The following is a 54,060-nucleotide window of genomic DNA, read 5'->3' as shown; positions in this document are numbered from 1 at the left end:
ACCCCCAGGAGGACGGAACGCCCGTGCTGCGCTGAGTGAACGGACAACGCGAACGGCGCGGCGAGTGCCGCGCGGGTGAGGACCATGACCTCTTCGTCCTCGGACCGTTGACGCCCACCCGTGAGGAACCGGGGCGTTTCAAGGATCTTGACCCACTCGACCACCGCGTCCGCCACCTGGGCGCGCAGGGACTCTTCGATGCCCTTCCGGACGGCGGCCGCGGGATCATCGCCGAGCCAGCCGAGCCAGTGATCGGGATCGGTGAGCTTGCCGAAGTCGTCCTGCGGCACCCCATGACGCGGATTCTGCTGGTACTCGCCCGTCAGCTTCCCGTTGCCATCCACCAGCCAGGCGCCGCGGATCGCCTCGGGAGGTACGTAGCCGTTCGGGTCGTCGATGTGCGCCGGGTCGATCTCGGCGACGCTGCCACCGGGATTCTCAGCCGCCGCAGCCAGTAGAGACGGATCGTTCGGTATGCCCTTGCGTCGGCTTCGCGAACCAAAAAGCCCCACGTTCCCACCCCCACCGCTGCGCCCACCCAGTTGACCGCGATTGTGCCCTACCGGTCCGCGACGACGGGTGGATGGGGTGGGGAACCTCGGCGAGCGGTTCCCCCTGCCCCCCTCAACGCAGGCCGCTGTAGGCGGCCATGACGATTTCCATGCCGCGGTTGTCCTCCTGACGGTCGCGGTCGATCATCTGGTTCATGACGTAGGCCACCGTCATCCGCGCGTCGGGATCGCTCACGACCAGCGAGCCGCCCCAGCCGCCCCAGCCGAAGGTGTTGCCGAACTTGCCGAAGCCCACGGTCCAGGACATCGGTGTCCGCAGGACGCGGTCGTCGCCGCGGAACACCTCCTGCCACGCGGGCTCACAGCCCCGGGGGGACAGCAGCCGCACACCGCCGGCCGATCCCTGGTTTGCCAGTACCGACTGGGCGAGGGCGACGGATCGAGCGTTGCCGAAACCGTTCACCGCAGGGATCTGCGCACGGCGCCACGCCACGGAGTTGACGTCCCTGACGCGGATCGCGGCACCAGTGTGTTCCCGGCGTGCGCCGTCCGGTCCGGGCGGCGCGCTGGAGGCGTACTCGTCGGTCAGTGACGGCGGGGGGATGAGCGGCGCGACGCGGTGGTCGTCCTGCGCGGAGAGCCCGATGTGGAAGTCCGCGCCCAGCGGCCCCGCCACCTCCTCGGCGAAGAACTCGCCGAGACTGCGGCCGGTGATGCGGCGGACGATCTCACCGACCAGGAACCCGAAGGTGAGCGCGTGATAGCCGGCGGCCGTTCCGGGTTCCCATTCGGGAGCCTGCGCGGCCAGCCCCGCCGTCACGGCCTCCCAGTCGTAGAGCTCCTCGACCGCCCCCAGCCCGGCCAGGTCCGGCAGCCCCGCGGTGTGTGACAGTGCGTGCCGCACCAGGACGTTCTCCTTGCCGGCCACGGCGAACTCGGGCCAATAGGCGGCGAGCGGCGCGGACAGGTCGAGCCGGCCGCGGTCGGCCAGGATCAGCGCACACAGGGCGGTCATGTTCTTGGTCGTCGAGTTCACGTTGGTGAGGGTGTCGCGCTCCCACCTGACGGAACGGTCCGCATCGCCGTACCCGCCCCAGATGTCGACCACCGGCTCGCCGTCGACGTAGACGGCGGCCGAGGCACCCACGTCGTCCTTGCCGAGCGAAACCGCAAGCGCCTCACGGACCGCGGCGAACCGCGGCTCGCACACTCCATCAATATCAGTCATGGGCGTAAGCCTCGGGGAACGCCGGGGCCTCCCACCCGACACTTCCCGCACTGGTTTTGTCGGGCGTTAGGCTCGGATCCGGCCACTGCGGCTCCTGGGCTCCTGCTGTTCCGGCAGGTCGGCAGGGGGAGCGCCCGCAGCGGAGTCACGAGGAAGAAGGACGGATACGCGTGCTGGAGCGGCTGAATCAGGCGCTTGACCACCTGGAGACCTGCCTCGACCGGGAGGTCGACATGGCCGAGGTGGCACGGATCGCCGCGGTGTCGGAGTACCACTTCCGGCGGCTGTTCTCCGCGCTCGCCGGGATGCCGCTCCCGGTCTACGTGCGGCGCCGGCGGATGACGCTCGCGGGGGCCGAGGTACTGGCCGGGGAGCTGACGCTGCTCGATGTCGCGGTGCGGTACGGGTACGGCTCGGGCGAGGCGTTCGCCCGGGCGTTCCGGTCGGTGCACGGCATCGGGCCGGGCGAGGCCCGGCGCACGGGTGCGGTGCTCACGGCGCAGCCGCGCATGTCCTTCCGTGTCGTCGTAGAAGGCAGTACGAGCATGCGGTACCGGATCGTGGAGAAGGAGTCGTTCCGGGTCGTCGGCCGGAAGGCCCGGGTGCCGCTCGTGCACGAGGGGGTCAACGCGGCCGCCGCGGCGCACGTGAAGAGCCTGGACGAGCGGGCGATCGCCCGGATGAAGGAGCTGGCCGACGGGGAACCGGCGGGTGTCCTGTCCGCGGCGGTGTACCTGAGCGACAGCCGGGAGGAGGGGGCCGAGGCCGACTACTGGGTCGGAGTCGTGACCGGCCCCGAGGTGGCCGCCGAGGAGCTCGACACCCTCGACGTGCCGGCCGGGACCTGGGCGGTCTTCGACAACCACGGCCCGTATCCGAGCGCCCTCCAGGAGCTGTGGCGGGACGTGTTCACGCAGTGGTTCCCCTCGAACCCGTACACGAGTCGGCCAGGTCCGGAGCTCCTGCTCACGCAGCCGGTGGAGGTCGGTGCGGAGACCGGCTCCCAGCTGTGGATCCCGGTCGAGCGCGGCGGCAGCGGGAACGCCGGAGTGTGAACTCCGGCATCTGGAAGCCGTCCCCGCGCACGAGGTGGTCGCGGACCAACCACACGAAATATGTCCGCAGCGGGGAGCCCGCCCCCGTCACAGGGCCCTGAGTGCCCGGTCTGCGCGGTCGATGACGTCGGCCAGGCCGGGCAGTGATGACGGCCTGGCCCGCGTTCTGCGCACGGCGCGCCAGTTCGGCGCCGATCCGGACGCTCTGCGCGGCGCGCTGGTCCTGGCGCGGGCCGGGCTCTCGTGCGGCGAAGTTGGCGGTCAGCTGTGGTCGGTCGGCCTCGGCGAGCCGGTGCCGGTACCGGCGGGCCAGCGGGACGGCCACACGGGCTGCGGCGAAGGGGTGAGCCGAGAGGCGGGAGCCGCCCGGCCCGGAGTGTCCTCACCGGTACGGCGGCGGGTTGTCTCGTAGGTTCATCACGCCTGGTGACCACCGCAGGACCGACCGATCCGCGGGCCCGCCGTGCGACAGCCGGCGGTCCGCCACGAACCGACGGGACACTCGCAACTGATGAACCGCCTGCAGGGCGTGCTCGGCCTCCTCCTGATCTACGGCCTCTGCTTCGCGATGTCACGCCACCGTCGACAGATCAACTGGCGCACCCTGGGGATCGGTCTCGCCCTTCAGGTGGGCTTCGCGCTGCTGGTGCTGAAGTGGGAGCCCGGCCGCGAGGCGCTGCGCTGGTTCGCCGCGAAGATCGCCAAGCTGATCGGGTACACCACCGCCGGTACGGAATTCCTGTTCGGGTCCTTGGCAAAGGGCTCGTCAGTGCCCTTCGTCATCAGCGTGCTGCCCGTCATCATCTTCCTCGGTGCCCTCGTCGGCCTGCTGTACTACCTCCGCGTCATCCAGTGGGTCGTGCAGATCGTCGGCGGTCTGCTCTCCCGGATGCTGGGGACCAGCAAGGTCGAATCGATCTGGGCCACTACGGTGATCTTCCTCGGGCAGTCCGAAGCACCTCTGATCATCGCCCCGTACCTACGGCGGCTCACCCGCTCGGAACTCTTCACCTGCATGACCGGCGGCTTCGCCTCCGTGGCGGGCTCGACGCTCGTCGGCTACTCCCTGCTCGGCGCCCCGCTGCCGTACCTGCTCGCGGCGAGCGTCATGAACGCGCCGGCCATGCTGGTCGTCTCGAAGGCCATCCACCCCGAGACCGAGCCGACGGAAGCGGACGGTGACATCCGCGGCGTGCGCGACACGGAATCGGCGAACGTCATCGACGCCCTCGCCCGCGGCGCACTCAGCGGAGGCCGCCTCGCCGTCATCGTCGGCTGTCTGCTCATCGCGTTCGTGGCGCTCATCGCCCTGGCGAACGGCATTCTCGGCGGCGTCGGAGGCTGGTTCGGCGTCGAGGACCTGACGTTCCAGCGGGTGCTGGGCTGGATCTTCGCTCCGGTCGCCTGGCTCATCGGGGTGCCGTGGGACGAGGCCTCCACCGTGGGCAGCCTCCTCGGACAGAAGACGGTCATCAACGAGTTCGTGGCGTATGCCTCCCTCGGCCCGCTGATCCCCTCCCTCGACCCGAAGACGGTGCTCATCACCACCTTCGCCCTGGCGGGCTTCGCCAATTTCGGATCGATCGCCATCCAGCTCGGTTCGTTCGGCTCGCTCGCACCGGAACGCCGCGGTGACGTCGCCCGGTTCGGCCTCCTGGCCCTGCTCGCCGGAACGCTGGCGAACCTCAGCAACGCGGCGATCGTCGGGATCATCGGCTGACTGCTTACCAAAAGCGTCGGGTTATCCATCGGGGCCCCGCCCCCACGCTGCGGACCGCGCTGCGCATCGCCGAGTTCGGCGCGGTTCGCCGCGACGTCCGGACCGCCGCGGGCGCCCGCGCCTGTGACTGCGGCGAGCGGACGGAGCGGGGTGGCTGCGGCAGCGGCACGCAGCTGTGCGCGTCCTGCGGAGTCGGCGCCTGCCGCGGCTGCAACGCCCCGGCCTCCGCCTGCCGCGGCTGCGAGATGAACGCCTGCCGCTCCTGCGCGGGCAACACCTGCGCCGGGGCGGCCCCGACGGGCTGCGGCGCCCCGGCCGAGGTCCCGGCAGCGGCCGCGGCCTCGAAGGGTTCCTGCGGCAGGGGCAACGGCGGCTGCGAATGCGGCCTGTTCACCCTCCAGGTCCCCGGCGCGGCGGCCCGCTAGCACTTCGGGCTTGGACCCTGGCGCGGCGCGGCGGCCCGCGCGCGAAGTAAGGCCGGAGTAGCGGCTGCCGCTATGCCTGCTGCCAGGAGCGCAGGCGGTCGGCGACGTCGAAGACCGTGGTGCGGAGCATGCGGATGTCCGTGATGAGCTCGCGCCACTGTTCGTACGGCGCGTCCACCGTCTCGCCTGAGGCCTCGATGTACGCGACGGCAACTCCGTAGGCGAAGTATTCGTTGGACTCGGGGAGCGGGCGGAGCAGGACGATGGCGTCGAGGAGGGCGGCGGCGCGCCAGTAGGCGTCGGGGTGGTCGACGACGAGGCTGGGTACGTCCACTCCGTGCCGGGCGACGGCGGCGACCAGGGCGGAGTGGTCGGCCACCTCGACGTCCTTGAACAGAGCTTCCTGACGCTCCAGCAGCCAACCGTGGTCGACGCGCAGTTCCACTCAGGCCGCCCGGGAATCGGCACGGCGGACGGCGGAGCCGAAGTCGCGCTCGAACCCCTCGCGGAATCCGGGGCGCCGGACCGCCTCGTCGAACGCCCGCGCGGCGCGGGCGAGACCGGCCTCGTTCTCCTGGGCGGCGGCGAGTTCCGCGAGGTACGAGGGCAAACTGAGCCCCCGCGCCGCGGCCAGCGCTGTGAGGCGTTCATGGACGTCGGTGTCGACTTCAAGGATGGTGGTGTCGGCCATCCTCCGAGTATGCGCATCAGCGGCGCAACGGGGGAGGCCTTACCCAGAAGCGGGAGCCGGGGCCTCGATCAACTCGGGTGCCGAGGTCGCGAGTCGACCGAAGTCGAGCGGAAGGGGGTGGGCGTCGCCGAGGTCCTCCAGGAGCCCGCGGGCCACCTCCCACTCGTCGTGGGCGAGATGGTTTCGGACGTCATCGACCGTGATGTCGTTCTCGGTGGCGATGGCTTTGGGGACCAGCAGGGAGGCTGCTTCCGGCAGCTGTCAGGTGCGCTTCTCCGCGGCCAGTCCGGTGTCCCACTCGGCGGTGTTGATCTGGAGTACGGCGCCCAGTGGCCCCGCGCCGGGACCGTCGTAGAACCAACGCCTGCCCGAGGGCGCCTTTTCCGAGGTCAGCTCGTCGTACTTCGCGGCGTCCGCCCCGGTGAGCAGCCGGTAGGCGCCGACCGTCGGGGCGGCGTCGACGAGCGTTTGATCTCAGCGGGCCCGGCCGCATCGGCGGACGCCTGGGAGACGGGGGCGGTTTCGGCCGCGGGCGGTTCCCCCTCGAAGCTGAGTGCCCGCACCAGGCCCGCGGCGGCGACGGGCAGCAGCGCTCCGCGGACGATGTTGCCTCGGCGTACGGCTCGCGGGCCGGCCGGCTCGACCTCGAGCGCCCGGCCCTGCCCGGAGCCCGGCCGGGTCAGGCTCCGGCTTGCAGGCGCAGGCCCGTCAGGGTGAGCTCCAGCGCGGAGCGGAACTGGTCGATGTCCTCGTGGCCGTCGAACTCGTCGACGATCTCATGCACGAACGGGAAGGCCTCGGGGTCGAGCTCCCGCCAGGCCTGGGCGAAGCGGCCGAGGTACTCGTCGCGGTCCGTCGCGCCGTCGAGGACCTCCTGGGGTGGCTCCTGGCCCAGGTCGATGGCGGAGCCGACGACCACACCCACGACCGCGGACACGGCGTGGAATCGCTGCCGTGCGCTGAGGTTCAGGCGAAGGGTCGGCCGGCCGAGCATCTCGTACAGGCGCAGGGAGTTGGCCTGGACGTTTGTGTTGCGCATGAAGTAGGCGCCCAGCCACGGCCGGTCCGCGATCGCGTCGAAGAGTGTCACGGCCATCCGGCGGAGGTCGTCGATGGGGTCGTCGCTGCCCGGAAGTCCTTCGATGTCGGCCAGCACCTGGCCGATCACGTGGTCGGTGGCGAGGTCGAGCAGCTCGTCCTTGTTCGCCACGTACCAGTAGATGCTGGCGACGCCGCCGCCGAGGCGCTGCGCGAGTGCCCGGAACGTCAGCGCGGGCGCCCCGGCCTCGTCGAGCAGTGCCACCGCCTGGGTGAGTACGGACTCCATCGAGTGGGAGGCCCGTCGGCGCCCCTCGCTGGAGCGGCTCTGCAGGCGTGCCATGGCTCACGTCCCTTCGCGTCTTGCATCGTATCGAACGTCGTTCTATCGTAACGTATCGTACGCCGTTCGATGATCGAGCGGCGTTCGATCGGAGGAATGCATGACCACCGCTGTGCCGCTTCACACCCCGTCGCGTGCCTACCCGTCCCTGCGTGCGGCGTGGATACCCCTGACAGCCCTCTGCCTGGCCTTCTTCGTGGAGATGGTCGACAACACGCTGCTGTCGATCGCGCTGCCCACGATCGGCCGCGACCTCGGCGCCGGGACGACCGCGCTGCAGTGGGTCACCGGGGCGTACTCGCTGACCTTCGGCGGTCTGTTGCTCACCGCCGGGTCCCTGGCCGACCGGCTCGGCCGCCGCCGGGTGCTGCTGGTCGGCCTCACCCTGTTCGGCCTGCTGAGCCTGTGCGTCGTCCTCGTCACGACGGCGGGCGAGCTCATCGCCCTGCGGGCCCTGCTGGGCATCGCGGCCGCGGCGATGGCTCCGATCACGAACTCGCTGGTCTTCCGCCTGTTCGACGACAAGGCCCTGCGGATGCGCGCCATGACGGTGATGATCGTCGTCGGCATGTCCGGCTTCGTCCTCGGACCGTTGCTCGGCGGCACCGCGCTGGCACATGTGAGGTGGGAGTGGCTCCTGGTCGTCAACGCCCCGATCGCGGTGATCGCATGCATCGGCGTCCGGCTCGGCGTCCCGGCCGACCGGCCGGAGGACCTGACCGACGACGCGCTCGACCTGCCGGGCGCCGTTCTGAGCGTCAGCGCCATCGGGCTCGCCTGCTACGCGCTGACCAGCGGCGTCGAGCGCGGCTGGCTCTCCGCGATCACCCTCGCGTCGATCGCGGGCGCCGTCGTGGCGGCGATCGCGTTCGTGTGGCACGAGCGCCGCAGCGCGGCGCCCATGCTGGACCTGCGCCTCTTCTCCAACGGCACCGTCCGCGGCGCCGCCCTCGCGCAGATCGGAACGTCCATCGCGATGGCCAGCGTGATGTTCGGGCTGATCTTCCACTTCCAGTACGCCTACGGATGGAGCCCCGTGCGGGCCGGTCTGGCCAACCTGCCGATCATCGTGACGATGCTCGCCGCGACCCCGCTGTCCGAGTGGCTCGCGCGCCGGTTCGGCCACCGCGTCGCCTGTCTGGTCGGCGCGGCCTGCCTGGCCGGTTCGCTGGCGGGTCTCGCCTGGGGCGTCGACCACGGGTACGCCGCCATCGCGATCTGCATGGTGCTCATGACCGTGGGGCTGCGCACCGTGATGACGATCTGCGCGGTCGCGCTCGTCGACGCGATGCCGAGCAACCGCACCTCCATGGGCGCGGCCCTCAACGACACCGCCCAGGAAGTCGGCTCCAGCCTGGGCACCGCCGTAGTGGGCACCCTGATCGCCTTGCTGGTCACCACCCAGCTCCCGGCCGGCACGTGGAGCAGTGACCTCGTCGCCTCGTTCTTCCACGGGGAACGGATCACCTACGCGGTCCTCGCAGTCGTCGTCGGACTGATCGCGGCGGTCGGCGCACTGAGCCTCAGCGACTCCCACGCGATCGAGGAAGCCGAGCTGGAGGAAGCCGCCTGAGGGCGTACCGGGCTACGGGGCGCGGAGCAGCGTGCGCCGGCGGGCTGCAGCCTGGGCGCAGCGATGGCGCGCCGTGCCGAAGGCGGGCGGCCCGGCGGAGGATCGCCCTCTCCTCTTCCGGCCATGCCGACCGCGATCGCCCCGCCGGAACCGGAGCTTCGGCATGGCTCGGAGCGGTACCGTCCGTGGCCGCGGTGCTGCCGCGTCGGCCTGTTCCGGTCCGGCCGCCCGCCGGCATACCGACCGTGCCGTTGGCGCGCGCCGTGGTCGGGCCGGGGCCAGGAATGGTGCCGTCCCGACGGGCCCGGCCGAGGAGCCGCCGCGAGGTCCCTCCGGGGGTGTTCCGGATCAGCCGTGCGCAGTCGCGCGGACCGGGCCGGGCCCGCCGGGCCGATGGCCGACGGCCCGCTTCTCGGGGCGGACGCGGATCCGGACAACGTTCACCGTTCCCCTCCTGCAAGCCCCACGTCCCGCCGTAGGTTCTGTCCTTGCAACCACCCCGCGGCACGTCGAACCCTGCCTCCGGCCAGCAGAAATGGCCGGGCGAAGGGTTCCGTCGGCCTGCCGGTGGGCCGGAACAGCACTGCGACTCCGGCAGCGGGTCCAGCGTCACGGGCTGGGTCACCGACGACAAGGCGGACGGCCGCTGCCCCTGGATCCGGTTCAACACCGCCGGCGGCTACAGCGCCGGCAGCCCGCGCGTCGGCCCCAAGGGCGCCACCAAGAACTTCAGCCTGTCCACCTCCTCCCGGATCACCAGCTTCGAGATCCTCTACGACAACTGCTGACGGTTGGGCGACCGGCCCCGGGCGAGTCCCGGGGCCGGATCGGCTCGCTGCCCGTTCCCGCCCCGGAAGCCGTTGAGGACGTGCAACCAGCGGTCGTCATCGGGCAGCCCGGGAATGCCATGGCGCAGATGCGCGGCACTAGGCTCGCGCCATGTCCAACGATCCCGGTTTCACGTGCTCCTGCTGCGGTGCCCACCACGCCGAGCTCCCCATGAGCTACTCCGCCATGGCCCCTGATGTCTGGGATCCCGGTTTCGAGAGTGATCCAGACAGCATGCTGTCGTCCGACCAGTGCGTGATCAAAGGCCAGCACTTCTTCGTCAGAGGCTTGATCGAGATACCTGTGATCGGCAGCCAGGACGTCTTTTCCTGGGGCGTCTGGATCTCTCTGAGCAGGGACAACTTCGCCCGTGCCCTCGAAGTGTGGAACGTGGCGGGCCGCGAGGCCGAGAAGCCGTACTTCGGCTGGCTCAGCACCGAACTCGCGCTCTACTCCGAGGGCACGACCGACCTGAAGACCAACGCCCACACGCGACCGGTCGGCAAGCGGCCCTTCATCGAGCTGGAGCCCACCGACCACCCGCTCGCCGTCGAACAGCGCACCGGGATCACCCTGGACCGTGTACGTGAGATCGCGACGGCGGTGCTGCATCCGGCCTGACCAGCAAGAACGACGGCCACGGCCACTGATCGTCGGCGTGGATCGCCGCCTGACCGCGGCGGCCGACAGCACCGACGGTTCACGGTGTGGACACTTGTCGCCGACGCCCCCGGCTGCTGCTACAGTCCCGTCCATGCAGCACACCACCACCCTCGCCATGATGCGAATGATGCCCCGTACCCCGGAGGCGCTTCGCTAGCGAAGCCGTGTGCGCACCAGCTGCGACGGACCCTCCGGAAACGGAGGGTCCGTTTTTTGTTGCCCCGGACTCGTCCCGGACCCGGTCCCGTTCCGCAGATCAGGTCGCCGGATCCGCCCAGCTCTGCGCCCCCGGGGTCACCAGGTCACCCGACGCACCCCCGATCCACCCGCCACCCGCCGCCCGCCACCACCCGACAGAAGGCGAAGAGCCCGCCATGACCCACCTTCCAGTCGTCGCCCTCACCGACTGCGCCGATCCCAACGCACTGGCCCGCCAGTCCGCCCGCATCGCCACCCTCTTCGGCGCCACCCCGACCGTCCTGCCGCTCGGCGGACCGGACCCGGAGGGCGCCGCCGCCCTCACCCTGCTCGACCTGCTGCGCTCCACCGACCTGACCGGCGGGCCCACGCAGCCGGTCGTCGTGCTGGTCAACATCGCCCCGCGAGACGGGCATTGGCCCAACGGTGTGCCGTTCTGCTACTTCCGTCACGGGCGCCACCTGGTCATCAGCACGGTGAACCACCGGGTGCTCGCCCCGCTGGTGACCTACCTGGGCCTGGAGGAGGTCCAGGTCACCGACGTCCGCGAGGTGCTGGAGGCCGCCGCCGCGGACTGGGCCGAACTGTCGGATGCCGAAGTCGAGGAGATCGTACGGACCCAGTTCCGCAGCCTCTGGTACGTGCCTCTGCTGGCCCGCTGGCTCACTGACGGCCGCTCGGTTCCCGCGCGCCCGCTGACGGTGCGCCCGCCCGCCGAACAGGAGGTGCGGGTCGCGGTCGTGGACAACTTCGGCAACTGCAAGCTCGACCGGCCGGCCGTAGAACTGCCCGGCTACGACGGCGTGCGGAGCCTGTCCGTCCACAATCGGCGCGACGGCGGCAGCGTCCGGGTGCGCTGTTACGACCGGCTGCCCGACGTGCCGCTCGGGGAACCCGGAATCACCGTCGGAAGTTCCGGAATCGGCTTCGCCGAACTGGTGGTCCGCGGCGGTTCCGCGGCCGAACTGTTCGGCCTGCGCCAGGGCGACCAGGTATTTCGTCTCACCAGCTGACATGTTATCGCCGCGTTACCCAATGGCGGCCGTCGAGATTGACACCGCGCTCCACCAGCCGGAATGCTGAACCGCATGTCCGGAACCATTCCCCTGGTACGCCGCCGCCACGTGGACAACGTGCGCTGTGCCGCTGATCTGTGTCGCTGAGCGCACGTCAACGACCTTTTCCGTACCCTCTTTTCGGACTCCTTCGAAGGACCTTTCATGTCCCGCACCCGTATAGCCCTCGCGACCTCCATCGTGGCCGTCGTCCTGACCGCCGCCGCCTGCGCACCCCAGCCCGAGAGTCCCGCAGGAGCTGCCGGACCCGCCGGATCCACCGCCCCCAACTGCACGACCGGCAGCCCCGGCCTCCACAAGAGCGGGCAGTTGACCGTCGCGACGGATTCCCCGGCCTACGCGCCCTGGTTCGACAGCAACACCCCTTCCAACGGGAAGGGCTTCGAGAGCGCGGTCGCCTACGCGGTGGCCGGCAAACTCGGTTTCAGCAAGGAACAGGTGAAGTGGGTCGTCGAACCGTTCGCCCATTCCTATGCTCCCGGGGCGAAGAACTTCGACTTCGACATCAACCAGATCTCCATCACCCCGCAGCGCGCACAGGCGGTGGACTTCTCCACCAGTTACTACACGGCCGACCAGGCCATCCTGACCCTGGACAACTCCGGTTTCGCGAAAGCCACTTCACTCGCAGAGCTGAAGGACGCGAAGATCGGTGTGCAGGTGGCCACCACCAGCTACCAGGCGGTGCTCGACCAGCTCAAGCCCTCGCGCCAGCCGAGCGTCTTCAACACCACCAACGATGAAGTGAACGCACTGAAGAACGGTCAGATCGACGCGATCGTCACCGACCTGCCGACCGTGTTCTTCCTGGCCGGCTCGGAGCTGGACAACGCCAAGATCGTCGGCCACTTCGGCTACGCGGGCGGCACCCCCGAGGAGTTCGGCCTGCTCCTGCCCAAGGGCAGCGGATACACCTCCTGCGTGAACCAGGCTCTCGCCGCACTCAAGGCCGACGGCACGCTCGCCAAGATCACCACGGAGTGGCTGTCCGCCTCGGCGAACGTCCCCGAGCTGAAGCCGTAGCGCGGCGACCGTGAACCTCGAAAAGGCGGCCGTGCCGCACCAGTCGGCCATCGCGCCGGACGACACCTACCGGCCCAGCGACCGCGAGCAGGAGCGGGAGCGGTTCCGCCGCTCCCGCAAGCGGCGCCACACCTGGACCGCCGCCCTGTGCACCCTGCTCTGCCTGGTGGTCATCACGGCGGCCGCGATCTCCTCGCCCGGCTGGGAGCGGGTCCACAGCCTGTTCCTGGACGGCGCCGAATTCAGGGAGTCGTTCCCCGAACTCCTGCGTGCCTTCTGGCTCAACATCCAGATGTTCCTCATCGCCGAGGTGCTGATCCTGGTCCTGGGACTGCTGATCGCCCTGGTACGGGTGACCCGCGCTCCCGGCCTGCAGCCGCTCCGGCTGGCCGCGACCGTCTACGTCGACGTCTTCCGCGGAGTTCCCACCCTGCTGCTGGTCTTCCTCGTCGGATTCGGTCTGCCGGCCCTGCGACTGCAGGGCACGCCCTCCGAGCCCTGGGTGCTAGGCGTGATCGCCCTGGTCCTCTCGTACAGCGCCTACGTCGGCGAAGTGCTGCGCGCCGGGCTGAACTCGGTGCACCCCGCGCAGCGCAACGCCGCGCGGGCGCTGGGGCTGAACGAACGCAAGACCCTGCGGTACGTGGTGCTGCCACAGGCGGTGCGCAACGTGCTGCCGCCCCTGCTCAACGACTTCATCGCACTGCAGAAGGACACCGCGCTGGTCGCCGTACTCGGTCCGCTGGAGGCACTGCGGGCCGCACAGATCAAGGCGGACTACGACTTCAACTACACCCCGTACCTGGGAGCGGCTCTCTTGTTCATCGCGGTGACCATTCCGTTGACCCGCTTCGCCGACCGGCTCCAGCGCCGGGCGGCACAGCGCACCTGGGCGGAGACGGGCCGATGAGCGAGCCACTGCTGCGGATCCGCGGCGTGCGCAAGCAGTACGGGTCGCGCCTGGTCCTGCGCTCGATCGACCTGGACGTCGCCGAGCACCAGGTCGTCTGCCTCATCGGCGGCTCGGGCTCGGGCAAGTCCACCCTGCTGCGCTGCGTGGACCTGCTGGACGTCGTCGACGACGGCACCGTCCACCTGGGCGAGACCGAACTGACCGACCCCCGCCTCGATCCGAACGTCGCCCGCGAACGGATCGGCATCGTCTTCCAGGCCTACAACCTGTTCCCGCACCTGAGCGTGCTGGACAACATCACGCTCGCACCGCGCCGGGTCCACGGCGTCCCGCGCAAGCGGGCCGAGGAGTCGGCCCGCGAGCTGCTGGCCCGGCTCGGTCTCGCGGACAAGGCGCACGAGCACCCCGACCGGTTGTCCGGCGGACAGCAGCAGCGCGCCGCGATCGCCCGCGCGCTGGCCACCGAACCGGATCTGCTCCTCTTCGACGAGATCACCTCCGCCCTCGACCCCGAACTGGTGGGCGAGGTCCTGGACGTGGTCGTGGACCTCAAGCAGCGCGGCCTGACCATCCTGATGGCCACGCACGAGATGGACTTCGCCCGGCAGGTCGCGGACCAGGTCTGCTTCCTGGAGGACGGGGTGATCGTGGAACAGGGCACTGCGGAGCAAGTGCTGACCGCTCCGCGCGAGCAGGCCACGCAGCGCTTCCTCGCGCGGGTGCTCAACGGATCGTAGGCACTGCCGGCCGCCGTGCCGCCGAGGCCCCGCCGCCCTTGCGGCGCTCGACACCGAGGGCGGCGTCACGGCTTCACGGCGTCACGGCGTCGCCCGGTCCGCGGGCGTGCGGAGCCAGCGCGCGGGGAGCGGTTCCTGGGCCACCACGTACCCGACGGCGATGGCGAGGGTGACGACGAAGAAGAACGCGATGAGCCAGGAGAGCAGGACGAAGACCGAGCCGAGGCTGCCGAACTGCTGCATGCTGCGGTCGACGGCATGGGGCATGTAGATCCTCGACGCGACCGTCAGGAGCTGCTCCCCGACGCCGGCCAGCACCGCACCGGGCAGCAGCGGCAGCCACGGGATCCGGGAGCCGAGCAGCAAGTGCTGCGTCCACCACCACAGCAGGGTGCCGCTGACCGCGGCGAGGGTGAAACCGGTGGCCCGGCCGGTGCCGAAGGCCGTCTGCACCAGCCCCTGGAACAGCAGGGCGACCAGCCAGACGGCGAGCCACGCCAGCCACCGCCACGCGGCGACGCGGACCTTGGACTTGGGCAGGTGCCAGGAACGCTCGCACGTCTTCTGCAGGGCGCGGCTGCAGGCGGTCGCCGACAGCAGCGTCACCACGATCCCCACCCCGCCCGTGCTCGCGGCAGCCGCGAGGTCGTCGGCGGCGTACACCGACCGCACCTGGTCCAGTGCGGCGTCCTGGAGCCCCAGTGTCGTACGGATGGACGAGACCAGCTGGTTCTGGAGCCAGTCGGGGGCGACGGCCGCGATGACGAAGACGGCCGGTACGGCGCCCAGGAAGGCCTGGGCGGCCAGCCTGGTCGCGCAGTCCAGGACCCTCACCGTCGCGAGCTGCCGCAGGAGCCGGCTCAGGAGAGGGGTGTGTTTGCGCATCCAGCCGGGGACTGCGCCCAGGCGAAGTCCCGCCTCCGGTCCAGGCACGGTCGGACTCCTCGGGGCACGGTTCCCGGCGGCCACGGCCGCCCTTCCCCGAGAACAATGACGGAATTGCCCGTATCCGGCATTTCGCCACTCGGTCTCACCGCACTCGTGATTGCATCTTGAACCGGCGCTGCGTCCAAAGGGATCGTTGAGGAGGCTGGATGTCCGGCTCGGCTGATGCTCCCGCACGCTTCGGGTCCGGGGCGCGACGTCAGCGGGGCGCGCTGTTCCCCCGGCCCACGCGCGCCGTGCGCGGAGACCTGTCCCAGCTCGTCTGTGCGGTCGTCGGGCTGGCGCTGGGACTGCTGGTCCCGAGGATCTCGGTGGGGCCGCAGATGGAATCCGGACGCGTGGCGACCCTCCTGTTCACCATCGGGTTCGGCGTCATCAGCCTGGTGAGCATCATCTACTCGATGCTGTTCCTGGTCGTACAGTTCTCCGCCAGCACCTTCACGCCCCGCCTCAGCCTCTTCCGGGACGAGCCGATCGTCTGGCGCGCCTTCGCCTTCTCCGTCGGGGTGTTCGTCTTCTGCATCACCTCGGGGCTGGCCATCGGCACGAGGAGAAGCGCCTCGGCCGTCCTTCCCTTCCTCGCCATGCTCCTCACGCTGGTCGCGCTCGCACTCATGCGGACGCTCCAGAAGAGAGCGTTCGGCTCGATCCAACTCGCCCATTCGCTGACCGCGATCGCCACCCGCGCCCACCAGCTGTTCGATGCGTCGTACGTGCGACCGTACGACCCGGGCAAGGCCGAAGCAGAACCTCCGGCGATGAGCGGCGGCGCCACCCTCCGCTGGTCGGGACCGGCGGCCGTGGTCCAGCAGATGGACGTGCGCGCACTGGTCGACGTGGCGAAGGCGCACCACTGCTCGATCGTCCTCCGCGTCGCCCCGGGGCTGGCCGTGTCGCGGGGCATGGCACTCGCCGAGGTGACGGGCGGTCAACTGTCCGAACGGGCACTGCGCGACTGCATGGTGACGGGGGTGGAGCGCTCCTTCGACCAGGACCCGCAACTGCCGTTCCGGCTGCTCGTCGACATCGCGCTACGGGCCCTCTCCCCGGCCGTCAACGATCCGGCCACGGCGGTGGATTGCCTGGACCGCATGGAGGACCTGCTGGCCCGCCTCGCCGACCGGGACCTGGACATCGGGTATTTCCCGGACGAGGACGGCGAGTTGCGGGTGTCGGTCCCGGTGCCCGACTGGGAGCAGTACGTACGGACGGCCGTCGACGACCTCGTCTTCGCCGCCGCGGGCTCCCCGATGGCCCTGCGCAGAATGCACACCATGCTGACCAGGCTGGTGGAACGGAGTCCGGGCAGCCGTCACGGAGTCCTGCGGGACCGGCTGCAGTGGGTCGAACGGGCGGGGAGCGAAGCCCACCCGCTGATCTGGGCAGCCTCTGACGCAGGCTAGCCACCCGGCAGGAGACAGGCCAGGCCCAGCCGGTGCGGAGGTGCGGGTCGATCAAACGGATGTTGCAATGGCCGTAGAGCTCTGCCCGCCCAGGGAGGCGTGGGAATCGCCCAGTCGTGTGCGAGGAGTGGTCATGAGCGACGAAGCCTCAGACAACGCAGCAGAGGCCGGTGAAAGTGGCGGGCCGGCCACGGCCGCTGCCTGAGTCGGGCCGTGAGCGCTTCCGCCTGCTGGCCGGTCACCTGCTCCGCTCGACAGCCTCGGTCGTCCTCCTCACGGCGCTGTACTACCTGGCGCCGCTGGACCGCGGATTCGGCGTCATGACCGTCGCACTGCTGGTACTCGGCCTCGCCCTCTTCGGCGGCCTGGTTGCTTGGCAGGTCCTTGCCATCACCCATGCGCAGTATCCGCGGCTGCGCGCCATCGAAGCCCTGGCCACCGCCGTTCCGCTCTTCCTGGTGCTGTTCGCCGCGACGTACTTCCTGCTCGCGAAGGAGCGGCCGGAATCGTTCGCGGAGCCGTTGAGCCGGACCGACGCGCTGTACTTCACGGTCACGGTCTTCGCGACCGTGGGATTCGGGGACATCGCACCCACCACGCAGACCGCCCGTGCGCTGACGACCGCACAGATGATCGTCGATCTGATCGTGGTGGGAGTGATCGCCAAGGTCCTCTTCGGCGCCGTCAAGATCGGGGTGCGCAGGCGAGGGGAGCCCCCGCGGACCCCGGAGGACTAGACCGTCCCTCTCGGATCCTGTCGTGACCGGCCTGGCCCGGTAGCCGCTCCTACGGACCCGGGCCGTGTGGGCCCTACCGCTGCGGCCCAGGAAGGAATGCGCCCATGACGGAGCCGCGCGCTCGATCCGACACACCGGTCAGTGGGACGCAACCACAGGAGGCGGACCTGCTGCGGCACATGCTCCGCAGCCCCGGCTACCTCAAGGCGCTCGCCTTCAGCGCCCTCATCGGCATCCCGGTGTCCCTCGCCGCCTTCTGGTTCCTCGTCCTGCTGCACGAACTGGAGCACGCGCTGTGGGCGGACCTCCCGCACGCCATGGGCCTGGACACCCCACCCTGGTGGTGGCCCTTCCCCCTGCTGCTCCTCGCCGGAACCGCGGTCGGCCTGGTCGCCACCCACCTGCCGGGCGCGGGCGGACACGTCCCCGCCTCCGGACTGCACACCGCAGGCCCCTCGTCGGCCGCACTGCCCGGTGTGCTCCTCGCGGCGGTGGCTAGCCTGCCGTTCGGCGCCGTTCTGGGACCTGAGGCCCCGCTGATCGCCCTGGGCGGCGGCCTGGCCCTGGTGTTCCGGGACCTCGCGAAGGCGCCGGCGACCCCGCAGAGCACCGCGCTGCTGGGCGCGGCCGGAGCGGCGGCGGCCGTTTCCGCCATCTTCGGCAATCCACTGATCGCCGCGGTGCTCCTCATCGAGGTCGCCGGGGTGGGCGGGCCGCAGCTGTTCGCGGTGATGCTCCCCGCCCTGCTCTCCAGCGGAGTCGGAGCCCTGGTGTTCACGGGACTCGGCCGCTGGACCGGACTGGGGACGGGCGACCTCTCCCTGAAGCTGCCCTCCCCGCTGCCCCGCCTGGACCTGGCGGACGTGCTCTGGGCGCTGGTCATTGCCGTTGTCCTCGTCGCGGTCCTGCACCCGATGCTGGCCGGGGCCCGGCTGGTCGCGTCGTACGTGGCCGCGCGACCACTCGTACGGACCGTCCTGTGCGCCCTCGGCGCAGCCGGCTGCGCCGCCCTCTACGCGCTGATCACCGGCCGCTCACCCGTGCAGGTCGCCTCGTCCGGCCAGTCCACCCTCGCCGCACTGGCCTCCGACCCCACGCGTGGGGTATCGGCGCACTGCTCGCCGTCCTGCTGTTCAAGGGCGCCGCCTACACGCTCTGCCTCGGCAGCCTGCGGGGCGGCCCCGTGTTCCCGGGGCTCTTCCTCGGCGCCGCGGCCGGCGTCCTGCTTTCGCCCCTGCCGGGCCTGGGCGTCGTACCGGCGATCGCAGCGGGCCTGGCGGCGGCCGCGGCCATCACCCTGCGGCTGCCGGTGAGCAGCGTGGTGCTCGTGGCCCTGCTGCTGGGCAGCGCCGCGATGATGCCGGTCGTGATCCTGGCGGCCGTGGTCGCCTTCGTCATCACGGAGCTACTGCCACCCGGACGCGCGGCGTCCTAGCCCGAGTCGTCTACCCGGGGCCGCCACGGCCGCCGAGCAGGGTTGCGCGAGTTCTGCAACATCACCACCGTCCGGCAGCCCGTGAACCCCTTCTGACCTGCACTTTCATCCGGGTTGTCGCGGGAGTGGGGGTGCGGTGTGCGGATGCGGGCCCGGTGGCCCTGTGCCAGCTTGGTACGAGTGGGGGGCTGGACCGGGGGGCGTCTTCCCCGAAGGGGTGCATCGCAGATGAACCGACTTCTCGCCACGGCCGTGAGCACGGCCGCCGCAGCGCTTCTCGCGGCAGGCGGGGCCACCGCGGCCTTCGCCGCCGCGCCCGCCGACGACGCGACCGACAAGCTGTGCAGCAGTCTGACCGAACTCAAGGCCGACAACGCGAAATTGCGCACGCTCGACCCGGCAACCGCCACCAAGGACCAGATCAAGGAGGCGCACAAGGCCGTCCAGGACGACTGGAAGACCGTCGCCGAGTCCACCGCGCAGTTCAACGCGGCCCAGAAGGACGCGATCAAGACTGCGGCCAACACCGTGAAGAAGACGTACGAGGACCTGCCCGGCGACACCACCGGCGCCGAAGTCCTGACCAAGCTCACCCCGGACCTGCAGAAGCTCGACACGGCCGTCGCGAGCGCCCAAACCGGCCTGCAATGCGGCTGACCCGAACGCAGCGCTCCAGCCAGGACGGCGGTGTGAAGTCGAACCACCGCCGTCCTGGCATGCCTGATCCGTGGTTCGCCGCGCCGTACTGCCGCCGCTACGGCTCCAGGAACCGCCGCATCACCGCGGCTGCGGCATGGAAAGCCAGAACGGCCGCCTGATGGGTGCGGACGTGATCGGGATGCCCTGGAGCGCGGGGTGGTCCGGTAGTGCGAAGGAGTCGGTCTAGCGCCCGCGCCCCCGCTGGATCTCGAAGTGGTCGATCCGCTGGCCCGACTCGGCCAGTGCGCTGACCTTCAGTTTCGGGTTGTGGCCCGCCTCGACCTCCACTGCGAGGAAGGAGTAGTTGGTGTACCGCACCCGCGACCATTCGACGGTCTCGGTCGCCTTCGTGCCGCCCTTGACCCATCGGTAGGTGTCGACGCTGTCGCGGTCCGCGACGTGGTCCTCGTACGAGTCCGGCACCGGGAAGCTGTACAGCGAACGTCCCGCCGCACCGGCCGTGACGTAGACGATGCCGTCCCGCGTCGGGTCGGTGCGCTCGCCTATGGGAACCTTGCGGCCGACCTTGTTGCCCTTGATGGCGTCGGTCCGTTCGTACACGTGGTTGTGACCGTTGATGACCAGGTCCACCTGGTGCTTCTCGAACAGCGGCACCCAGACGTCGCGCACACCGCCCTCGGAGGCGTGCGCGCTGGTGGTGGAGAACGCGCAGTGGTGGAAGAACACCACGATGAAGTCCACGTCGCGGTTGTGCCGCAGTTCGCCCAGACGGCGGTCCAGCCACGCGGTCTGCTTTCCGCCGCTGATCCCGAAGTTGGCGGGAATCTCGTACGAGACGTCGTTGGCGTCGAGCGCGACGACCCCGACGTTGCCGTGCACGAACGAGTACACGCCGGGCTGGTTGACCGGGTCCGGGCCGTTGTCGGGCAGGGACCAGCGGGCGTTCTGGCCGCCGTAGCCCTGGGGCGAGTACCAGGCTTCCATGTCGTGGTTGCCGGTCGTCACCATCCACGGCACGCTCTTGGCCACCGTCTCCGTCTGCGCCAGGAACAGGTCCCAGGCCCGTGCGTCGTACGTGTCGCCGGCGGTGCCCGAACCGGAGGAGTCGGCGTAGCAGATGTCACCCGCGTGCAGGTGGAAGGCCGGGTTCTGGGCCAGCAGCACCGCGTCGTTGCCGAGTGCGTGGTAGCTCACGCCCTGGTCGCCGAAGGCGGTGAAGGTGAAGTTCTCCGCGCGCGAGGGGGCGGTCGTGAAGGTGCCGAGCGTGCCCAGGTTGCGGTGGTCGGCGGGGTCGAAGCCTTCGTGTCCGACCCCGTAGTAGTAGGTCTGACCGGCCTTCAGCCGGTCCAGGCCCACATGCAGGTAGAACTGCTCGGCCGCGGCGATCTTGCCGCCGTTCAGGACCGGGGTGCTCAGGTGCCGCACCTCGGCCTCGATCTTCACGCTCAGCGCCCAGGGGCTGGTGCCCACGCGCAGGTACGGCTTCTTCACTGCGAACGGCACCTGCCACGACACCCGCATCTGCGTCTTCGGGTCGCCGCCGTACTGCAGGTGCCGCGCGAACGGCGCGGCCAGCGAACCGTCGACACCGCGCCGCTCGGAGGAGGTGAGCACGGCCGGAGCCGCGTACGCGGGGGAGGCCGCGCCGGCGCTCAGGCCGACGCCCGCGACGGCCGCGGTCACCGCACCCGCGCGCAGCGCGCCGCGCCGGGTGAACTTCGAGCGCAGGTACTCGTGCTGCTCGGCCATGCTCATCCGGGAGGCGAGCTTCTGGGGGATACCGAAATCGGGAAGGTCCATGACCGCAAACCTCATCCTCCAAAGCGACGCGGACCTCGCCGCCAGGTGAACGGACGGCGGAGGAACCCCCATGAGAAGCCCCGGAATTGCCCATCCCCGTACCATCCCACCGCGCCCGGCCCAGCTGCTCGTGGCTGTCGGGAGCCCCGCCCCGCCGCTCCTGGTCCACGACCGCGGCGCCGGGACGGTCTAGCGCGGGCCTTCCCCTCCGCCTGCATGAAGCTGCTCCTCTGCCTCCGCCAGTGGTCCGGAGAAGCGGCCCGGATCGGCGTCGGCCAGTCTGCGCAGGACGTGGATGCGTTCGCGCAGGGTGCTTCGGGCCTCGTCCCACAGCTCCGCGACGGCGAGGTGGTGGGTGAGCACGTCCAGGACCTGTTCCAGGTACTGGGCGTATCCGGCGAAGTTCCGGTCGGCCTGTTCCCTGCGGATCGTGGCCGCTTCGCGAATCGGAGCCAGCGACTCCGCGTTCTGGCCCAGCTCCTGGAGCGCCATGCCGAGGTTGTGCAGGGCCCCGGCGAGCTCCACGTCGTCCGGGATCGAATCGCCGTGGACGAGGCTCCGACAGGCGTCCACCGCCTCCTTCGCCACCTTGAGCTGCTCGGCGGGATCGAGGAGCTCGCGACCCGCGAGGTTGGCCAGGGCGTAGGTCAGGCGCCGCTGCAGTTCGCCGTGCACCTCCGGCTCGTCCTGGTGCCGCTCTGCCAGTTCCCGGTACAGCGCAACGGCCTCTGTGCTGCACTCCAGGGCCCGTACGTAGTCACCCTTCAGCTCGTTGTAGATGCCGGCCCAGTCAAGGAAGACGGCCAGTAGCTCCCGATGGCGGTCGAGGTGCGGCGCGAGTCCCCGCAGGAGGCGCAGGGAGTGCTCGATCTCGGTTGCGGCGGCCGCGTACTGCCCAATTCCGTCGAGGCGGTGGGCGAAACGGCTGTGGACCCGGGCGAGGGCCTCCGCGTCGTGGCCCGCGCGCCGTAATCGATACGGGGTGATGTGCCGGGCGAGCTCGGCGGCGCCGGCGTCGAGCTCCGGGTCCCGAAACGGCAGGCTCGACTCGATGGCGTCCAGCAGCCGCGGTGGCAGGGACGGGATCCGTACGAGAGCGGAGAGCGCGGCGGACCCGGCCCTGTGCACCAGCGTGGGCCGGTCGGTGAGCAGCGGCACGAGCTGGCGTTCCGCCACGTGGTCCCAGCGCTGTGCCGTCTCGATCAGGGTGATCAGCGCGCGTCTGGGCCAGGACAGGGCTTCGATCGATTCGTCGGGGAGGGAGAACAACCGCTGGGCGGCGCGTGTGGTCCACGGGGATTGCATGAGGGAAGGCACCGGTCCGTGCGGCAGCATCAGGGCGATGAAGTCCTCGCCGAGCCGGTCGGGGTAGAGCGGTTCCAACACCGTGTCCGGCCGGCGCGCCGGGTAGGCCACGGCGTGGCCGTCGAGGGCCTGGCCCGGATCGGCGGGGTTGATCCCGAGACGGGTGAGCACCTCATGGGCCTGCTGCCACGGCAGGGCCCCGGTGAGGGTGGCCGCGTACACGGTACGGGCGAAGGTGCCGGTCGGGATCGAGACCCGGCCGCCGGTGCACAACTGCTCCCAGTACGTGTGCTCGCGCAGGAGCAGGTAGGTGGAGATCTCGGCCGGGCTGCGCGGCGGTTCCTGGCCCCGGCGCAGGGCGTCCACCTCGGCCAGCGCCGCCATGTGCACCGCCAGTACGGTGGCGAACCCGTCGCCGCCCAGATCGGGCGGTGTGCGGGGCGCGGCCGTAACGCTCAGGGCCGCGCCGAAGTGGGCGCGCGCGGCCGTGAACAGGGTGGTGTGGTCGATCTCCTCGGTAAGGGCGGGTAGTTCGCGTATCTCGACCCGCGCGTCGAGATCCCACAGATGTTTGGACGGCGTGCTCCACCAGCCGGTAGCGGCGCGGGCGATGAACAGCATCCTCAACGCGCGGTCGTCCTGTCGCGTGCAGTCGCTGATGAAGCCGGTCAGGTCCTGGCCGGGCCAGCGCTCGGCGTAGTCGACGATCATCAGGAGGCCCCTGGAGTCGGTGTCCGCCTCCGCTACGGCGATGTGGGTCCGGGTCATGTGGTCGCTTCCGTGCCGCACTTGGAAGACGGTCCAGCCCTCGTCCCGGCACCGCCGTGCGAACTCCTCGGCCACCCGGGACTTTCCCTGACCGCCCGGACCGTGGAGCAGCAGCGCCGACGAGGCGGCCCTGGCGCGGCACCACTTGCGCAGATCCCGGAGCAGTGCGGCCCGTCCGACGAACTCCGGTTGACGGTAACGGGGGTTGAGCAGCTGGCTGGGCTGCTCCCGCGCCTGGTCCCGGTCGATGTCGAGGGGTGCCCGTGCGGCGGGCTCCAGGCGGTAGAGCGGTGGCTGCTGAATGTTCTGTACGACGGAGCTGCCGACCCGCTCGACGACGGTCATGTTGCCGTGCACCGTGACCTGTTGCCCCGGGCCCGCCAGCCAGCCGCGTCGAGGGCTCACCGCTCCTCGATCACTGACTCGCCCGCCCCGTCGACCTGTACATGGTCGCCCTCGATGTGCGAACCGGTCGCCGGCGGGGAAACCGGGCCCGGTCGCCGTGCCCCCGAATGCCGCCTGAGCGTCACGCGCGACCGCCCCTTCACTCTCCGGACCGAGATCTTCGACCCCCCGACGTACTCGGGACCCGGGGCCGGCGCAGTCGCGTTGTGCGCCATGACCAGCGAGAACACCTGGCACGCCAGTCCGATCAGCGTGACCGTCAGGCCGATGACGCTCGCCAACTTGTCCGCCTGGTCGAGCCCGACCGCGGTGAAGTACGCAATGAGGCCTGCGGCGGCGAGTACCCAGACGGCGCCGCAGATCCAAGCCAGCCTCTGCCAAGTCATAGGGCCAGCATGACCGTCGTCCCGTGCCGGTGTAACCCCACTGTTCGACAGCGGACCAACGGCCTGCCTGTGATGCCTCCACGATCGATTGGGGCAGCATGGCGACCACCCCGGCGGGGCCTGCGCGGGCGCCCGTCGGCAGGCGGCCGGCGGGCGCTGGCTCCGCGTCCGTCAGCCGATGACCCGCACCGACTGGGGACCACCGACGTAGGACACTCCGGGGCCGGGATCCAGGGTCGTGACGAAGGTGTTGCAGCTCGTGCCGAGGTAGACGCTCACCCGCTTGTCCGTCTCGTTGGTGACGTTGATCGCCCGGGCAGAATCGTTGATTCATTCGCCCATCAGAGCCCTACGCGGCTTTCGCGACCGCCGTCGGGCCGGAAAGCGGAAGCCGGGACGACCCGGGAAACGCGCAGCCGCCGTCGGAGCGCCCTTGGGACGCGGCTCGGCCGCGCGGTCAAACCCGGTCGTTCACAACGAGCATGACGACTGCTCAGATTTACCGACCAGGGATCGCCGACGCGCGACACGCGATACGAGCCGAAGCTTCCCAATTGAATGAACGCGTTCAAGTCAATGGGTAGGGTGAAGTCAAGTCAGGGCGCCGGTGCGGCAGCGGCTGCCCACCGGGCGGCGAGGTCACAGGGGCGGGGTGGCAACCGGGTCCTGTCCGGAAGCCCGGCCGGGCGCATGACCCTCCATGAGCCACACAACTACCCATGCACAAGGAGCAGGACATGAAGGCGCACGTCAGCTCGATCCTTCTTGGCGTCCGGGACATGGACCGGGCCAAGCAGTTCTACGCCGAGGGGCTCGGCTGGAAGATCCAGAGCGACTTCGGCATCTCGGTGTTCTTCGAATCGGACGGTGCCTCGCCCGTCGGCTTCTACAGCCGTGAAGGCCTGGCCGACCAGGTGGGCACGGACCAGGAAGGCAGCGGCTTCAGCGGACTGGTTCTGACCTACGTCGTCCGCAGCGAGGCGCGGGTCGACGAGGTCCTCGCGGAGGCCGCGAAGGCCGGCGCGACGATACTCAAGCCCGCCGGCGCTCTGCCGTGGGGCGGGTACGGCGGCACCTTCGCCGACCCGGAGGGCTACATCTGGAGTCTCGGCTACAGCGCCCAGGGAACCGACCAGCCCTACGCCGAGTAGCCGCGGTCCTTGTTCTGCAGCCGTCCGGGGCGGCGGGGCGCGTGCCGCCGCCACCCCGGACGGCTGCGACCGGGGTACGCGAGAGGGACGAGCAGGAGGAGATCATGAAGTTTCGGGCCCACGTTGAACCACCTGAGCCCATGCGGGGTCTGGAGATTCCGTCCGAGGTGGTGGCAGCGCTCGGCGGGGGTGCGCGGCCGCCGGTGACGATCACGGTCAACGGGCACTCGTGGAAGAGCCGGGTCGCCATCCTGCGGGGCCGCCACCTGCTCGGCCTCAGCCATGCCAACCGGCAGGCCGCGGGTGTGGAGATCGGTGACGAGGTCGAGGTCGAACTGGAGCTGGACACCGAGCCGCGCGTCGTCGTCGAGCCCGCGGACTTCGCCCGGGCTCTGGACGACGACCCGGTCGCCCGCGCCGCCTACGACAACCTTGCGTACAGCCACAAGCGCGAGCATGTGCGCGCGATCGAGAGCGCGAAGAAGCCCGAGACGCGCCAACGGCGCATCGAGAAGGCCATCGCCGCCCTGCGGGGCTGAGCGCCGAAGGCGGGACTCCGGCGGCCGTGCAATCGCCGTGCGGAGTCCGCCCCGGCGGTCTCGGTGTCCCTATCGGATGCCCGCGTAGGGGAGCAGTGCCATCTCCCGGGCGTTCTTGATCGCCGAGGCCAGCCGTCGCTGCTGCTGGGCGGTGACGCGGGTGATACGGCGGCTGCGGATCTTGCCGCGGTCGGAGATGAACTTCCGCAGCAGGTCGGTGTCCTTGTAGTCGATGTACGTGATCTTCGCCGCGTCCAGGGGGTTGGGACGGGACTTCACGGGCTTGTGGACGCTCTGGCGACGGGCCATCAGGATTCCTTTTGCTTCGTGGGTGAGGGAGACGCTCGGTCCCGGAGGGTCAGGAAACCGGGTCGAGGAGGGAGTCGAAGGCGGCGGGGAGGGCCTTCCAGGCCTCGGGTCCCGCCGCGTACTCGGCGTCGGTCAGCAGGCAGGACTCGAGGAGTTGTTCGAGGCCGCTCCGGTCGAGGCCGGGGGAGGTGAAGACGAGGTGCTGGCAGCAGTCGCCGTGCTCGGGATGCCAGTCGAGTGAGGCGGCCGCCCGGCGCATCGCAGGCACCATCTCCCAGGCGGCGTCCGGCAGGGAGGCCAGCCAGGGCCCGGCGTTCTCCACGCACAGGGCGCCCCCGGCGGCGTCCCAGGCGAGCAGGGTGTCGGGCCGGTCGGCGAGCCAGAACCGGCCGCGGCTGCGGACGGCGACACAGCAGAGGTCTTCGAGGGCCTCGTAGAGCCGTTCGGGGTGGAAGGGGCGGTGGCGGCTCCAGACGAACGTGGTGACGCCCGCCTCCTCCGCCTCCTGGGGAAGCAGGGCGCAGGCCGGGTGCTGGGCGGCGGCCGCCGCTTCCACGTCGAAGCCGGCGAAGGCCAGTTGGGCGAGTTCTCCGGATCCGGCGGGCACCTGGCGGGCGGTCGGGTGGAGCTGGGCGAGGAGGGCGCGGTCCTCGTCGTCGGCGTCCTCGCTGTCGACGAGGGCGAGTACGGGGGCGTACTCGAGCTGACGGGCCCAGGTGTCCCCGACGGTGCGCTGGTCGGTGGCTGCCGCCGCGAGCCCCGCGTCGGCCAGGTCGTCGCCGTTGGCGAGGTACGGCAGTACGAGCGCGGGGTCGACCGCGGTGATGACACCGGTGAGATCGAGCGCGTCCCCGCCGTGTTCCGCGACGACCTGGGCCATCGATCTGGGCTCGACCGAGTCCCAGAGCTCGACGACGGCCAGCCGGGCCGTGCCGCTGTCGGCCAGTCGTCGCAGCTCGGGGACGAGGTCCTCGCGCAGCGCGCAGCAGGCGCAGTCGTTGAGGAGGGGCGCTTCGCCCCGGGACAGCTCGCCCGAGGCGTCGCGCACCACGCGCAGCACGGTGCCCGCCGCTGCCGTGGCCAGGTCGTGGTGGAGGACGACGCTGCCCGGCACGGCGTGCAGCAGCCGTTCCACTACTTGCTTGCGGGCGTCGGCGTGGAGCCCGCCGACGATCACGACGGGCAGGGTCACGCCTTGCTCCCGTAGCGGCGCTCGAAGCGCTCGACGCGGCCGGCGGTGTCCAGGACGCGCGCGGTGCCGGTGTAGAAGGGGTGGCTCTGCGAGGAGATCTCGACGTCGATGACGGGGTAGGTGTTGCCGTCCTCCCACTCGACCGTCCTGCTGCTGGTGGCGGTGGAGCGGGTGAGGAAGGCGAAGTCGGCGGCCTTGTCGCGGAAGACGACGGGGCCGTAGGCGGGGTGGATTCCGGGCTTCATGACGGTGTCCTTCAGGCAGGGGGCGGGGGTCAGCGCTCTTCGCGGAAGTCGACGTGCCGGCGCACCACCGGGTCGAACTTGCGCAGCACCAGGCGGTCCGGATCGTTCCGCCGGTTCTTGCGGGTGACGTAGGTGTATCCGGTCCCCGCCGTTGAGCGGAGCTTGATGATCGGGCGTACTTCGGAGCGAGCCATGGCGCTAGTATATGACAATGATTCCCATTATCAACAAGGGATCGTCCGAGGAGAGGTAGGTAACCCCTTGTCCGCCCACTGCCAACTGACCGGTGCCCAGCCGGGCTTCGGCAACAACATCTCCCACTCGCACCGGCGCACCTCGCGCCGCTTCGACCCCAATGTCCAGAGCAAGCGCTACTGGCTGCCCAGTGAGGGCCGGCACGTACGGCTGAAGCTTTCCGCCAGGGCGATCAAGACCGTGGACGCCATCGGTGTCGAAGCCGCCGTGGCGCGGATCCGTGCCCGGGGGGTGAAGGTCTGATGGCCAAGCAGAGCAAGATCGCTCAGAACGAGAAGCGCAAGGCGGTCGTCGCGCGGTACGCCGCCCGGCGGGCCGAGCTGAAGGAGGTGATCCGGCGCCCGTCCTCCACGGAGACCGAGCGCGCGGCCGCGCTGGCGGAACTGCGCAGGCAACCCCGCGACGCCAGCGCCACCCGCGTGCGGAACCGGGACAGCGTGGACGGTCGGCCCCGCGGACACCTGCGGAAGTTCGGCCTGTCCCGGGTGCGCGTGCGCGAACAGGCGCACGCGGGATTCCTGCCCGGAGTCACCAAATCGTCCTGGTAGGGCGGTGAGCAGGTAGCCGGAAAGGCCGGCGTGCCCACGTCCCCGGCGGGATGTGGGCACGCCTGGGCAGCGAAGATTGAATCCGGCGGCGTGGGCGGGTCCATCCCTGATCATGCGCGGGTATCCCCTGAGTTGGCCGGGGAGGGGCACGCATCCCTGCGCGTCGTCGCTCCGGGGCGCGGGCGGGGGCGGGGCGCATCTGTTTGAGGTGCGTACTCCGGGCCAGACGAGAAGGGATCGTGTATCCGAATCCGGTCCGGATCAGGGCCGTCTCCGATGGAGGTTCCGAGGTGGGAAACGTGTCGCGTCTGCCAGGCCGTGCCGAGCACCACTGGTTGTGGCAGGAGGAGGCCGCGTGCCGGGAACTGGGCTCGCGTCTCTTCTTCCATCCTGCGGGCGAGCGGAGCCCGGACCGTGAGCAGCGGGACGAGGCGGCGAAAGAGGTGTGTGCGCTGTGCCCGGTACAGCGCGACTGCCTGCGCCACGCACTGGAGGTGGGGGAGCCGTTCGGGGTCTGGGGCGGGCTCACCGAGAGTGAAAGGCGTCGGCTCGACGACGCCGAAGGGGCGAGGGCCGCGCTGTCCTCCACCGGTTGATCAACCTCCCTTTGTGGAATGAGGCGTTGGCGGGCGTGAGGCGGCCCCTGCCGGGCCGTCAGGGCAATGCCACGGCGGGCGGCCGCAGGTCGAGGCGGACCTGGACCGCCGTGCCCGTGGCGCCGGTGTGGATGCGGACCAGCGTGGCGTACTCGTTGACCAGGAGCAGTCCGCGGCCACCGGGCCGCTCGGCCGGAGGCGGTACGCGACCGGCGAGCGGATCGCGCAGCAGCCCGAGGTCCCGCACTTCGCACACCAGTTGATCCTCCTCGGCCCATAGCCGCAGGGTTCCGCTCCCACCCGCGTGCACGACGCTGTTCGTCGTCAGCTCGGCGACGATCAGCGAGAGTGCGGCGCGGTCCTCGTCGGTCGTGCCGAGCCGTGCGGCGATCCGGTCGGCGAACAGGCGTGCGCCGTGCAGACATCCTTCGTCGAACTCGAAGGTGGCGGCGTCGGCGGGGTGCGCCAGTGGCTCGTTGCAGTGTGCGAGAGCGCTGCTGGGTGAGAAGAGGGTGCTGACCTGCTCCCGGCCGGCCTCGATGACGGCCGGATGGGTGACCCGCGCGTCGGCGAGCACCTCGGGGGGCAGGCGTTCCGCGTCGTACGGACAAAGGACGGTCACGTCGCGACCGTGGAAGGCGGCGTTGATCAAGGCTTCGTGCTGGACGCACGCCGGGTACTCCCGAGGGGTGCGACCCGGCCAGATGGGCTCACCGACGATACGGACGTGCCCGGACGGGTGTGCGTCGGCGAAGGCCAGCAGAACCTTGGGGATGATCCGGCCCGGATTGCGCCCCGCCAGCGTCATGTCGAGGAATCGGACACCAGGTCCCGTGGGGTTCGAGTCCTGGTTGCGGAGTTCCGCCCTGATCAGCTGAAGATTCGCGTCCGGTACGGCTACGGCGACGGGCTCTCCGGCTTCCGCTCCGGCCCTGATGAAGGGCATCAGAGCGGCCACGTACTCGTGCTCGCCCCGGTAGAAGAAGGCGGGGTGCGCAAAGGGGCTCGCGGAGATCGTGCGGCTCATCATGTCCTGGGAGCCCCGGCTGGTCATGACGATCACTTTCCGATGTCGACGTCTTTTCCATGCTTTTGCCCCGGAAGCAGCCGTTTATGCCCTGACCTGCGCGCTCACGAGGCGTCGGTGTCGTCCGCGTCGGTGTCGTCGTCGGTCAGGAGGCCCGTCCTCAGTCGTTCCATGATCCGGTTGAGCAACCGGGAGACGTGCATCTGGGAGAGGCCCAGCCGGTCGCCGATCTCGGACTGGGTGAGTTCCCCTCCGAAGCGCAGGGCCAGGATCTGCCGATCGCGGTCGCTGAGCGTTGTCAGCAGGGGCTTGAGCGTTTCCAGGCACTCGATGCGGTCGTACGCCGCGTCCTCGGCGCCGAGCGAGTGTGCCAGCGGCGCCACCTTCGTGTCCTCGCCGATGAGGGGCGCGTCGAGGGAGCCCGCGGTGTACCCGTTGGCGGCCTGGAGGCCCTCGTCCAGTTCGGCGTCGGTGATGCCGAGGCATTGCGCCAGCTCGTGTTCGGTCGGCCGACGGCCCAGTCGCTGTTCGAGGGCGTCGTAGGTCTTGGCGATGTCGAGCCGCAGCTCCTGCAGACGCCTGGGAACCTTCACCGACCAGCTGGTGTCACGGAAGAACCGCTTGATCTCACCGCTGATCGTGGGTATCGCGAACGTGGCGAACTCGATCCCGCGCTCCACGTCGTACCGGTTGATGGCCTTGATGAGGCCGATCGTGCCGACCTGGATGATGTCCTCCAGCGGCTCCCTGCGCGCGCGGTAGCGGCGGGCCGCGTACTTCACCAGGCTGAGATTCAGCTCGACCAGGGTGTTGCGAACGTACGAGTACTCGGGGGTGCCCTCCTCCAGGGTGCCCAGACGCCGGAAGAGCGCTGTGGACAGGGTCCGGGCGTCCGTGGTGCTCACGGCGACCGGGTTCTCGGGGATACCGAGGGGGCCCGGGAGGAGCTCGGTATGGAGGGGGTCCGCAATGTCGCGGGAAATGGTTGACATATGAAACCTCCGACGGCTGGGGCTGCGGCCGGAAAGCGCAGCAGGGGACCGTCGTCGTCTTTCCGTTCGGTATATACCCCCATACAGGGCAGGCTGACCCTCCCTCGTGACAAGGGATACCGGACGGGGCTCGGGTCCCCGGCTGCCGGACGCGACAGCCCCCGGGGCCGTCGCGTGAAGGCGACGGCCCCGGGGGCGGAGGGGATGACGACAGGCGGACTTCAGTTTTTGGACTTCTTGAGGTGGTCCGCCGCCTTCGCCGCGGCCTCCTGCGCCTTGCCGGTGAGACGTTCCGCGGCGCCTTCCGCCTGCATGCTCCTGTCGCCCATCGCGTCGCCGGCGGTTTCCTTGATCTTGCCCTTGACCTGCTTGGCCTTGGCCTTCGCCTTGCTCATGACCATCAGTCCTCTCGGCCGTGCCGTATTTCCTCTGACGGGCCGCGACTGCCCGGGACCTCGCGGTGTATGCCTCCCGAGCCGCTCCGATGCCGAGCGGAGGCCAGGGCTTCCCGTACCGCCCGGAGTCACGAGGGTGCGGCTGCCCCGCACGAGTGAAGGCGTTGGGCCGTCGCACGTTCGTGCAGAGCCGGCTGCGCCGCTCGGAGGCATACTCGTGACCATGGACGATGGCGGTGATGACCTTTTCCCCGAGGATCCGGAGCTGTCAGCCGCCGATGTGGCAGTGACCGTCTCCTACGAGACCGCCGACACCTGTGTGATCGCCGTGCGCGGGGAAATCGACATGAGTACCGTCAGGCCGCTTTCAGACGCGCTCGCCGCGGCGGCCCGGTCGCACGGCCGCGTGATCCTGGACGCCTCCGGAATCAGCTTCGGAGACTCCTCTCTCCTGAACCTGCTCCTGCGCATCCACCAGGCCACCGATCTGCGCATCGTGGCGCCCGGACACCAGCTCAGGAGCCTGTTCGCGATCACCGGAGCCGACACCGTCCTCGATGTGAGGCACTCCATGCCGTCCGCCACGGAGGACTGATTCCGCCGTTGGAGAGAGCGTGCTCGACCGGCGGAGAGCGGGAAGAAGGCCGAGGAGATCGCTGCCCGCACCGTCGACAAGGGACGAGCGCGGCACGGCGAGTCGAATGCGGCGAGCCGCCCCGCTGCCAAGCACCGCAACATCGGACGCCCTCGTGTGATCCTCCGAAGATCGGCAGGTCCTGGGTAGGCCCCCGCGTTTCGGGCAGCCGCCACTCGTTCGACCAATCGGCGATCTGCCCAGCGTGGACCGCATCCGACACGGTGGTGCGCGATGCTCGACACGGCCCTGACCAGCTGGGATGCCTCGGTACGACTGATCACCCCGCCCGGTGTGTACCGCCCGCAGTCCGATACGCACCTGCTGGCCGATGCGCTCTCCCGTGAGGAGCTGGGGCCCGCGACCGAGGTCATGGAGATCGGCACCGGAACCGGCGCTCTCGCGCTGTGTGCGGCCGGGGCCGGGGTGCGGGTGACAGCGGTCGACGTCTCCTGGCCGGCCGTGATCGCCACCCGGCTCAACGCGCTGCGAAGGCGGCTGCCGCTGCACGTGCTGCACGGAGATTTCGCCGCGCGCACGAGCGGCCGCCGCTTCGACGTCGTACTCGCCAATCCACCGTACGTACCGTCCCCGCGGGCCCGCCTGCCGTCGCACGGCGCCGCCCGCGCATGGGACGCCGGCTCGGACGGCCGCGCGGTCATCGACAGGATCTGTGCGCACGCGCCGCAGCCGTTGCAGCCGGGCGGGGTTCTGCTCATGGTGCACTCGGCGATGTGCGGGGCCGCGACCACCACGGAGTACTTGAGGCGCGGAGGCCTGGCGGTCCGAGTGGTGTCGCGGGTCTTGGTGCCATGGGGCCCGGTGCTGCGGTCGAGGCGGGCCTGGCTGATGAGCCGGGGCCTGACCGACGGGGACGAGTGGGAAGAGCTGGCGGCCGATCCGTGGGGCGAGGACCTCCAGCTCGCGCTCTACATGCTGTACGAACTCCACTACCGGGGCTTCGGGGGAGTCGGCGACGACCGGGAATGGGATCCGGACCTGCTCCGCCTGCGACAGGCGATGGAGACCCGGTTCCTGCACGCCCTGCGAACCGAGCTGGCGGATGCCGCCCGGTCGGTCGAGGAGGCTTTCGCGCCGCTCCTCGTCGAGCCCGTCGAGCGCCGCCCTGCGCTCCCTCTACCACCTCAAGGAGGCCGACCCGCACGTCTGGGTCGTCCCCCGGCTCACCGGACGGGCCAAGGCCGCCATGGTCGCGATCGAGTACGACGAGTTCGGCGCCGGGCGCGCGGCGGACATCCACGCGCAGCTCTTCGCCGACCTCATGGACGACCTCGGCCTGGACCACGCATACGGCAGGTATCTGGACCACGCCCCGGCCCCGCTGCTCGCCACCGTCAACCTGATGTCGCTCTTCGGCCTGCCCCGCGCCCTGCGCGGGGCCCTGGTGGGTCACTTCGCCTGCGTCGAAGTGACCCCCTCGCCCGGCTCGCGGCGTATGGCCAAGGCCATGCGGCGATGCGGGGCGGGTACGGCCGCGGAGCGCTTCTACGCGGAACACGTCGAGGCCGACGCCGTGCACGAGCAGGTCGTACGGCGCGAGGTGATCGGCGGCCTCCTCGCCGACGAACCGGACCTGGAGCCCGACGTGGCCTTCGGCTGCGTGGCGACCGTCCTGTTGGAGGACCGCCTCGGATCACACGTACGGGAAGCCTGGGAGCGCGGGCACTCCGCCCTGCGGACCCGGCTGTCACCGGCGCCGTGAGACGAACCGGGTAGTCGAGGACGCCGGTGAATCCGTCCAGTCCTGTTCCGGTCACGGAAAGCTCCTCGGGTGAGCGGGTGGATATCCCCCGCAGAAGATCAGGGACGATCGGCAGCTAAGGACGGAATTCTCGGGTACACGCGATCTGAAACACCCCGGCGGATCAACCGTTCCGTCGAATTCCCGACATGACAACGAGGGCATCATGCTTTTCGCCGGACTCATCCTCCTGCTCATCGGATTCCTGACCGGAATCTCCATCCTCTGGACCATCGGGATCATTCTGCTCGTGGTGGGCGCGGTGCTCTGGATTCTCGGCTCGGTCGGGCACGCGGTCGGCGGACGACGCCACTACTGGTAATCGGTGCGCCATTGACGGTGTGCCGGGGCGCTGGACCGTCGGCAGGACCGGCGGTCGCGCCCCGGGGGATTGGGTGGGGCCTTCCGGGCCGACGCCACTCGACCGGGGCCGTCCCGAGGAGACCCTCGTCATCTGCGACCGGCATCGGGGAACGCCGGCCCGCCTGGCCGGGGCAGTGGAAGGGGATCGCGACAAAGCCGTGGAAAGCGACATCCGATCATGAACTCTCTGGAGACGGTGCGACCCCCGCCCGCAGGGGCGCAGACGGGGAGCGACTTCGCCCGGCTGTCCAAGAGGATCCAGGCGGCCGGCCTGATGGTTCGGCGCCCGGGCTACTACATGTTGCGCATCACCACCGTGGCGGCTCTCTACGCCATGGGCTGCGCGACCTTCGTGCTGATCGGCGACAGCTGGTGGACGCTGCTCGCCGCCGGATTCCTCGCCTTCGTGTTCGGTCAGGTGGCACTGCTGGCGCACGACGTCGCGCACCGGCAGGTGTTCCGCCGGCGCAAGGCCAGCGAGCTGTCCGGGCGCCTGGCCGGAAACCTCGGCATCGGCATGGGATACGGCTGGTGGCAGGACAAGCACAGCCGGCACCATGCCAACCCGAACCACGAGGACCTCGATCCCGATCTCGATCCGGACATCCTCGTGTGGACGCAGGACCAGGCCCGCGCCGCGAAGGGGCTGCCGCGGCTCCTTGGCCGCTCCCAGGCATTCCTGTTCTTCCCGCTGCTCACGCTGGAAGGCTTCAATCTGCACGTGTCCGGGATCCGGTCACTGGCGGACGACGCCCTGAAGAACCGGGCGTGGGAAGGCTTCCTCCTCTTCACGCACATCGTGGTCTATCTCGGTGCGCTGTTCGTGGTGCTCCCGCCCGGCAAGGCGATCGCGTTCCTGGTGGTCCACCAGTGCCTCTTCGGCATCTACCTCGGCTCCATCTTCGCCCCGAACCACAAGGGCATGCCGACCCTGCGGGGCGCGGACCGGCCGGACTTCCTGCGCCGCCAGGTGCTGACTTCCCGTGACGTTCGGGGCGGGCGGTTCACCGACATCGTGCTCGGAGGCCTGAACTACCAGATCGAGCACCACCTCTTCCCGAGCATGCCCAGCCCCCACCTGCGCCGGGCCCAGGTCATCGTGCGCAGCCACTGCCAGGAACTGGGAGTGGGCTACCTGGAGACCAGTCTGATCAGCTCCTACCGGCAGACCCTCGCCAGCCTCCACCACGCCGGCGCCCCTCTCCGGCGGGCCCCCATCCGGCAGGTCCGCACCAACTGACGGCAGGTCTAGTGCAGGATGCTCACCGCGCGGGCGATGACGAGGAGTGAGGTCATCAGCGCGGCGACGCCCTGCACGCTCATCAGGAGCTTGGCTCGGGTGGACAGGGGCATGGTGTCGGTCGGGCTGAAGGCGGTCGAGTTGGTGACGGACACGTAGAGGTAGTCCATCAAGGTGGGGACCCAGTCGGACTTGACGCTGGAACCGTCCGCGACCTCCTTGACGGCGTCGTCGTTCTCGTCCTGCGAGAAGCGGAAGTCCGCCAGCGGCAGATCGGCGCGGGCGGCCTGGGTCCGGCTGACGGGGCCGCCGCGGTCCAGTTCCCAGTAGGCCAGACCGAAGACCACGATGTTGGTCAGCCAGACCTGGAACGCGGCCGTCAGCAGGGAGCCCCCGTCCTTCACCCCGGCGGACACCAGATCGTGGATCAGGATCCCGAGGGAGACCAGGTTGCTCGCCGCGATGACCAGGACGAGGGTCAGGGACAGCGCGCGGGAGAGCCTGGTCTGGCGGGTGAGCCGTCTGGGATTGATCGCGATCAACGGGACGAGGAGCAGCAGTTCCAGGGCGAGCAGCACATAGCGGGGTCCGACCAGAAGCTGCTGCGGCAGGATCTGGTAGAGCCCGATCGCCACCAGGGTGGCGACCACGGCGGGCAGTCGTGCCTCCCCTCGGCGTTCGTGCCGGGGGAGCTTGAGCCGGGCATCGGCGCGGCTGGTGGTCATGGCCTCTGCCTCCTCGTCGGTCGGCGGGCGGGATCTCCTCGCAGGTGGTGCTCCTTCCCGCCTTGCGGGCCCTGTGACTCCTGATTCACGAATTCGGCGGTGTGAGGGGGCGGGAACGGGGCAGACGGAATTTCGGAGGTCGATAATCATGGTTCCCCTTCTTCTCGTTCTGCTTCTGATCCTGGTTCTCGTCGGTGCGGGTTTCGCACTGAAGCTCCTGTGGTGGGTCGCCATAGCCGTATTGGTGTTGTGGCTGATCGGTTTCGTCGCCCGTCCCAAGGGCGGCAGCGGCCGCTGGTACCGCTGGTAGCGGTCCGGATTCGGAGTTTCCCCCTCGCGACGCACGGAGAAAGAACGGACGGCAGAAATCCTTTGTCGTCCTCCCCCTACCGGAGGAGTTGTTTTCGCGTGGCTGAACACGTGTGGAGTTACAGGGCGACCGCCGGCCATCTGGCCGGTACCGATCTGACCGGCTACAAGGTCGAGGCGACCGACGGCGGCATCGGCAAGGTCCACAAGCACTCCGACGAGGTCGGTGACGCCTACCTGGTCGTGGACACCGGTGTATGGATCTTCGGCAAGGAGGTCCTGCTTCCGGCGGGCACCGTCGTCAGCGTCGACCCGCAGGAGCGGAAGGTCTTCGTCGACCGGACGATGGGCCAGATCAAGGACGCGCCCGAATTCCACCGGGACAAGCACCTCGCCGACCCCGGGTACCGCGAGGAACTGCGCACCTACTACGCCCCCAACAGCCCCTTCGGTATCCCGCCGGCCTGACCTGCTCAAGGCAGTGGGCCCGGACTCCAGGAGTCCGGGCCCACTGCCTTGCCCGGCGCCCCGACCCTCGCCGATGCCATCGAACTCCCGGTCAACTCCATGCCCCAGGACATCGGGGACCCAACTCCGGTCGCCCCAGAGGCGGATCGTCGCCTTCTGCGCACACGTCGGTCGGAGCATGCTGCCGGGCGAGCTCCGGGTCGAGGAAGGCTGACTCTGCCTCAGGCGGGCCGGGAGTCAGCGGTCGGCATCTCGGGTCCCGACTGCGTTATCGGCTCGTTGCCGGGTATCCGCGCAGCGGACAGCCCAGGCAAGCGGAGAAGGATTCGAAGGAAAGGACACCTCGATGACGAGGACCGGGTCACACGGCAGCACGTCCCTCCCCACCGCACAGGAACTTCTTCGGCAGGTCGCGCGCACGCGTAAGGAGCTCGGACGGACGGTCGGAGCACTGTCCTCCACGGTGGACGCCGCAGCGCGGACCCACGACGGGATGGCCGGCGCCAAGGGGCAGATCGGGCAGGCCACCGCTCGGCTGCGGGATACGGCCGCGCACGTCGGGAGGTTCGCGGCGGGCAAGGGCAAGGGCCTCGACTCCGTGCGGGGCAAGGCGGTTCGGGTCGCGGCACGGAGCAACCGCACCGTGCTGATCGCGGCCGTCGGAGTACTGGCTGGCGTCCTGATCGTCCGGCGTGCACGGCGGGGGACGACGACAGGGCGATGCTGACCGGGGCCGCGAGGGGGATCCGTGCGGCCCCCCTCAGCCGTCCGACCAGGTTGGTTACCGTCTGCGGCGAGGCCGCATACCACCCGATGGGCTCGGCCGGCCTCCCGCTCCGCTCCCGCGCCGAGGCCGTTTGAGGCGGGTCCGACGGGGCAGGCGCCGAGGGCGCGCCGATCATCGACGCGCGATGCAAGGCAAGGAATTTCGAGGTGAAGCGCATGGACTGGACCACTGAACCGCAACCCGAAGGCCCCGGCCCGATCCCCAGCAGGCCGGATCCGGTGCCGCGCGATCCGGAACCCGGACCTCCCGGGCCCAAGCCCCGTGACCCGCGACCGGCCCCCGACCAGCCCTCGCCCGTCGAACGGCCGCCTGTGGTGGAACCGCCCGACTAGGCCGCCTCCTTCCGTCTCGCCGGGTCCGTGTCGTTCGGCACTGCACTGCACTGCACTTCGCCGCGCCGCAGGGGCACCCGAGTTGCGTTCCAGTACGCGGGAGCCCCCGCAGCACGCCGGGGCACGGCCCGGGACGGCGCGGACCGGACCGGCAGGATCCGAAAGGTCGACCGAGTCGGGGGATGCTGAGAGGTTCAAGGACGTGGACAACGCGGACGTTGAGCACGGGGCCAAGGAGCACGCCGAGGGCAACGAGGCGCTGCTCGCACTGCTGGAGGTTTCCGAGGTGGCTTCCGACGCGTGGGAAGCGCGCCTGGAGGACCTGGTCAAGGCGGTCACCCACCACCTCGACGAGGAAGAGCGCACCATCCTCAACGACGCCAGGGAGAACGTCCCGGACGAGCGGTGCGTCGAACTCGGAGCGGCGTTCCTCCGGGAGCGGGAGCGGGAGCGGGAGCGGGAGCGGGAGCGGGAGCGGCAGCGGCAGCGTGCGGGCGGCCGTACGGGGATGACGGCGCCGACGGCAGGCCGGGGACCGTGGGGATGAGCGTGCGCCGCTGCCCCCCTCTCCCGGTGCGCCGCACCAGGTCAGGGAACGCGTAGGGCCAGTACGACGACGTCGTCCGCGGAATCGAGGTGGGCCGGCCTGCCGCAGAGCAGGTGGACCAGTTCGGCCGGCGGCCGGTCGCCGTGGCGGGCGAGCAGGCCGACGAGTTGTGCGATGGAGGCTTCGATGTCGTGGCCGCGGTGCTCGACGAGTCCGTCGGTGTAGAGCAACAGGGTGGAGCCCGCGGGGAGGTCGCGCCGGTGCTCGGTCCGCTGGAACGGCCCTAGGCCTCGGTGGAGGAGCACGTCGTGCTGCACCAGGGTGGTCACCCGGCCGTCGGGGGTGCGGAGCAGTGGCGGCGGATGGCCCGCGTTCGACCAGGTCAGCGTCCAGTCGGGGCCGGTGTCGGCGTGGTCCAGGCGTGCGTGGAGCAGTGTGCCGCTGGCCTCGACCGGCAGGACCGAGCACGCTGCCTCGAGGGCGGTCAGAGCGCGGGCAGGGCTGTACGGCGGGTGGTCGAGGGTGGCCTGGCGCAGCATGCTGCGGATCTGGCCCATGACCGTGGCGGCGTGCATGTCATGGCCCGTGATGTCACCCACCGTGACCATGAGGGCTCCGGGCCGGCCGGACGGGGAGGGCGGCAGGTGGTAGGCGTCGTACCAGTCCCCGCCCATCATGTCACCGACCGCGGCCGGCTGGTACAGGGCGCTGATCTCGACCTGGTCGACAAGGGGCAGATCGGTGAGCATGGCTTCCTGGAGCTGCCGGGCCACGGAAATGCGCTCGTCCAGGTACAGGGCTCGTTCCACCGCCTGCGCGATGTAACCGGATGCGGCGGTGAGCGTGGCCCGCTCGGTGACGTTCACCTCGTGTGGTTTGGCCCAGCAGATCGCGAGGACGCCCAGCAGCGCGCGGCTGCCCCAGAGCGGCAGGCACAGCACCGTCGTGAAGCCCATGCGGTCGAAGAAGGAGACCGCCTCGGGGCCGTAGTCGGCGACGAGCGCCTCGCGGTCGGGAACGAAGACCGCCCGCCGTTCCCGCAGGGCCCGGGTGCTGGGAAACGCCGCGCTCAAGGGCATGGTCAGGACCTCGTGTTCCACCGAGTGCTCGATGTCCGGGTCGGGAACCCGGTGGAGCTCGTCCTTGCCGGCGACCAGCAGGCCGACGTACGACGGCTTGCCGACGCCGACGAAGAGGTCCCGCAGCCGTCGCCGTACGTCCTCCAGCCCTGACGTCTGGGCCAGCTCCTCAGACGCCCTCAGCAGCAGCTCGGCGTGGTCCAGCCCGGCCTGGGCCTCGTGCTCCAGGCGCTGGGCGTCGCTCCGGGCGCGCTCGGCGGCGGCCCGCGCGGTCTCCAGCACCGTCTGTGCCGACCGGCTCTGTGCCGACAGGAAGCGCAGGCGCAGCTCGGCGGAGCAGGCCGCGGCGAGATCCTCCAGGTCGCTCAACTCGCCGTGGTCCCACGTCCGTGGCTCGTGGTCGATGGCGCACAGGCAGCCCAGGACGAGCCCGTCGTCGTCGGTCAGCGGCATCCCCGCATACGCGACGACTCCGAGTTCCACGACGGCCGGGTGGGCGCGGAGCCGCTCGTCGACGCGGGCATCGGGCACGACCAGGGGCTTCCCGTGGGCCACCACGTACCAGCAGAGCGAATGCGACAAGGGCAGTGCCCGGCGCGCCGCCCACGGATCCGGCAGACCGACCAGTCCGGGCAGGATCTGCCGGTCCTCGTCGATCAGCGAGACGAAGGCCGTCGGCGCGTGGAGCAGTCGTGAGACCAGCCGGGCGAAGCGGTCCATCCCCGTGTCCGAGGCCGCAGAAAGACCGGCCGGCATCGAAGCCCGCCGCCGTGCGTCGCTCCGGTCCGCTCCACGTTCCCGGTCCTGCTCAGGCATCTGCCCTCCGGTCCCTCTGTCCCGAGGTCCTCAACGGCATCGTAGAACGGCGGGTACCGCTCCGCCGGTCACGGATGCCCGGCTCGCGCCCTGCATGTGAGGCCGGCCGTAGCGGCGGGCGGACTGGTCCGGGCGCGCGCCAGGGCGCGGCGTGTGCCGCACGGAATCCCGATGGTCGCGGAGAGTGAATGCGACGGTGGCCCCGCCCGCCGACCTCAGGCTCAGGACCTCGGTCGAAGGCGGCACACCGTCGTTCCGTGATCGGCGCCATCGGCCCGGGAGGTGGAGGATGAAAGGAAAGCCGGAATCATTACGACTGTCCCGCGTCGGCACCGGCGCAGAGCGGAGAGAGTGATGGGAGAAACAGCCGCAGGTGCGCAGCATGATCTCGACGGAGCGCGCCATCCGATCGCGGATCCAGTGGCGGACGAGCCGGGGGGCGGGACACGTCGAGCGTACGAGTTGGTGTTTCCCGGCCGCGCCGAGGGCGGCCCGGACGTCGTGCGGGTGACCGCCACAGAGCGGACGGGGCCGGGAGGCCACCCCGTCTACGAGGACGCCACGGGCATCATCCAGGCGGAGATCAGCGACCGCTCGGAAGTGCGGGTCCTGGCCACCGGCGCCGGTCAGGAACCCGCTCACGGGGTCACGGCCCGCCCCTTGGACGGATGATCCACCACTTGGCCGAGGTCGCCCGGTCCGACACCGGTGTTCAGGCCGCGGAGGTGTTCAGGCCGCGGGGACGCGTACCGCGAACAGGACGGTGTCGTCCTGGGCCTCCTGAGGGCCGATGGAGTCCAGGAGAGAGCGCAGCAGCGCGTGCAGCCGGATCCCCGGCGGGGCCGCGGCGAGCTCCTGGGTGAGCCGTTCGACGTTCTCGTCCATGTCCGTGCCCCGTTCCTCCACCAGACCGTCGGTGTACAGCAGCAGCGTGCTGCCAGGGGGAAGCGAACGGCTTCCGCAGCTGCGGGGCCGGGGCGGCAGGGCGTGGTGCAGCAGCACGTCGTGCTGGGTGAGGCTTTCGACGGCGCCGTCAGGGGTGAGCAGGAGGGGGGAGGGATGACCGGCGTTGCTCCACTTCAGCTGCCAGTGACCGTGCGCCTCCGGACGGATGTGGGCGTGGACCGCGGTGCCGCTGGCCGGCAGGTCCAGGCGCCGACAGGCCCGCTCCAGGGCGCCGAGGGCCTGTTCCGGTCCCTCGCCGGGGTGGTCGTGGTCCGCCTGGCGCAACATGCTGCGGACCTGTCCCATGAGGGCGGCGGCCCTCATGTCGTGTCCGGTGATGTCGCCGACGGTGAGGGCCAGCGCACCCGTGGCACCGCTGCCCGGTATGCGAGGCAGTGGGTAGGCGTCGTACCAGTCACCGCCGACCATGTCGTCCCGTGCGGCGGGCCGGTACAGGGCGGCCAGTTCCAGACCGGGTGCGTCGGGGAGGTCGGTGAGCATGGCCCGCTGGAGCTGGCTGGCCGCGGTGACGCGGTCGTCGAGGTGGAGCGCGCGTTCGACCGCCTGGGCGGTGTAGCCGGCGAGCGTGGTCAGCACCGCCCGTTCGTCCAGGTCGATCTCGTGCGGGGTGTCCCACCCCAGGACGAGGGCGCCGAGGACGCCGTGCGTGCCGCGCAGGGGCAGGCAGGCGGCGGTGTGGAGGTTCAGGGCGTCGAATCCCGGGCTCGCCGTGGTGTCGGACACGGTGTCGGACGCGGTGCAGGCGTCCGGCTGCGGCCCGGCGACCACGACCATCCGGTTCTCGCGCACGGCCCGCGCCACCGGCCAGGCCGAACCGAGGGCGAACTGCTCGGGAACGCTTGCGTGGGGTACGTCAACGTCCACGGGACTCAGGACGCGGTGGAGCGTCCCGCGCCGGACCAGGAGCAGGTCGACCCGGGCGGGCTTGAGGTCCCCGCTGACCAAATCTCCGACCCGCTGGCGTACGTCGTCCAGGCCACGGGTGTCCGCGAGGTCCTCGGAGGCCTGCAGGAGCAGCTCCGAACGGTTGAGCAGCTCGTGCACCCGGGTGGCCTCCCCCTCGGCCGCGATGGCCGCGTCCTCGGCCGCTTCGCGCGCCTGACGCCCGATCTCTGAGCGCACCCGCATCCGGGCCTGGGCGCTGCACGCGGCCGCCAGGTCCGACAGGTCCTGTACCTCGTCCTCGTTCCAGACCCGGAGGTCGTCGTCCATGACGGCGAGGACGCCGAGGAGCTCGCCGGAGCTCCCGACCAGAGGCACGCCCGCGAACGAGAAGGCCGCGGTGCCGTCACCGGCCCGCGACAGGAACAGCGGTCGCCCGTCCTGCGCGACTCGGCGGCAGCACTCCAGTACCGCCGGGTCGGGTCTCGTTTCGGGCGGCCAGCACTCGGGGAGCACGCCTGCTGCTTCGCCGGCCGGCTCCAGGCATACGAGTCCCAGCGGGACCGCGAGTACGCGGGTTGCGAGCCGGGCGAACCGATTCAAGGGTTTCCTTTCTGTCGCGGTCGGGGCGGACCGGGCCGTTTCAGCCCCGAGGGCGGGCCTGCCGTCCACGAAAGGGGTCTTCTCGGGGCTGGGCCCGGGCAGGACCTGTACCCACGTTTTCAGGGTCCTCATCCTAGGGCTGCGCGCGACGAGGAGATGTACCCCTACGGGCCCATCCCTGCCCGGTACGCGAGCCGTGGGATCGAGCCGCTCGGTGCGTCCCCGCACCGCGCCGGGCGGATCTCGGACCCGCTGCGCGGACGTACCCCGGTGAATGAAGCTCCGAGGGCGGGGCAGGCGGGTCCGGGAGGGAGGAACGGGAGGGAAGACCTCGCCGTCCCCTGCCGATCGAAGGAGTTGTTTGCGAGTGACAGAGCACGTGTGGACGTACAAGTCGACCGCCGGTCATCTGGCCGGTACCGATCTGACCGGCTACGAGGTCGAGGCGACCGACGGCGACATCGGCAAGGTCGACAAGCACTCCTACGAGGTCGGTGACGCCTACCTGGTCGTCGACACAGGAGTGTGGATCTTCGGCAAGGAGGTCCTGCTCCCGGCGAGCACGGTGATCCAGATCGACGTCGACCGGGAGAAGGTCTACGTCGACAGGACCAAGGAACAGATCAAGAACGCCCCGGAGTTCCACAGCGAGAAGCACCTCGCCGACGTCGACTACCGTGCTGAGCTCGGCACGTACTACTCCGTCGGCGGCCCGTTCGGGGGCCGCATTGTCTGACCTCCTGGTACGTGGGAAGGGGCCCGAACTCGTGGAGTTCGGGCCCCTTCCCACGTCGGGCCGCCGGGCCGCGGTCCAAGGCGGCCACAGCCCCCGCCTCACGGCCCGGGTTCCACCGGAGGCGTCCGGCGCAGCAGCTCGTCGTGGAGCAGCCGACCGGCGAGCGCGCCCCCGAGCACGACCACGCCGATGCCGACGAGCCAGGTCTGGATGACGAGGACGGTGCCGAAGGGGCCGTAGGTGACGGCGCTGGACGCGATCAGCGGTGAGAAGACGAGCCAGGAGAAGATCCGCAGCCCGAGCAGTCCGAGCATGGTGGCCGCCGCCCCGGGAAGCAGCGCGGTCCAGGGGACCCGGCCGCCGAGCAACAGACGCTGGGACCACCAGAAGAAGAGGGTTCCGATCGCCACCGTGACGAAGCCACGGGCCGGCGAATCCCGCAACGGCGGGGCGATCGCCGAGAGGTAGAGGACACCCACCAGCACGCCGAGCCACAGCACGTGACGCCAGCGGGCCCACCAGCGGGCCGGAGGCAGGCCCCAGACCCGTTCGTAGCCGCTCTGCAGCATCGTGCCGAAGGACAGGCCGAACACGGCGAGGAGCGCGAGGCCGAAGGCCGTCGTGGTCCGCCAGGCCTGGCCGGGAAGGGCGAACAGCCGCTCGATCTCGGCCTTGGCGGCGGGCGATACGCCGAGCCCGTCTCCCAGCCATTGCGCGAACCCCTGCCCGCCGCGGGTGTCCGCCGCTGATACGACGATGAGCAGGGGTACCAGCGTCAGGAACCCGAGCGCGGCGAACCCGAGGGAGCGCTGCCACAGGTCGACCTCCCGGACGTGCACCCAGCGGCGGCCGGCCCGCGCACGGCGGGCCGCGCTGCGCATCCGCCCGACGGGCGACAGCCGACGCGTCCCTGCGGACCCGGTCATCTCGTCGGCGCACGCTCGGGCAGGCCCCCGCGAGCGCGCTCCCGGTCGGCGGCCCGCCGTTCGCCGGGGGGCGTCGCGGGCGTGTGCGGTGACCAGGGCGGGTGGGTCGGGGGTGAGGTGACGCGCATGGCCGCTCCAGGTGCTGCTTTCACGTTAGAACCCTCCCGACCGGGAATCCACCGCGGAGGATCCCGGCCCGGGAAGCGGTCCGGCGCACGGACAGCGCAGCGATTGCGCGGACCGTCCACCCCGACGGCGGCTTCCACGTGTCCGAGCGATCAGGCCGGGCATACGCGGGGCCGGGAAGGAGGGCCGCCGCACGGCCGGCCCGGGCGGTCCGCGGAGGGAGCCGCCCGCCCCGGACGAACACGGTGAGTCAACGCTCGAGGTGAGGCGACAGTGATGACGAAGGGAGCGGCCGAGGGCGATCCTCGGCGCGTGTGCGGGCCGGTCACGGGCCAGCGGCGCCGACTCGTCCTGAGCAGCGCCCGGGGCGCGGTCGGCAAGAGCCGTGACTTCACCCGCCAGACCCTGCGGGACTGGGAGTGGGACGGCCGGGAGAGTGCCCAGGACGCGTTGCTCGTCGTCTCCGAGCTGGTGACCAACGCGGCCCTGCACGCGCACGGCTGCGAAGAACTCGTACTGACCTCGGGGGAGACCCTGCGCATCGACGTGGTCGACGGCGTGACGGCGCTGCCGCGCCCCGGGGCCGTACGGCGGCCGGGCGTCCCCCGCGGCCACGGCCTGCTCATCGTGGAGCGGCTCTCCGACCGGTGGGGCTGCTACTCCCATGGCACGGGCAAGGTCGTCTGGGCCGAGATCGACTCCTCCCGGCTGGCCACCGGGTGCCCGGTCCCGAAGGCCCCGGCCCCCGGCCGCCGCGGCTCAGGCCCCGGTCCGGGCGTCCGGCCTGCGTGCGCGTTCGGCGTTGAACCGGGCTCCGGTGAGCAGGGCCAGGTTGGCGAACCAGAGCCAGACCAGGAAGACCACGATGCCGGCCAGTGAGCCGTAGAGCCGGCCGTAGGTGTCCAGCTCCGTGTACAGGGTGAAGCCCCCCGAGGCGGCCAGCCAGAGCAGGGCCGCCAGTACTCCGCCGGGCAGGCCGCGACGGGTGCCCCGGCCCTGGGGCGGGCCGGTGCGGAAGAGGAGCAGCACCAGGAGGGTGACGACCACCAGCAGGACGGGCCAGCGCAGCAGCGCGATGCCCTCCGGGCCGACCCCGCCCCCGCCGGCGGCCCGGGCGGCCCGCCGGGCCAGTGGCCCGGACACGACCAGCCCCAGGGCGCCGACGACGAACAGGACCAGCAGTACCGCGGCGTTGACCACCAGGATGTGGGCGGCACGGAGCGGGGGCCGCCGGTCGTGCACCCCGTGCATGGTGTGCAGGGCGCGCCGGAACACCGCCAGGTAGCTGCACGCCGACCACAGGGCGCTCAGCACCCCGCTGATCAGCAGGGCCCATACCGCCGAGTGGTCCGCGGAAAGGCCGTCGAGCGCGTCGCGCAGAACCCGCGCCGATTGCGGGGGCGCGTAGGAGGTGAGGCCGGTGATCAGCCGGACCCTCGTCGGCGCTCCGAGCAGCCCCACGAGGGAGACCGCGATGACGAGCGCGGGCAGCAGGGCCAGTACGGCGTAGTAGGTGAGGGCGGCCGCCTGGTCGGCGAGGTTGTCGGTCCAGACGTGGACGGCCGTACGCCGCAGCTCGGCGCGGGTGCGCGCCGTGAGGACGACGGTGTAAGGGCGGCCTGGGCGCGATGTGCCGCGGGGGATGTCGCTCATGCCGTGCGCGTGCCCGACGTGGCGGCGCGCATGCGCCCGCGGGGTCCCGAGTACGGTCGCGGTCGGTGACGTGTCGTCAACGGCCCCCGCGTACGCGGCCGTACGCGGGGTAGGCGCGCCCGCATGAGATGGACACACGCGCTGCGGCGCGGAGCGGTACCCGCGGAACGGGCCGTACCAGTCGCACCGGCCGTGCGGAAGCCGGATCCGCCGACGCACCCGGCCGTGCGGAAGCTGGTCCTCCCGGCGCCCCCGGACGCCGGGAAGGCACACCGGCCGGTGCACCCGGCCGTCCGGGCACTGGCCATGGCGGCTGCCCTCGTGCTGACCGTCCTGTTCGGCATCGTCCTGGCCAGGCTGACCCTGGAACCCTCTGCCGCCTCGGTGGCCCTCGTGCACAGCAACGTCCGGCCCGGCCATTCGATCGACGCCTACCTGAACAGGGCGACGGCGATCGAGGCGGCGCGACAGCTCGGAGGGAACCTGCTGCTGGGCCTGCCGCTCGGGGTGCTCCTGCCCGTCCTGCTGCCACCGGCCCGAGGGCTGCTGCGGGTCGCCGCCCTGACGGTCTGCGCGATGACTCTGGTGGAGCTCGTCCAGGGCGCCCTCGTCACGGGACGCGTCTTCGACATCGACGACGTCATCCTGAACACGGCCGGTGCCCTGCTCGGCTACCTGCTGATCGGGCGGCGGCTCGGGCGGGCCGTCCACCCGCGGCGCAGGCACTGGTGGCACCGCTGGACAGCCGGCCGCCCGTCCCCGCGGATGAAGGCGGAGCCCGGCGACTCCTGACTCCCCACACCCCGGACCGGGTTCGCTACTCGTGCGTACTGCACACCCCGTCGGTGACAGCCGTGACTGTCGCCGACTCCGCCGCGCGTGACACGGTCGATCCTGCAACCGACCGAGGGAGCAGGAGTGAACAAGGGGTACGCAGCCTTCTGCGACGCGGACCGATGGTTCTACGACGCGCCGTACCGGCGGGCCGGCGAGAGCTATCCCGCCGCCCTCGCCCCCGTCCCCCCGGGATGGCGCTCGCACCGGAGCGGCGACTGGCTCGCGCTGCGTCCCGCCGATGCCGAACTGCCCGCACAGGGCTGGAAGATCCACGTCTCGGCCACGCTCGACAACGCCGAGTCGTCGCTGACGACGGTGTACGAGTACTGCGTCGCCCGGCGGATCGCCTTCAAGTTCGTCCCGAGCCGCTACCTGCTGCACCTGCGCAACGCCAAGTACGCCGACCGCGCCGCGAGCGGGAAGTTCATCACCGTGTACCCGGCCGACGAGGAGCAGTGCCGACGGATCGCCGAGGACCTCGACACGGCGCTGGCGGGGGCGGCCGGCCCGTACATCCTCAGCGATCTGCGCTGGAGCGCCGGACCGGTCCATCTGCGCTACGGCAGCTTCACCCTGCGGCACTGCTACGACGAGCACGGCGAGCTGGTCCCGGCGATCGAGACCCCCCAAGGGCGGCTCGTACCTGACCGCCGCGGACCGGTCTTCCAGCCGCCGGAGTGGCTCGACCTGCCCGGCTTCCTGAAACCGCACCTCGAAGCACGCTCCGCGCTCACCCTGACCGGGGTCCCCTACACGGTCGAGCGGGCCCTGCACTTCTCCAACGGCGGCGGCGTCTACGTCGGCAAGGACACCCGCACCGGAGAGTCCGTGGTCCTCAAGGAGGCCCGGCCGTACGCGGGCCTCGCCGCCGACGGAGCCGACGCCGTGACCCGGCTGCACCGGGAACGGGCCGCCCTGGAGCGGCTGGCCGGTCTCGACTGCGTCCCGTCGGTCCTCGGCACGTTCACGGTCGCGGACCACCACTTCCTGGTACTGGAACACCTCGCGGGCAAACCGCTCAACACCTACTTCGCCCGCCGCCACCCGCTGATCGAGGCCGATCCCGCACCGGCCGAGCTCGCCGCCTACACCGAGTGGGCCCTGACCATCCACCGGAAGGTCACGGAGGCCGTGGACGCCGTGCACGCCCGCGGCGTGGTCTTCAACGACCTCCACCTCTTCAACATCATGGTGGCCGAGGACGCGACGGGCGGCGAACCCGCCGTCTCGCTCCTCGACTTCGAAGCCGCCGCGCACATCGACGAGGGGCTGCGGCAGACCGTGGCCAACCCGGCCTTCGTCGCCCCGGCCGAGCGGCGCGGATTCTCCGTCGACCGCTACGCCCTCGCCTGTCTGCGGCTCGCCCTGTTCCTCCCGTTGACCAGCCTGCTCGTCCTCGACCGGGCCAAGGCCGCGCACCTGGCCGCCGTAGCCGCCGAACAGTTCCCCGTACCGAGGCAGTTCCTCGACGAGGCCGTCGAGGAGATCCTCTCCGGCGCCCCGCGCGGCACACCCGCCGGCCGTCCGCCCGCCCAGGCCGGACCGTACCTGCCCGTCGAGCCCCGGGACTGGCCCGCCGCCCGTACCTCGATGGACGCGGCGTTGCGCGCGAGCGCCACCCCGGACCGCGAGGACCGCCTCGTCCCGGGCGACATCGCCCAGTTCGCCACCGCCGGCGGAGGCATCGGCTTCGGCTACGGAATCGCCGGCGTGCTCCACGCCCTCGCCGAAACCGGCGCCGGACCCTGGCACGAGGCCGAGGAATGGCTCCTCGACCGAACCCTGGAGCCCCTCTCCGGCACCCCGCTGGGCTTCTACGACGGCCTGGCCGGCACGGCCTGGACGCTGCACCGGCTCGGACACCACGACCGCGCCCTCGACCTCGTCGACCAACTGCTGCGCCAGCCCTGGGAGAGCGCGGGCCCCGACCTGCACGGCGGCCTCGCCGGTATCGGCCTTGCCCTGGACGCCCTCGCCGCCGCGACCGGCGAGAGCGCACTGCGCACCGCCGCCCTGCGCTGCGCCGAGCTGATCGTCCGGCCCGAGCAGCGCCCGGCCCGCGCGGGACTGCTGTACGGCAACTCCGGGCCCGCCCTGCTCCTCCTGCGGCTGTACGAGCGCACCGGCGACAAGGAACTGCTGCTCCAGGCCTCCCGGGCGCTCCACCTCGACCTCGACCGCTGCGTCACCAGCGCGTTCGGCACCCTCCAGGTGAACGAGGGCTGGCGCACGATGCCGTACCTCGGCGAGGGCAGCGTCGGTATCGGCATGGTGCTCGACGACTGGCTGGAGCACGGCCCGGACGAGCGTTTCGAGCAGGCCCGCCTCGAGATAGTACGGGCGGCGCAGGCGACCTTCTACGCCCAGCCCGGGCTGATGCGCGGCGCCGCCGGAATGATCCTCCACCTGGCCCGGACCACCACACCGGGTCCGGGCACCGGACCCGGGGCCGTCGCCCGCCAGATCGACGCACTGGCCCGGCACGCGGTGCCCTACCAGGGGCATCTGGCCTTCCCCGGCGAGCAGATGATGCGCCTGTCCATGGACCTCTCCACGGGCACGGCCGGCGCTCTCCTCGCCCTCGGCAGCGCGGCGCCCGGCGGGCGCGCGCACCTGCCGTTCCTCCCGCCGCTGCGCGAACGCGCGGCGGCCCCAGAGCCGGCCCCGTCCGGGGCCGTGACCCAAGGCACCACTCGACGGAAGAAGAGGGATCGGACATGACGCTTCTCGACCTGCAGTCGATGGAAACCCCGAAGGAAGAGACCACGGAGATGCACGGCGGTGGCGGCGGCAGCCGGGCCAGCCTGCTGCTCTGCGGGGACAGCAGTCTGAGCATCACGACCTGTAACTGACCAGGTCACTCCGGGCCCGGGCGGATCACCGCCCGGGCCCGCACCACATCACTGGAGGCATCCGACGATGAGCCCCTCCGACGCGGCGGCCGACCCTGAACGGGCGCCCGACGGCGCCGACGGCGCCGACCGGGTGCTCGTGGCAGTGGCCCGGCACAGCGCCGGGCGCACCGTCGCCGTCCTCGGATGCGCGCTGGCGGCCGCCGCGGCGGCGCTCGCCGAGCCCGCCGTCCTCGGCCACACCCTCGACCTCCTGCTCCGCCGGGCCCCGGCGGGCCCCACCTGGACGCTGCTGTGCGCCGCGGTCATCGCGGCCGAAGTGCTGCTGGACGCCGTCGCCGCCCGGCTCACCGGCGAGGTGGACGGCCGCTCCACCGCACGGCTGCGCCGCCTCGGGCTCGCCCGGCTGCTGGGGACGTTTCCACACCACGCGGCCCACCACGCGCCCGGCGAGAGCGCCGCGCGGCTGACCGCGCACGCCACCGAGGCCGGGAAGGTCCCGGCGGCCGTCGCGCACGCCCTCGCGGCCCTGCTGCCGCCGCTGGGCGCGCTGGCCGCGCTCCTCCTCATCGACCTGTGGACGGCCCTGGCCTTCCTCATGGGCGTCCCGCTGCTGCTGCTCCTGCTGCGGGCCTTCACCCGCTCCACCCTCACCAGCGTCGCCCGCTACCAGCAGGTGCAGCTCGCGACCGCCGGCCGCCTCGTCGAGGCACTGGCCGGGGCGCGCACGATCGCCGCCGCCGGCACCGCGGAACGCGAACGCTCCCGAATCCTCGCCCAGTTGCCCGAACTCGACACCGAGGGGCGGCGCATGTGGCAGGTCTACGGCGGCACGATCGCCCGGTCCTCGGCCCTGATGCCGATGCTCCTGTACGCGGTCCTCGCGGTCGGCGGCATCCGCCTGTCGGCCGGAGCCCTCGGCGTCGGGGAACTCCTCGCCGCCATGCGGTACGCGTCTCTCGCGGCCGGGGTCGGCGCGGTGACCGGCGGACTGGCCGCCGTGGTCCGCGGCCGGGCCGCGGCCCGGCGGACCGCCGCCCTGCTGGCCCTGCCCCCCTTCGAGTACGGCCGGGCGGAGCTGCCGGAGGGCGGCCCGGGCACCCTGGAACTGCGCGCGGTCCGCGTCGTACGCGACGGATCGACGGTCCTGCGCGACATCAGCCTGGTCCTGCCCGGAGGCACAACGGTGGCGTTGGTGGGCCGCTCCGGCGCCGGCAAGACCCTGTTCGCCGCCGTGGCCGGCCGGCTCACCGATCCCGACGCGGGCGAGGTGCTGCTGGACGGCGTACCCCTGCGGGAGCTGACCGCCGAGGCGCTGCGCCGCGAGGTCGGGTACGCCTTCGACCGCCCGGTGCTGCTCGGGGACACCCTCGGCGACGCGATCGGGTTCGGCCCGGATCCTGTCCCGTGCCCCGGCGCCGTCCGCGCGGCGGCCCGCGCCGCCCGCGCGGACCCCTTCGTACGCCGCCTCCCGCACGGCTACGCCACGCGCCTGGCCGACGCCCCGATGTCCGGCGGCGAGGTCCAACGCCTCGGATTGGCGCGGGCGTTCGCCCGCGCGGGCCGGCTCCTCGTGCTGGACGACGCCACCTCCAGCCTGGACACCGTCACGGCCCGGGAGGTGGAGCGGGCGCTCGCCCGTGAGGTCCGGCCCGGTACCCGGATCGTGGTCGCCCACCGCCTCTCCTCCGCCGCCCGCGCCGACTTCGTCGTATGGCTGGACGAGGGACGCGTACGGGCGAGCGGCACCCACGACGAGCTGTGGCGGAGCGAACCCGGCTACCGGGCGGTGTTCGCCGCCCCGGAGCCGGACGGGATCGCGACGCCGACGGGGAACCGGCGGAACCAGGAGGTCGCACCGTGACCGAGGGTGAGACCTGGCGCCGGGTGGCGCCCGAGGGCCGGCGGTTCCTGCGTGGCCGCAAAGCCGCGCTGGGACGGCTGGGGGCCTGGTCGCTCCTGGAGTCCGCGCACACCTTCCTCGGCGGATACGGCGTGGCCCGCGCCCTCGACGACGGCTTCCTCGCCGACCGTACCGCCGTCGGTCTCGCCTGGCTGGCGGCGGCCGGAGCCGGGGCGCTGCTCAGCGGGTTCGCGCTGCGCGGGGTCTTCGCCGCACTCGCGGACCTCGTGGAGCCGCTGCGCGACGGCCTGGTCCGGCGGGCGGTGCGCCAGGCCCTGGACCGCGCGGTCGCCGACCCCGCGCGCGCCCCCGACACGGGAGCGGTGTCCCGGCTGACCCAACAGACGGAGATGGCGCGGGACTCCTTCGCGGGACTGGTCCTCACCGCGCGCTCGTTCGTCTTCACCGCCGTGGGCGCCTTCCTGGGGCTGGCGGCCCTGGACCCGGTGCTCCTGCTGATCGTGCTGCCGCCCCTGCTGCTGGGCGCGGCCGGCTTCCTGGCCACGCTGCGCCCCATGGCGTCCGTACAACGCCGGTCCCTCGACACCGACGAGGCGCTCGCGGACCGGGTGGGCGTGCTGGGGGAGGGGCTGCGCGACATCGTGGCCTGCGGCGGACAGGCCGCGGCCGGGGCGCGGGTGGAGCCGCTGATCGCCGACCAGGAGCGGCTGGCGCGCACGCTCGGGCACTGGGCCGCCCTGCGCACCCTGGCCCTGGGCACGGCCGGCCGGCTCCCGGTGATCGCCCTGCTCGCGGCGGCGCCCTGGCTGCTGGGGCGCGGGGTCACCGCCGGTACGCTGGCCGGCGGCCTCACGTACGTGGTGCAGGCCCTGCTGCCCGCCCTCAACTCCCTCATGACGGCACTGGGTTCGGCGGGGACCCGGCTGCTGGTGGTCCTCGAGCGCTTCTGCGAGCCGCTGCCACCGGTCCGGCCCGTCCGCCCCGTGCCGAAGCCGGCGCTGCCGGCCCCCGCGGGCTCGTCGCAGGGCGCCGCGGCCGAGCTCCGGGGCGTCACCTTCGCCTACGGGCCAGGCGCGGTGCCCGTGCTCGACGCCCTCGACCTGGTGGTGCGGCCGGGGGAGCACCTCGCGGTGGTCGGGCCGAGCGGCATCGGCAAGTCCACGCTCACCGCACTGCTGGCCGGGACGCTGTCGCCGGATGCGGGCACGGTCCTCGTCGCGGGCGCGACCGCCCGCCGGGAACGGTCCGCCGCGGGACCGGACCCGCGGCGGACCCTGCTGCCGCAGCAGGCCTACGTGTTCACCGGCACCGTGCGGGAGAACCTGACCCACCTGTCCGCCGGCCCCGACGGCTCGGTGCCCGGGGACGCCGCACTGCGGCGCGCCGTCGGCGTCCTCGGGCTCGAAGACCTCGTCGAGCGGCTGGGCGGCCTGGACGCGGAGGTGTCCCCCCGGCTGCTGTCCCGGGGGGAGTGTCAGCACCTCGCGCTCGCCGCCGCCTACCTCTCGCCGGCTCCGCTGCTACTGCTCGACGAGGCCACCTGCCACCTGGATCCCCGTACGGAGGAGCGCGCCGAGCGGGCCCTCGCGGAGCGTCCCGGCACCCTGGTCGTCGTGGCCCACCGCGTCTCGTCCGCGGCCCGCGCCGACCGGGTCCTCGTCCTCGACGGAACCCGGGCCGTGAGCGGCACGCACGCGCAACTCCCGGCCCTCTCGCCCCTCTACCGCGATCTGGTGGGCAGCTGGACCCGGACCGCGGACGGATGACGCGCCCGCCGACCGGGGGCTCCGGGGTCGGGATCAGACCCAGCCCGCCCCCTGGGATATCCGGATCGCGTCGATGAGGTTGCGCCCGCCGGTCTTGCGGGTCGCCGCCGCGATGTAGTTGCGCACCGTCCCGCTCGCGAGGTGGAGCGTACGGGCGATCTCGGCGATGGAATCGCCCTCCGCTGCCCTGGCGAGCACGCTGAGTTCGCGCGAGCTCAGCGGCACGGGGTCGGCCTCCATGAAGGCGGACGCCAGCGAGGCGTCGATGAACCGCTCCCCGGCGGCGAGCTTGCGGACGGCCCGGACGAGCCGCCCCGGCGAGCCGTCCTTGTCCACGTAGCCGCGCGCCCCGGCCCCGAAGGCGCGGTGCAGCGAACCGGGGGCGCCGGCCGACGCAAGGACCAGTACCGCGGACGGTGACGCGAGGACCTGACGGTTCGCGCGTCCGCCGTCGGCCAGAGCGGCCGCGGTACCCGGACAGTCGACGTCGACGACCGTCACGTCCGGTCGTAAGGACTCGGCCTGGCGCACCGCGGTGCGCCAGGCCGCCGACGTGACCTCGAAGCGCCCTTCCGATCTCAGCAGCGCGGCGATTGCCGACCGGACCAGGCTGACGCTGTGCAGTACGAGGACCTTCGTCATGGTGGTCTCCCTCGGTAGACGAAACCAAC

At 71.2% G+C, this 54,060-nt stretch carries 56 protein-coding genes and 3 pseudogenes (1 of these 59 cut by a window edge); 37 read left to right on the top strand and 22 right to left on the bottom strand.

The annotated features are described in order from the left end of the window. Together AC3IYJ_RS02010 and AC3IYJ_RS02005 are read right to left on the bottom strand one after the other, a co-directional pair. Nucleotides 1–512, bottom strand: partial view of a hypothetical protein gene (locus AC3IYJ_RS02010; RefSeq protein WP_489399602.1) — the 5' portion only. The gene continues 151 nt to the left of window position 1, outside the view; the window shows 512 of its 663 coding nt (coding positions 1–512); its start codon is at nucleotides 510–512; its stop codon lies off the left edge, out of view. 112 nt (nucleotides 513–624) lie between these two features. Next, nucleotides 625–1,740 (bottom strand): serine hydrolase domain-containing protein, encoded by a 1,116-nt coding sequence (locus tag AC3IYJ_RS02005; RefSeq protein ID WP_489399601.1) that lies wholly within the window; start codon nucleotides 1,738–1,740, stop codon nucleotides 625–627. Between the two features lie 170 nt (nucleotides 1,741–1,910). Here AC3IYJ_RS02005 and AC3IYJ_RS02000 point away from each other — a divergent pair, with 170 nt between their 5' ends. From AC3IYJ_RS02000 to AC3IYJ_RS01985, 4 genes are all read left to right on the top strand, one after another. Further along, nucleotides 1,911–2,795 carry an AraC family transcriptional regulator gene (locus AC3IYJ_RS02000; RefSeq protein WP_489399600.1) on the top strand — a complete coding sequence of 295 codons (885 nt, stop codon included), beginning with the start codon at nucleotides 1,911–1,913 and terminating at the stop codon, nucleotides 2,793–2,795. A 121-nt stretch (nucleotides 2,796–2,916) separates the two neighbouring features. Then, on the top strand, nucleotides 2,917–3,207 hold the full coding sequence (locus AC3IYJ_RS01995; protein ID WP_489399599.1) for a hypothetical protein: 291 nt from the start codon (nucleotides 2,917–2,919) through the stop codon (nucleotides 3,205–3,207). A 99-nt stretch (nucleotides 3,208–3,306) separates the two neighbouring features. Next, nucleotides 3,307–4,515 carry a NupC/NupG family nucleoside CNT transporter gene (locus AC3IYJ_RS01990; RefSeq protein WP_489399598.1) on the top strand — a complete coding sequence of 403 codons (1,209 nt, stop codon included), beginning with the start codon at nucleotides 3,307–3,309 and terminating at the stop codon, nucleotides 4,513–4,515. 245 nt (nucleotides 4,516–4,760) lie between these two features. Further along, nucleotides 4,761–4,940 carry a hypothetical protein gene (locus AC3IYJ_RS01985; protein WP_489399597.1) on the top strand — a complete coding sequence of 60 codons (180 nt, stop codon included), beginning with the start codon at nucleotides 4,761–4,763 and terminating at the stop codon, nucleotides 4,938–4,940. Between the two features lie 70 nt (nucleotides 4,941–5,010). Here AC3IYJ_RS01985 and AC3IYJ_RS01980 read toward each other — a convergent pair whose 3' ends face one another. From AC3IYJ_RS01980 to AC3IYJ_RS01970, 3 genes are all read right to left on the bottom strand, one after another. Further along, a complete protein-coding gene (locus AC3IYJ_RS01980; protein ID WP_489399596.1) occupies nucleotides 5,011–5,385 on the bottom strand; it encodes a toxin Doc in 375 nt (124 codons plus the stop codon). Further along, nucleotides 5,386–5,631, bottom strand: a complete 246-nt coding sequence (locus tag AC3IYJ_RS01975; RefSeq protein WP_489399595.1) for an antitoxin MazE7 — start codon at nucleotides 5,629–5,631, stop codon at nucleotides 5,386–5,388. A 679-nt stretch (nucleotides 5,632–6,310) separates the two neighbouring features. Next, a complete protein-coding gene (locus AC3IYJ_RS01970) occupies nucleotides 6,311–6,958 on the bottom strand; it encodes a TetR/AcrR family transcriptional regulator (RefSeq protein WP_489402656.1) in 648 nt (215 codons plus the stop codon). 154 nt (nucleotides 6,959–7,112) lie between these two features. Between AC3IYJ_RS01970 and AC3IYJ_RS01965 the strand changes: the two genes are divergently transcribed. The 7 genes from AC3IYJ_RS01965 (at nucleotide 7,113) to AC3IYJ_RS01935 (ending at nucleotide 14,023) form a co-directional block, all read left to right on the top strand. Beyond that, complete coding sequence (locus tag AC3IYJ_RS01965; RefSeq protein WP_489399594.1) at nucleotides 7,113–8,585, top strand: MFS transporter; 1,473 nt, start codon at nucleotides 7,113–7,115, stop codon at nucleotides 8,583–8,585. A gap of 488 nt (nucleotides 8,586–9,073) precedes the next feature. Further along, on the top strand, nucleotides 9,074–9,373 hold the full coding sequence (locus AC3IYJ_RS01960) for a hypothetical protein (protein ID WP_489399593.1): 300 nt from the start codon (nucleotides 9,074–9,076) through the stop codon (nucleotides 9,371–9,373). Nucleotides 9,374–9,524: 151 nt separating this feature from the next. Further along, nucleotides 9,525–10,034, top strand: coding sequence for a DUF2199 domain-containing protein (locus AC3IYJ_RS01955; protein ID WP_489399592.1), 510 nt, complete (start codon nucleotides 9,525–9,527; stop codon nucleotides 10,032–10,034). Between the two features lie 416 nt (nucleotides 10,035–10,450). After that, entirely contained in the window at nucleotides 10,451–11,287 is an 837-nt protein-coding gene (locus tag AC3IYJ_RS01950; protein WP_489399591.1) for an SAM hydroxide adenosyltransferase, read from the top strand. Nucleotides 11,288–11,494: 207 nt separating this feature from the next. After that, a complete protein-coding gene (locus tag AC3IYJ_RS01945; protein WP_489399590.1) occupies nucleotides 11,495–12,373 on the top strand; it encodes an ABC transporter substrate-binding protein in 879 nt (292 codons plus the stop codon). Between the two features lie 10 nt (nucleotides 12,374–12,383). Next, nucleotides 12,384–13,283 (top strand): amino acid ABC transporter permease, encoded by a 900-nt coding sequence (locus tag AC3IYJ_RS01940; RefSeq protein ID WP_489399589.1) that lies wholly within the window; start codon nucleotides 12,384–12,386, stop codon nucleotides 13,281–13,283. Next, complete coding sequence (locus AC3IYJ_RS01935) at nucleotides 13,280–14,023, top strand: amino acid ABC transporter ATP-binding protein (protein WP_489399588.1); 744 nt, start codon at nucleotides 13,280–13,282, stop codon at nucleotides 14,021–14,023. The genes AC3IYJ_RS01940 and AC3IYJ_RS01935 overlap by 4 nt, the downstream gene beginning before the upstream one ends. A gap of 81 nt (nucleotides 14,024–14,104) precedes the next feature. On the opposite strand, the gene AC3IYJ_RS01930 is transcribed toward AC3IYJ_RS01935, so the two are convergent. Then, a complete protein-coding gene (locus AC3IYJ_RS01930; RefSeq protein ID WP_489399587.1) occupies nucleotides 14,105–14,956 on the bottom strand; it encodes a YhjD/YihY/BrkB family envelope integrity protein in 852 nt (283 codons plus the stop codon). A 161-nt stretch (nucleotides 14,957–15,117) separates the two neighbouring features. On the opposite strand from AC3IYJ_RS01930, the gene AC3IYJ_RS01925 reads away from it, so the two are divergent. The 5 genes and pseudogenes from AC3IYJ_RS01925 to AC3IYJ_RS01905 all read left to right on the top strand — a co-directional run bounded on the left by AC3IYJ_RS01925 (nucleotide 15,118) and on the right by AC3IYJ_RS01905 (nucleotide 19,200). Further along, nucleotides 15,118–16,371 carry a DUF2254 domain-containing protein gene (locus tag AC3IYJ_RS01925; protein WP_489399586.1) on the top strand — a complete coding sequence of 418 codons (1,254 nt, stop codon included), beginning with the start codon at nucleotides 15,118–15,120 and terminating at the stop codon, nucleotides 16,369–16,371. Between the two features lie 176 nt (nucleotides 16,372–16,547). Next, entirely contained in the window at nucleotides 16,548–17,108 is a 561-nt protein-coding gene (locus AC3IYJ_RS01920) for a potassium channel family protein (protein ID WP_489399585.1), read from the top strand. 104 nt (nucleotides 17,109–17,212) lie between these two features. Continuing rightward, a pseudogene (locus AC3IYJ_RS01915) lies at nucleotides 17,213–18,133 on the top strand (chloride channel protein); the annotation flags it as partial. Further along, nucleotides 18,088–18,543 carry a chloride channel protein gene (locus AC3IYJ_RS01910; RefSeq protein ID WP_489402655.1) on the top strand — a complete coding sequence of 152 codons (456 nt, stop codon included), beginning with the start codon at nucleotides 18,088–18,090 and terminating at the stop codon, nucleotides 18,541–18,543. The pseudogene AC3IYJ_RS01915 and the gene AC3IYJ_RS01910, both read left to right, overlap by 46 nt. Nucleotides 18,544–18,771: 228 nt before the next feature. Then, on the top strand, nucleotides 18,772–19,200 hold the full coding sequence (locus tag AC3IYJ_RS01905) for a hypothetical protein (RefSeq protein ID WP_489399584.1): 429 nt from the start codon (nucleotides 18,772–18,774) through the stop codon (nucleotides 19,198–19,200). A gap of 225 nt (nucleotides 19,201–19,425) precedes the next feature. Here the strand turns inward: AC3IYJ_RS01905 and AC3IYJ_RS01900 are convergent, their stop codons facing one another. The 3 genes from AC3IYJ_RS01900 to AC3IYJ_RS01890 form a co-directional block, all read right to left on the bottom strand. Further along, nucleotides 19,426–21,003, bottom strand: a complete 1,578-nt coding sequence (locus AC3IYJ_RS01900) for a purple acid phosphatase family protein (RefSeq protein WP_489399583.1) — start codon at nucleotides 21,001–21,003, stop codon at nucleotides 19,426–19,428. 189 nt (nucleotides 21,004–21,192) lie between these two features. Continuing rightward, entirely contained in the window at nucleotides 21,193–23,481 is a 2,289-nt protein-coding gene (locus tag AC3IYJ_RS01895; protein ID WP_489399582.1) for a hypothetical protein, read from the bottom strand. Next, on the bottom strand, nucleotides 23,478–23,867 hold the full coding sequence (locus tag AC3IYJ_RS01890) for a hypothetical protein (protein WP_489399581.1): 390 nt from the start codon (nucleotides 23,865–23,867) through the stop codon (nucleotides 23,478–23,480). Before AC3IYJ_RS01890 ends, AC3IYJ_RS01895 begins: the two co-directional genes overlap by 4 nt. A gap of 737 nt (nucleotides 23,868–24,604) precedes the next feature. On the opposite strand from AC3IYJ_RS01890, the gene AC3IYJ_RS01885 reads away from it, so the two are divergent. Then, a complete protein-coding gene (locus AC3IYJ_RS01885) occupies nucleotides 24,605–25,018 on the top strand; it encodes a VOC family protein (protein ID WP_489399580.1) in 414 nt (137 codons plus the stop codon). Nucleotides 25,019–25,122: 104 nt separating this feature from the next. Continuing rightward, nucleotides 25,123–25,557, top strand: a complete 435-nt coding sequence (locus tag AC3IYJ_RS01880) for a YdeI/OmpD-associated family protein (RefSeq protein ID WP_489399579.1) — start codon at nucleotides 25,123–25,125, stop codon at nucleotides 25,555–25,557. A gap of 69 nt (nucleotides 25,558–25,626) precedes the next feature. On the opposite strand, the gene rpsR is transcribed toward AC3IYJ_RS01880, so the two are convergent. Genes rpsR through rpmG form a run of 4 tightly spaced genes read right to left on the bottom strand, consistent with a single transcriptional unit; the run spans nucleotide 25,627 to nucleotide 27,497 of the window. Then, on the bottom strand, nucleotides 25,627–25,866 hold the full coding sequence (gene rpsR, locus AC3IYJ_RS01875; RefSeq protein ID WP_489399578.1) for a 30S ribosomal protein S18: 240 nt from the start codon (nucleotides 25,864–25,866) through the stop codon (nucleotides 25,627–25,629). Between the two features lie 49 nt (nucleotides 25,867–25,915). After that, nucleotides 25,916–27,058: a CobW family GTP-binding protein gene (locus AC3IYJ_RS01870; RefSeq protein WP_489399577.1), complete on the bottom strand. Its 1,143-nt coding sequence runs from the start codon at nucleotides 27,056–27,058 to the stop codon at nucleotides 25,916–25,918. Then, nucleotides 27,055–27,303 (bottom strand): type B 50S ribosomal protein L31, encoded by a 249-nt coding sequence (locus tag AC3IYJ_RS01865; RefSeq protein ID WP_489399576.1) that lies wholly within the window; start codon nucleotides 27,301–27,303, stop codon nucleotides 27,055–27,057. Before AC3IYJ_RS01865 ends, AC3IYJ_RS01870 begins: the two co-directional genes overlap by 4 nt. 29 nt (nucleotides 27,304–27,332) lie before the next feature. Then, a complete protein-coding gene (gene rpmG / locus AC3IYJ_RS01860) occupies nucleotides 27,333–27,497 on the bottom strand; it encodes a 50S ribosomal protein L33 (RefSeq protein WP_489399575.1) in 165 nt (54 codons plus the stop codon). A 67-nt stretch (nucleotides 27,498–27,564) separates the two neighbouring features. Here rpmG and rpmB point away from each other — a divergent pair, with 67 nt between their 5' ends. From rpmB to AC3IYJ_RS01845, 3 genes are all read left to right on the top strand, one after another. Further along, complete coding sequence (gene rpmB / locus AC3IYJ_RS01855) at nucleotides 27,565–27,801, top strand: 50S ribosomal protein L28 (protein ID WP_489399574.1); 237 nt, start codon at nucleotides 27,565–27,567, stop codon at nucleotides 27,799–27,801. After that, nucleotides 27,801–28,106: a 30S ribosomal protein S14 gene (gene rpsN, locus AC3IYJ_RS01850; RefSeq protein ID WP_489399573.1), complete on the top strand. Its 306-nt coding sequence runs from the start codon at nucleotides 27,801–27,803 to the stop codon at nucleotides 28,104–28,106. Before rpmB ends, rpsN begins: the two co-directional genes overlap by 1 nt. A gap of 299 nt (nucleotides 28,107–28,405) precedes the next feature. Next, nucleotides 28,406–28,702 (top strand): WhiB family transcriptional regulator, encoded by a 297-nt coding sequence (locus AC3IYJ_RS01845; RefSeq protein ID WP_489399572.1) that lies wholly within the window; start codon nucleotides 28,406–28,408, stop codon nucleotides 28,700–28,702. A 58-nt stretch (nucleotides 28,703–28,760) separates the two neighbouring features. Here AC3IYJ_RS01845 and AC3IYJ_RS01840 read toward each other — a convergent pair whose 3' ends face one another. The 3 genes from AC3IYJ_RS01840 to AC3IYJ_RS01830 form a co-directional block, all read right to left on the bottom strand. Continuing rightward, nucleotides 28,761–29,756, bottom strand: a complete 996-nt coding sequence (locus AC3IYJ_RS01840; protein WP_489399571.1) for an anti-sigma factor RsbA family regulatory protein — start codon at nucleotides 29,754–29,756, stop codon at nucleotides 28,761–28,763. A gap of 77 nt (nucleotides 29,757–29,833) precedes the next feature. Continuing rightward, entirely contained in the window at nucleotides 29,834–30,721 is an 888-nt protein-coding gene (locus tag AC3IYJ_RS01835) for a SigB/SigF/SigG family RNA polymerase sigma factor (RefSeq protein WP_489399570.1), read from the bottom strand. A gap of 221 nt (nucleotides 30,722–30,942) precedes the next feature. Continuing rightward, nucleotides 30,943–31,116 (bottom strand): CsbD family protein, encoded by a 174-nt coding sequence (locus tag AC3IYJ_RS01830; RefSeq protein ID WP_489399569.1) that lies wholly within the window; start codon nucleotides 31,114–31,116, stop codon nucleotides 30,943–30,945. A 223-nt stretch (nucleotides 31,117–31,339) separates the two neighbouring features. Between AC3IYJ_RS01830 and AC3IYJ_RS01825 the strand changes: the two genes are divergently transcribed. The 4 genes and pseudogenes from AC3IYJ_RS01825 to AC3IYJ_RS01810 all read left to right on the top strand — a co-directional run bounded on the left by AC3IYJ_RS01825 (nucleotide 31,340) and on the right by AC3IYJ_RS01810 (nucleotide 35,115). Further along, nucleotides 31,340–31,711, top strand: coding sequence for an STAS domain-containing protein (locus AC3IYJ_RS01825; RefSeq protein WP_489402654.1), 372 nt, complete (start codon nucleotides 31,340–31,342; stop codon nucleotides 31,709–31,711). 273 nt (nucleotides 31,712–31,984) lie between these two features. Next, nucleotides 31,985–33,473, top strand: a pseudogene (locus tag AC3IYJ_RS01820) (HemK2/MTQ2 family protein methyltransferase). 205 nt (nucleotides 33,474–33,678) lie between these two features. Next, nucleotides 33,679–33,834 (top strand): DUF6131 family protein, encoded by a 156-nt coding sequence (locus tag AC3IYJ_RS01815; protein WP_330294304.1) that lies wholly within the window; start codon nucleotides 33,679–33,681, stop codon nucleotides 33,832–33,834. A 219-nt stretch (nucleotides 33,835–34,053) separates the two neighbouring features. Next, entirely contained in the window at nucleotides 34,054–35,115 is a 1,062-nt protein-coding gene (locus AC3IYJ_RS01810; protein ID WP_489399568.1) for a fatty acid desaturase family protein, read from the top strand. Nucleotides 35,116–35,123: 8 nt separating this feature from the next. Here AC3IYJ_RS01810 and AC3IYJ_RS01805 read toward each other — a convergent pair whose 3' ends face one another. Next, the gene (locus AC3IYJ_RS01805) at nucleotides 35,124–35,840 is read right to left on the bottom strand and encodes a hypothetical protein (protein ID WP_489399567.1); all 717 of its coding nucleotides are present in this window, start codon (nucleotides 35,838–35,840) and stop codon (nucleotides 35,124–35,126) included. 148 nt (nucleotides 35,841–35,988) lie between these two features. Here AC3IYJ_RS01805 and AC3IYJ_RS01800 point away from each other — a divergent pair, with 148 nt between their 5' ends. From AC3IYJ_RS01800 to AC3IYJ_RS01785, 4 genes and pseudogenes are all read left to right on the top strand, one after another. Further along, the gene (locus AC3IYJ_RS01800; protein WP_489399566.1) at nucleotides 35,989–36,150 is read left to right on the top strand and encodes a hydrophobic protein; all 162 of its coding nucleotides are present in this window, start codon (nucleotides 35,989–35,991) and stop codon (nucleotides 36,148–36,150) included. Nucleotides 36,151–36,248: 98 nt separating this feature from the next. Beyond that, a complete protein-coding gene (locus AC3IYJ_RS01795) occupies nucleotides 36,249–36,617 on the top strand; it encodes a PRC-barrel domain containing protein (RefSeq protein WP_489399565.1) in 369 nt (122 codons plus the stop codon). A gap of 346 nt (nucleotides 36,618–36,963) precedes the next feature. Next, nucleotides 36,964–37,344: a DUF3618 domain-containing protein gene (locus AC3IYJ_RS01790; protein ID WP_489399564.1), complete on the top strand. Its 381-nt coding sequence runs from the start codon at nucleotides 36,964–36,966 to the stop codon at nucleotides 37,342–37,344. Between the two features lie 579 nt (nucleotides 37,345–37,923). Next, nucleotides 37,924–38,283, top strand: a pseudogene (locus AC3IYJ_RS01785) (hypothetical protein); the annotation flags it as partial. Between the two features lie 41 nt (nucleotides 38,284–38,324). On the opposite strand, the gene AC3IYJ_RS01780 reads toward AC3IYJ_RS01785, so the two are convergent. Next, nucleotides 38,325–40,082: a SpoIIE family protein phosphatase gene (locus AC3IYJ_RS01780; RefSeq protein WP_489399563.1), complete on the bottom strand. Its 1,758-nt coding sequence runs from the start codon at nucleotides 40,080–40,082 to the stop codon at nucleotides 38,325–38,327. 450 nt (nucleotides 40,083–40,532) lie between these two features. Between AC3IYJ_RS01780 and AC3IYJ_RS01775 the strand changes: the two genes are divergently transcribed. Further along, nucleotides 40,533–40,850, top strand: coding sequence for a DUF6296 family protein (locus AC3IYJ_RS01775; protein WP_489399562.1), 318 nt, complete (start codon nucleotides 40,533–40,535; stop codon nucleotides 40,848–40,850). A gap of 57 nt (nucleotides 40,851–40,907) precedes the next feature. Here the strand turns inward: AC3IYJ_RS01775 and AC3IYJ_RS01770 are convergent, their stop codons facing one another. After that, complete coding sequence (locus AC3IYJ_RS01770) at nucleotides 40,908–42,629, bottom strand: SpoIIE family protein phosphatase (protein WP_489399561.1); 1,722 nt, start codon at nucleotides 42,627–42,629, stop codon at nucleotides 40,908–40,910. Nucleotides 42,630–42,996: 367 nt separating this feature from the next. Here AC3IYJ_RS01770 and AC3IYJ_RS01765 point away from each other — a divergent pair, with 367 nt between their 5' ends. After that, nucleotides 42,997–43,365, top strand: a complete 369-nt coding sequence (locus tag AC3IYJ_RS01765) for a PRC-barrel domain-containing protein (RefSeq protein ID WP_489399560.1) — start codon at nucleotides 42,997–42,999, stop codon at nucleotides 43,363–43,365. Nucleotides 43,366–43,463: 98 nt separating this feature from the next. Here the strand turns inward: AC3IYJ_RS01765 and AC3IYJ_RS01760 are convergent, their stop codons facing one another. Continuing rightward, nucleotides 43,464–44,291: a ribonuclease BN gene (locus AC3IYJ_RS01760; RefSeq protein WP_489399559.1), complete on the bottom strand. Its 828-nt coding sequence runs from the start codon at nucleotides 44,289–44,291 to the stop codon at nucleotides 43,464–43,466. 402 nt (nucleotides 44,292–44,693) lie between these two features. On the opposite strand from AC3IYJ_RS01760, the gene AC3IYJ_RS01755 reads away from it, so the two are divergent. Then, entirely contained in the window at nucleotides 44,694–45,296 is a 603-nt protein-coding gene (locus tag AC3IYJ_RS01755) for an ATP-binding protein (RefSeq protein WP_489399558.1), read from the top strand. On the opposite strand, the gene AC3IYJ_RS01750 is transcribed toward AC3IYJ_RS01755, so the two are convergent. Next, entirely contained in the window at nucleotides 45,177–46,070 is an 894-nt protein-coding gene (locus AC3IYJ_RS01750) for a YihY/virulence factor BrkB family protein (protein ID WP_489399557.1), read from the bottom strand. The genes AC3IYJ_RS01755 and AC3IYJ_RS01750 overlap by 120 nt on opposite strands. Nucleotides 46,071–46,193: 123 nt before the next feature. On the opposite strand from AC3IYJ_RS01750, the gene AC3IYJ_RS01745 reads away from it, so the two are divergent. The 5 genes from AC3IYJ_RS01745 (at nucleotide 46,194) to AC3IYJ_RS01725 (ending at nucleotide 53,389) form a co-directional block, all read left to right on the top strand. Then, nucleotides 46,194–46,862: a VanZ family protein gene (locus AC3IYJ_RS01745; RefSeq protein ID WP_489399556.1), complete on the top strand. Its 669-nt coding sequence runs from the start codon at nucleotides 46,194–46,196 to the stop codon at nucleotides 46,860–46,862. 126 nt (nucleotides 46,863–46,988) lie between these two features. Continuing rightward, nucleotides 46,989–49,628 carry a class III lanthionine synthetase LanKC gene (lanKC, locus tag AC3IYJ_RS01740; protein ID WP_489399555.1) on the top strand — a complete coding sequence of 880 codons (2,640 nt, stop codon included), beginning with the start codon at nucleotides 46,989–46,991 and terminating at the stop codon, nucleotides 49,626–49,628. Continuing rightward, nucleotides 49,625–49,759, top strand: a complete 135-nt coding sequence (locus tag AC3IYJ_RS01735) for a SapB/AmfS family lanthipeptide (protein WP_489399554.1) — start codon at nucleotides 49,625–49,627, stop codon at nucleotides 49,757–49,759. Before lanKC ends, AC3IYJ_RS01735 begins: the two co-directional genes overlap by 4 nt. A gap of 67 nt (nucleotides 49,760–49,826) precedes the next feature. After that, nucleotides 49,827–51,623, top strand: coding sequence for an ATP-binding cassette domain-containing protein (locus AC3IYJ_RS01730; protein ID WP_489399553.1), 1,797 nt, complete (start codon nucleotides 49,827–49,829; stop codon nucleotides 51,621–51,623). Then, complete coding sequence (locus AC3IYJ_RS01725; RefSeq protein WP_489399552.1) at nucleotides 51,620–53,389, top strand: ATP-binding cassette domain-containing protein; 1,770 nt, start codon at nucleotides 51,620–51,622, stop codon at nucleotides 53,387–53,389. Before AC3IYJ_RS01730 ends, AC3IYJ_RS01725 begins: the two co-directional genes overlap by 4 nt. 33 nt (nucleotides 53,390–53,422) lie before the next feature. On the opposite strand, the gene AC3IYJ_RS01720 is transcribed toward AC3IYJ_RS01725, so the two are convergent. Continuing rightward, entirely contained in the window at nucleotides 53,423–54,031 is a 609-nt protein-coding gene (locus AC3IYJ_RS01720) for a response regulator transcription factor (protein ID WP_489399551.1), read from the bottom strand. Between the last annotated feature and the right edge of the window lie 29 nt (nucleotides 54,032–54,060).

It is taken from the genome of Streptomyces sp. GL_140, assembly GCF_057834465.1.
The sequence above is the reverse complement of the archived record's forward strand: the minus strand, read 5'-3'. Positions and strand labels throughout refer to the sequence as shown.

Coding starts and splice junctions, on each gene's coding strand:
- AC3IYJ_RS02005 (WP_489399601.1), bottom strand. CDS start 1,740: ATGACTGATATTGATGGAGTGTGCGAGCCGCGGTTCGCCGCGGTCCGT.
- AC3IYJ_RS01995 (WP_489399599.1), top strand. CDS start 2,917: ATGACGTCGGCCAGGCCGGGCAGTGATGACGGCCTGGCCCGCGTTCTG.
- AC3IYJ_RS01990 (WP_489399598.1), top strand. CDS start 3,307: ATGAACCGCCTGCAGGGCGTGCTCGGCCTCCTCCTGATCTACGGCCTC.
- AC3IYJ_RS01985 (WP_489399597.1), top strand. CDS start 4,761: ATGAACGCCTGCCGCTCCTGCGCGGGCAACACCTGCGCCGGGGCGGCC.
- AC3IYJ_RS01975 (WP_489399595.1), bottom strand. CDS start 5,631: ATGGCCGACACCACCATCCTTGAAGTCGACACCGACGTCCATGAACGC.
- AC3IYJ_RS01970 (WP_489402656.1), bottom strand. CDS start 6,958: ATGGAGTCCGTACTCACCCAGGCGGTGGCACTGCTCGACGAGGCCGGG.
- AC3IYJ_RS01965 (WP_489399594.1), top strand. CDS start 7,113: ATGACCACCGCTGTGCCGCTTCACACCCCGTCGCGTGCCTACCCGTCC.
- AC3IYJ_RS01955 (WP_489399592.1), top strand. CDS start 9,525: ATGTCCAACGATCCCGGTTTCACGTGCTCCTGCTGCGGTGCCCACCAC.
- AC3IYJ_RS01950 (WP_489399591.1), top strand. CDS start 10,451: ATGACCCACCTTCCAGTCGTCGCCCTCACCGACTGCGCCGATCCCAAC.
- AC3IYJ_RS01945 (WP_489399590.1), top strand. CDS start 11,495: ATGTCCCGCACCCGTATAGCCCTCGCGACCTCCATCGTGGCCGTCGTC.
- AC3IYJ_RS01935 (WP_489399588.1), top strand. CDS start 13,280: ATGAGCGAGCCACTGCTGCGGATCCGCGGCGTGCGCAAGCAGTACGGG.
- AC3IYJ_RS01925 (WP_489399586.1), top strand. CDS start 15,118: ATGTCCGGCTCGGCTGATGCTCCCGCACGCTTCGGGTCCGGGGCGCGA.
- AC3IYJ_RS01905 (WP_489399584.1), top strand. CDS start 18,772: ATGAACCGACTTCTCGCCACGGCCGTGAGCACGGCCGCCGCAGCGCTT.
- AC3IYJ_RS01900 (WP_489399583.1), bottom strand. CDS start 21,003: ATGGACCTTCCCGATTTCGGTATCCCCCAGAAGCTCGCCTCCCGGATG.
- AC3IYJ_RS01890 (WP_489399581.1), bottom strand. CDS start 23,867: ATGACTTGGCAGAGGCTGGCTTGGATCTGCGGCGCCGTCTGGGTACTC.
- AC3IYJ_RS01885 (WP_489399580.1), top strand. CDS start 24,605: ATGAAGGCGCACGTCAGCTCGATCCTTCTTGGCGTCCGGGACATGGAC.
- AC3IYJ_RS01880 (WP_489399579.1), top strand. CDS start 25,123: ATGAAGTTTCGGGCCCACGTTGAACCACCTGAGCCCATGCGGGGTCTG.
- rpsR (WP_489399578.1), bottom strand. CDS start 25,866: ATGGCCCGTCGCCAGAGCGTCCACAAGCCCGTGAAGTCCCGTCCCAAC.
- AC3IYJ_RS01865 (WP_489399576.1), bottom strand. CDS start 27,303: ATGAAGCCCGGAATCCACCCCGCCTACGGCCCCGTCGTCTTCCGCGAC.
- rpmG (WP_489399575.1), bottom strand. CDS start 27,497: ATGGCTCGCTCCGAAGTACGCCCGATCATCAAGCTCCGCTCAACGGCG.
- rpsN (WP_489399573.1), top strand. CDS start 27,801: ATGGCCAAGCAGAGCAAGATCGCTCAGAACGAGAAGCGCAAGGCGGTC.
- AC3IYJ_RS01840 (WP_489399571.1), bottom strand. CDS start 29,756: ATGACCAGCCGGGGCTCCCAGGACATGATGAGCCGCACGATCTCCGCG.
- AC3IYJ_RS01835 (WP_489399570.1), bottom strand. CDS start 30,721: ATGTCAACCATTTCCCGCGACATTGCGGACCCCCTCCATACCGAGCTC.
- AC3IYJ_RS01830 (WP_489399569.1), bottom strand. CDS start 31,116: ATGAGCAAGGCGAAGGCCAAGGCCAAGCAGGTCAAGGGCAAGATCAAG.
- AC3IYJ_RS01825 (WP_489402654.1), top strand. CDS start 31,340: ATGGACGATGGCGGTGATGACCTTTTCCCCGAGGATCCGGAGCTGTCA.
- AC3IYJ_RS01815 (WP_330294304.1), top strand. CDS start 33,679: ATGCTTTTCGCCGGACTCATCCTCCTGCTCATCGGATTCCTGACCGGA.
- AC3IYJ_RS01810 (WP_489399568.1), top strand. CDS start 34,054: ATGAACTCTCTGGAGACGGTGCGACCCCCGCCCGCAGGGGCGCAGACG.
- AC3IYJ_RS01805 (WP_489399567.1), bottom strand. CDS start 35,840: ATGACCACCAGCCGCGCCGATGCCCGGCTCAAGCTCCCCCGGCACGAA.
- AC3IYJ_RS01800 (WP_489399566.1), top strand. CDS start 35,989: ATGGTTCCCCTTCTTCTCGTTCTGCTTCTGATCCTGGTTCTCGTCGGT.
- AC3IYJ_RS01790 (WP_489399564.1), top strand. CDS start 36,964: ATGACGAGGACCGGGTCACACGGCAGCACGTCCCTCCCCACCGCACAG.
- AC3IYJ_RS01780 (WP_489399563.1), bottom strand. CDS start 40,082: ATGGACCGCTTCGCCCGGCTGGTCTCACGACTGCTCCACGCGCCGACG.
- AC3IYJ_RS01775 (WP_489399562.1), top strand. CDS start 40,533: ATGGGAGAAACAGCCGCAGGTGCGCAGCATGATCTCGACGGAGCGCGC.
- AC3IYJ_RS01760 (WP_489399559.1), bottom strand. CDS start 44,291: ATGACCGGGTCCGCAGGGACGCGTCGGCTGTCGCCCGTCGGGCGGATG.
- AC3IYJ_RS01755 (WP_489399558.1), top strand. CDS start 44,694: ATGACGAAGGGAGCGGCCGAGGGCGATCCTCGGCGCGTGTGCGGGCCG.
- AC3IYJ_RS01750 (WP_489399557.1), bottom strand. CDS start 46,070: ATGAGCGACATCCCCCGCGGCACATCGCGCCCAGGCCGCCCTTACACC.
- AC3IYJ_RS01745 (WP_489399556.1), top strand. CDS start 46,194: ATGAGATGGACACACGCGCTGCGGCGCGGAGCGGTACCCGCGGAACGG.
- AC3IYJ_RS01735 (WP_489399554.1), top strand. CDS start 49,625: ATGACGCTTCTCGACCTGCAGTCGATGGAAACCCCGAAGGAAGAGACC.
- AC3IYJ_RS01730 (WP_489399553.1), top strand. CDS start 49,827: ATGAGCCCCTCCGACGCGGCGGCCGACCCTGAACGGGCGCCCGACGGC.
- AC3IYJ_RS01720 (WP_489399551.1), bottom strand. CDS start 54,031: ATGACGAAGGTCCTCGTACTGCACAGCGTCAGCCTGGTCCGGTCGGCA.